General features: G+C 72.5%; 52 protein-coding genes and 3 pseudogenes (1 of these 55 running past the window's edge). 22 read left to right on the top strand and 33 right to left on the bottom strand.

The genetic code is table 11. The annotated features are described in order from the left end of the window. Together purB and mug are read left to right on the top strand one after the other, a co-directional pair. Positions 1-437, top strand: partial view of an adenylosuccinate lyase gene (gene purB, locus ACZ5C2_RS33480; protein WP_468799744.1) — the final stretch only. Its footprint begins 1006 nt before the window's first position; the window shows 437 of its 1443 coding nt (coding positions 1007-1443); the start codon falls outside the window, past its left edge; the stop codon is at positions 435-437. A 20-nt stretch (positions 438-457) separates the two neighbouring features. After that, positions 458-982, top strand: coding sequence for a G/U mismatch-specific DNA glycosylase (mug, locus tag ACZ5C2_RS33475; protein WP_468799742.1), 525 nt, complete (start codon positions 458-460; stop codon positions 980-982). A 10-nt stretch (positions 983-992) separates the two neighbouring features. On the opposite strand, the gene ACZ5C2_RS33470 is transcribed toward mug, so the two are convergent. The 3 genes from ACZ5C2_RS33470 to ACZ5C2_RS33460 are packed head-to-tail and all read right to left on the bottom strand — an operon-like array spanning position 993 to position 3134. Then, complete coding sequence (locus ACZ5C2_RS33470) at positions 993-1430, bottom strand: hypothetical protein (protein ID WP_468799740.1); 438 nt, start codon at positions 1428-1430, stop codon at positions 993-995. Positions 1431-1485: 55 nt separating this feature from the next. Then, positions 1486-2211: an ABC transporter permease gene (locus ACZ5C2_RS33465; RefSeq protein WP_468799738.1), complete on the bottom strand. Its 726-nt coding sequence runs from the start codon at positions 2209-2211 to the stop codon at positions 1486-1488. 2 nt (positions 2212-2213) lie between these two features. Next, positions 2214-3134, bottom strand: a complete 921-nt coding sequence (locus ACZ5C2_RS33460; protein WP_468799736.1) for an ATP-binding cassette domain-containing protein — start codon at positions 3132-3134, stop codon at positions 2214-2216. A gap of 108 nt (positions 3135-3242) precedes the next feature. Between ACZ5C2_RS33460 and ACZ5C2_RS33455 the strand changes: the two genes are divergently transcribed. From ACZ5C2_RS33455 to ACZ5C2_RS33445, 3 genes are all read left to right on the top strand, one after another. After that, positions 3243-4412, top strand: coding sequence for a sensor histidine kinase (locus ACZ5C2_RS33455; protein WP_468799734.1), 1170 nt, complete (start codon positions 3243-3245; stop codon positions 4410-4412). A 14-nt stretch (positions 4413-4426) separates the two neighbouring features. Then, positions 4427-5092, top strand: a complete 666-nt coding sequence (locus ACZ5C2_RS33450) for a response regulator transcription factor (protein ID WP_468799732.1) — start codon at positions 4427-4429, stop codon at positions 5090-5092. Positions 5093-5187: 95 nt separating this feature from the next. Continuing rightward, positions 5188-6345 (top strand): ROK family transcriptional regulator, encoded by a 1158-nt coding sequence (locus ACZ5C2_RS33445; RefSeq protein ID WP_468799730.1) that lies wholly within the window; start codon positions 5188-5190, stop codon positions 6343-6345. A 401-nt stretch (positions 6346-6746) separates the two neighbouring features. Here the strand turns inward: ACZ5C2_RS33445 and ACZ5C2_RS33440 are convergent, their stop codons facing one another. After that, entirely contained in the window at positions 6747-7508 is a 762-nt protein-coding gene (locus tag ACZ5C2_RS33440; protein ID WP_468799728.1) for a GntR family transcriptional regulator, read from the bottom strand. A 163-nt stretch (positions 7509-7671) separates the two neighbouring features. Further along, positions 7672-8559 carry an RNA polymerase sigma-70 factor gene (locus ACZ5C2_RS33435; protein ID WP_468799726.1) on the bottom strand — a complete coding sequence of 296 codons (888 nt, stop codon included), beginning with the start codon at positions 8557-8559 and terminating at the stop codon, positions 7672-7674. Between the two features lie 172 nt (positions 8560-8731). Between ACZ5C2_RS33435 and ACZ5C2_RS33430 the strand changes: the two genes are divergently transcribed. The 3 genes from ACZ5C2_RS33430 (at position 8732) to ACZ5C2_RS33420 (ending at position 12674) form a co-directional block, all read left to right on the top strand. Beyond that, complete coding sequence (locus tag ACZ5C2_RS33430; RefSeq protein WP_468799724.1) at positions 8732-9562, top strand: alpha/beta fold hydrolase; 831 nt, start codon at positions 8732-8734, stop codon at positions 9560-9562. 164 nt (positions 9563-9726) lie between these two features. Then, positions 9727-11313: an alkaline phosphatase D family protein gene (locus ACZ5C2_RS33425; protein WP_468799722.1), complete on the top strand. Its 1587-nt coding sequence runs from the start codon at positions 9727-9729 to the stop codon at positions 11311-11313. Between the two features lie 98 nt (positions 11314-11411). After that, positions 11412-12674 (top strand): GNAT family N-acetyltransferase, encoded by a 1263-nt coding sequence (locus ACZ5C2_RS33420; RefSeq protein WP_468799720.1) that lies wholly within the window; start codon positions 11412-11414, stop codon positions 12672-12674. A gap of 199 nt (positions 12675-12873) precedes the next feature. On the opposite strand, the gene ACZ5C2_RS33415 is transcribed toward ACZ5C2_RS33420, so the two are convergent. Further along, a complete protein-coding gene (locus ACZ5C2_RS33415) occupies positions 12874-14049 on the bottom strand; it encodes a trans-sulfuration enzyme family protein (RefSeq protein WP_468799718.1) in 1176 nt (391 codons plus the stop codon). Between the two features lie 71 nt (positions 14050-14120). Here ACZ5C2_RS33415 and ACZ5C2_RS33410 point away from each other — a divergent pair, with 71 nt between their 5' ends. Together ACZ5C2_RS33410 and ACZ5C2_RS33405 are read left to right on the top strand one after the other, a co-directional pair. Further along, on the top strand, positions 14121-14612 hold the full coding sequence (locus ACZ5C2_RS33410) for an Lrp/AsnC family transcriptional regulator (protein ID WP_468799716.1): 492 nt from the start codon (positions 14121-14123) through the stop codon (positions 14610-14612). Between the two features lie 32 nt (positions 14613-14644). Beyond that, positions 14645-16333 (top strand): DUF885 domain-containing protein, encoded by a 1689-nt coding sequence (locus tag ACZ5C2_RS33405; RefSeq protein WP_468799714.1) that lies wholly within the window; start codon positions 14645-14647, stop codon positions 16331-16333. Positions 16334-16348: 15 nt separating this feature from the next. Here the strand turns inward: ACZ5C2_RS33405 and ACZ5C2_RS33400 are convergent, their stop codons facing one another. The 3 genes from ACZ5C2_RS33400 to ACZ5C2_RS33390 all read right to left on the bottom strand — a co-directional run bounded on the left by ACZ5C2_RS33400 (position 16349) and on the right by ACZ5C2_RS33390 (position 18489). After that, positions 16349-17194 (bottom strand): SDR family oxidoreductase, encoded by an 846-nt coding sequence (locus ACZ5C2_RS33400; RefSeq protein ID WP_468799712.1) that lies wholly within the window; start codon positions 17192-17194, stop codon positions 16349-16351. 268 nt (positions 17195-17462) lie between these two features. Continuing rightward, positions 17463-17975 (bottom strand): immunity 21 family protein, encoded by a 513-nt coding sequence (locus tag ACZ5C2_RS33395; protein WP_468799710.1) that lies wholly within the window; start codon positions 17973-17975, stop codon positions 17463-17465. Positions 17976-18018: 43 nt separating this feature from the next. Further along, complete coding sequence (locus ACZ5C2_RS33390) at positions 18019-18489, bottom strand: rhodanese-like domain-containing protein (RefSeq protein ID WP_468799708.1); 471 nt, start codon at positions 18487-18489, stop codon at positions 18019-18021. A gap of 94 nt (positions 18490-18583) precedes the next feature. Here ACZ5C2_RS33390 and ACZ5C2_RS33385 point away from each other — a divergent pair, with 94 nt between their 5' ends. Continuing rightward, entirely contained in the window at positions 18584-19030 is a 447-nt protein-coding gene (locus ACZ5C2_RS33385; protein WP_468799706.1) for an Lrp/AsnC family transcriptional regulator, read from the top strand. A 6-nt stretch (positions 19031-19036) separates the two neighbouring features. Here ACZ5C2_RS33385 and ACZ5C2_RS33380 read toward each other — a convergent pair whose 3' ends face one another. From ACZ5C2_RS33380 to ACZ5C2_RS33360, 5 genes are all read right to left on the bottom strand, one after another. Beyond that, complete coding sequence (locus ACZ5C2_RS33380; RefSeq protein WP_468799704.1) at positions 19037-22030, bottom strand: AAA family ATPase; 2994 nt, start codon at positions 22028-22030, stop codon at positions 19037-19039. After that, the gene (locus ACZ5C2_RS33375) at positions 22027-23190 is read right to left on the bottom strand and encodes an exonuclease SbcCD subunit D (protein ID WP_468799702.1); all 1164 of its coding nucleotides are present in this window, start codon (positions 23188-23190) and stop codon (positions 22027-22029) included. Before ACZ5C2_RS33375 ends, ACZ5C2_RS33380 begins: the two co-directional genes overlap by 4 nt. A 127-nt stretch (positions 23191-23317) precedes the next feature. Next, positions 23318-23944: a YigZ family protein gene (locus ACZ5C2_RS33370; RefSeq protein ID WP_468799700.1), complete on the bottom strand. Its 627-nt coding sequence runs from the start codon at positions 23942-23944 to the stop codon at positions 23318-23320. 41 nt (positions 23945-23985) lie between these two features. Beyond that, a complete protein-coding gene (locus ACZ5C2_RS33365) occupies positions 23986-24528 on the bottom strand; it encodes a SixA phosphatase family protein (protein ID WP_468799698.1) in 543 nt (180 codons plus the stop codon). Further along, positions 24525-25250 (bottom strand): hypothetical protein, encoded by a 726-nt coding sequence (locus ACZ5C2_RS33360; RefSeq protein ID WP_468799696.1) that lies wholly within the window; start codon positions 25248-25250, stop codon positions 24525-24527. Before ACZ5C2_RS33360 ends, ACZ5C2_RS33365 begins: the two co-directional genes overlap by 4 nt. Before the next feature lie 203 nt (positions 25251-25453). Here ACZ5C2_RS33360 and ACZ5C2_RS33355 point away from each other — a divergent pair, with 203 nt between their 5' ends. Then, positions 25454-25861: a CoA-binding protein gene (locus ACZ5C2_RS33355; protein ID WP_468799790.1), complete on the top strand. Its 408-nt coding sequence runs from the start codon at positions 25454-25456 to the stop codon at positions 25859-25861. Between the two features lie 38 nt (positions 25862-25899). Beyond that, a complete protein-coding gene (locus tag ACZ5C2_RS33350) occupies positions 25900-27123 on the top strand; it encodes a 4-hydroxybenzoate 3-monooxygenase (RefSeq protein WP_468799694.1) in 1224 nt (407 codons plus the stop codon). A 49-nt stretch (positions 27124-27172) separates the two neighbouring features. Here the strand turns inward: ACZ5C2_RS33350 and ACZ5C2_RS33345 are convergent, their stop codons facing one another. Beyond that, entirely contained in the window at positions 27173-27532 is a 360-nt protein-coding gene (locus tag ACZ5C2_RS33345; protein WP_468799692.1) for an ArsR/SmtB family transcription factor, read from the bottom strand. 64 nt (positions 27533-27596) lie between these two features. On the opposite strand from ACZ5C2_RS33345, the gene ACZ5C2_RS33340 reads away from it, so the two are divergent. Then, positions 27597-28622, top strand: coding sequence for a cation diffusion facilitator family transporter (locus ACZ5C2_RS33340; RefSeq protein WP_468799690.1), 1026 nt, complete (start codon positions 27597-27599; stop codon positions 28620-28622). A 6-nt stretch (positions 28623-28628) separates the two neighbouring features. Here the strand turns inward: ACZ5C2_RS33340 and ACZ5C2_RS33335 are convergent, their stop codons facing one another. The 3 genes from ACZ5C2_RS33335 to ACZ5C2_RS33325 all read right to left on the bottom strand — a co-directional run bounded on the left by ACZ5C2_RS33335 (position 28629) and on the right by ACZ5C2_RS33325 (position 30942). Beyond that, on the bottom strand, positions 28629-29186 hold the full coding sequence (locus ACZ5C2_RS33335) for a YbaK/EbsC family protein (RefSeq protein ID WP_468799688.1): 558 nt from the start codon (positions 29184-29186) through the stop codon (positions 28629-28631). A gap of 43 nt (positions 29187-29229) precedes the next feature. After that, positions 29230-29802, bottom strand: coding sequence for a helix-turn-helix domain-containing protein (locus tag ACZ5C2_RS33330; protein WP_468799686.1), 573 nt, complete (start codon positions 29800-29802; stop codon positions 29230-29232). 342 nt (positions 29803-30144) lie between these two features. Continuing rightward, the gene (locus ACZ5C2_RS33325) at positions 30145-30942 is read right to left on the bottom strand and encodes an acyltransferase (RefSeq protein WP_468799684.1); all 798 of its coding nucleotides are present in this window, start codon (positions 30940-30942) and stop codon (positions 30145-30147) included. 106 nt (positions 30943-31048) lie between these two features. On the opposite strand from ACZ5C2_RS33325, the gene ACZ5C2_RS33320 reads away from it, so the two are divergent. Continuing rightward, positions 31049-31579 (top strand): gamma carbonic anhydrase family protein, encoded by a 531-nt coding sequence (locus ACZ5C2_RS33320; protein ID WP_468799682.1) that lies wholly within the window; start codon positions 31049-31051, stop codon positions 31577-31579. A gap of 554 nt (positions 31580-32133) precedes the next feature. On the opposite strand, the gene ACZ5C2_RS33315 is transcribed toward ACZ5C2_RS33320, so the two are convergent. Continuing rightward, positions 32134-34512 (bottom strand): phosphoketolase family protein, encoded by a 2379-nt coding sequence (locus tag ACZ5C2_RS33315; RefSeq protein ID WP_468799680.1) that lies wholly within the window; start codon positions 34510-34512, stop codon positions 32134-32136. Positions 34513-35156: 644 nt separating this feature from the next. Then, a complete protein-coding gene (locus ACZ5C2_RS33310; protein ID WP_468799678.1) occupies positions 35157-36038 on the bottom strand; it encodes a universal stress protein in 882 nt (293 codons plus the stop codon). Between the two features lie 281 nt (positions 36039-36319). Between ACZ5C2_RS33310 and ACZ5C2_RS33305 the strand changes: the two genes are divergently transcribed. Next, positions 36320-36784 (top strand): cyclic nucleotide-binding domain-containing protein, encoded by a 465-nt coding sequence (locus ACZ5C2_RS33305; protein WP_468799676.1) that lies wholly within the window; start codon positions 36320-36322, stop codon positions 36782-36784. A 29-nt stretch (positions 36785-36813) separates the two neighbouring features. Here ACZ5C2_RS33305 and ACZ5C2_RS33300 read toward each other — a convergent pair whose 3' ends face one another. Then, complete coding sequence (locus tag ACZ5C2_RS33300) at positions 36814-37266, bottom strand: DUF4442 domain-containing protein (RefSeq protein WP_468799674.1); 453 nt, start codon at positions 37264-37266, stop codon at positions 36814-36816. A 119-nt stretch (positions 37267-37385) separates the two neighbouring features. Between ACZ5C2_RS33300 and ACZ5C2_RS33295 the strand changes: the two genes are divergently transcribed. Both ACZ5C2_RS33295 and ACZ5C2_RS33290 read left to right on the top strand, forming a co-directional pair. Continuing rightward, positions 37386-38393: a DUF8017 domain-containing protein gene (locus tag ACZ5C2_RS33295; protein ID WP_468799672.1), complete on the top strand. Its 1008-nt coding sequence runs from the start codon at positions 37386-37388 to the stop codon at positions 38391-38393. 59 nt (positions 38394-38452) lie between these two features. After that, complete coding sequence (locus ACZ5C2_RS33290) at positions 38453-39754, top strand: MFS transporter (protein ID WP_468799671.1); 1302 nt, start codon at positions 38453-38455, stop codon at positions 39752-39754. Positions 39755-39807: 53 nt separating this feature from the next. Here the strand turns inward: ACZ5C2_RS33290 and ACZ5C2_RS33285 are convergent, their stop codons facing one another. From ACZ5C2_RS33285 to ACZ5C2_RS33275, 3 genes are all read right to left on the bottom strand, one after another. Further along, complete coding sequence (locus tag ACZ5C2_RS33285; protein ID WP_468799670.1) at positions 39808-40653, bottom strand: spermidine synthase; 846 nt, start codon at positions 40651-40653, stop codon at positions 39808-39810. A 72-nt stretch (positions 40654-40725) separates the two neighbouring features. Continuing rightward, a complete protein-coding gene (gene tuf, locus ACZ5C2_RS33280; protein WP_468799668.1) occupies positions 40726-41907 on the bottom strand; it encodes an elongation factor Tu in 1182 nt (393 codons plus the stop codon). Between the two features lie 326 nt (positions 41908-42233). Next, a complete protein-coding gene (locus tag ACZ5C2_RS33275) occupies positions 42234-42968 on the bottom strand; it encodes a DNA alkylation repair protein (protein ID WP_468799666.1) in 735 nt (244 codons plus the stop codon). A gap of 49 nt (positions 42969-43017) precedes the next feature. On the opposite strand from ACZ5C2_RS33275, the gene ACZ5C2_RS33270 reads away from it, so the two are divergent. Then, positions 43018-43806 (top strand): TVP38/TMEM64 family protein, encoded by a 789-nt coding sequence (locus ACZ5C2_RS33270; protein WP_468799664.1) that lies wholly within the window; start codon positions 43018-43020, stop codon positions 43804-43806. Between the two features lie 16 nt (positions 43807-43822). Here ACZ5C2_RS33270 and ACZ5C2_RS33265 read toward each other — a convergent pair whose 3' ends face one another. Continuing rightward, positions 43823-44992 carry a thiolase family protein gene (locus tag ACZ5C2_RS33265; protein WP_468799662.1) on the bottom strand — a complete coding sequence of 390 codons (1170 nt, stop codon included), beginning with the start codon at positions 44990-44992 and terminating at the stop codon, positions 43823-43825. Between the two features lie 135 nt (positions 44993-45127). Between ACZ5C2_RS33265 and ACZ5C2_RS33260 the strand changes: the two genes are divergently transcribed. Continuing rightward, entirely contained in the window at positions 45128-45601 is a 474-nt protein-coding gene (locus ACZ5C2_RS33260) for a winged helix-turn-helix transcriptional regulator (protein WP_468799660.1), read from the top strand. A 157-nt stretch (positions 45602-45758) separates the two neighbouring features. Then, positions 45759-46634, top strand: coding sequence for an undecaprenyl-diphosphate phosphatase (locus tag ACZ5C2_RS33255; protein ID WP_468799658.1), 876 nt, complete (start codon positions 45759-45761; stop codon positions 46632-46634). Positions 46635-46852: 218 nt separating this feature from the next. On the opposite strand, the gene ACZ5C2_RS33250 is transcribed toward ACZ5C2_RS33255, so the two are convergent. Next, a complete protein-coding gene (locus ACZ5C2_RS33250) occupies positions 46853-47056 on the bottom strand; it encodes a hypothetical protein (RefSeq protein WP_468799656.1) in 204 nt (67 codons plus the stop codon). A 103-nt stretch (positions 47057-47159) separates the two neighbouring features. Further along, entirely contained in the window at positions 47160-49559 is a 2400-nt protein-coding gene (locus ACZ5C2_RS33245; protein WP_468799654.1) for a 2OG-Fe(II) oxygenase, read from the bottom strand. A 490-nt stretch (positions 49560-50049) separates the two neighbouring features. Between ACZ5C2_RS33245 and ACZ5C2_RS33240 the strand changes: the two genes are divergently transcribed. Next, positions 50050-51471 carry an ATP-binding protein gene (locus tag ACZ5C2_RS33240; RefSeq protein ID WP_468799652.1) on the top strand — a complete coding sequence of 474 codons (1422 nt, stop codon included), beginning with the start codon at positions 50050-50052 and terminating at the stop codon, positions 51469-51471. Positions 51472-51682: 211 nt separating this feature from the next. On the opposite strand, the gene ACZ5C2_RS33235 is transcribed toward ACZ5C2_RS33240, so the two are convergent. The 6 genes and pseudogenes from ACZ5C2_RS33235 to ACZ5C2_RS33210 all read right to left on the bottom strand — a co-directional run bounded on the left by ACZ5C2_RS33235 (position 51683) and on the right by ACZ5C2_RS33210 (position 55304). Beyond that, positions 51683-52027 carry an IS110 family transposase gene (locus ACZ5C2_RS33235; RefSeq protein ID WP_468799788.1) on the bottom strand — a complete coding sequence of 115 codons (345 nt, stop codon included), beginning with the start codon at positions 52025-52027 and terminating at the stop codon, positions 51683-51685. 12 nt (positions 52028-52039) lie between these two features. Then, a pseudogene (locus ACZ5C2_RS33230) lies at positions 52040-52309 on the bottom strand (IS3 family transposase); the annotation flags it as partial. Positions 52310-52316: 7 nt separating this feature from the next. Further along, positions 52317-52580, bottom strand: a pseudogene (locus ACZ5C2_RS33225) (ISAzo13 family transposase); the annotation flags it as partial. Between the two features lie 58 nt (positions 52581-52638). Further along, positions 52639-52707 (bottom strand): annotated as a pseudogene (locus ACZ5C2_RS33220) (hypothetical protein); the annotation flags it as partial. A gap of 113 nt (positions 52708-52820) precedes the next feature. Beyond that, entirely contained in the window at positions 52821-52946 is a 126-nt protein-coding gene (locus ACZ5C2_RS33215; RefSeq protein ID WP_468799650.1) for a hypothetical protein, read from the bottom strand. Positions 52947-53639: 693 nt separating this feature from the next. Next, positions 53640-55304, bottom strand: coding sequence for an ADP-ribosyltransferase domain-containing protein (locus tag ACZ5C2_RS33210; protein ID WP_468799648.1), 1665 nt, complete (start codon positions 55302-55304; stop codon positions 53640-53642). Between the last annotated feature and the right edge of the window lie 177 nt (positions 55305-55481).

Here is a 55481-nt window from a genome sequence, read left to right as displayed (position 1 = left end):
TGCCGGACGCGTTCTTCGCCCTCGACGGCCTGCTGGAGACGTTCCTGACGGTACTCGACGAGTTCGGCGCCTTCCCCGCGGTTGTCGCACGGGAGCTGGACCGCTACCTGCCGTTCCTCGCCACCACCAAGGTGCTGATGGGCGCGGTGCGCGCGGGTGTCGGCCGTGAGGTCGCGCACGAGGCGATCAAGGAGAACGCCGTCGCCACCGCCCTCGCCATGCGTGAGCGGGGCGCGGAGCGCAACGATCTCCTGGACAAGCTCGCCGCCGACGAGCGGCTGCCGCTGGACCGGGCCGGGCTGGAGGCCCTGATGGCGGACAAGCTGTCCTTCACCGGTGCCGCGAGCGACCAGGTCTCCACGCTCGTCGGCCGTATCGACGAGATCGTGAAGCAGCGTCCCGAGGCCGCCGGCTACGCGCCGGGAGCCATCCTCTGACCCGCTTCACCCGTGAGGAGATGGAGGCCGCCCGCGACCGTCTCGTGCCGGACGTCGTCGCGGACGGCCTGCATGTGCTGTTCTGCGGCATCAACCCCGGTCTGATGACGGCCGCGACCGGCCACCACTTCGCCCGCCCGGGCAACCGCTTCTGGCCGGCGCTCCACCGCTCCGGTTTCACGCCCCGGCTGCTGCTGCCGTCGCAGCAGCGGGAGCTGCTGTCGTACCGGCTCGGCATCACCAATGTGGTGGCGCGGGCGACCGCGCGGGCCGACGAGCTGAGTGCCGCGGAGTTGCGGGAGGGCGGGCGGCTGCTCGACCTGAACGTGGCCCGGCTGCGTCCGCGATGGCTGGCCGTGCTGGGGGTCACCGCGTACCGGGCCGCGTTCGACGACCGGAAGGCGCAGGTGGGACCGCAGGCGCGGATCATCGGTGGGACACGTGTGTGGGTGCTGCCCAATCCGAGCGGTCTGAACGCTCATGAAACGCCGGCGACGCTGGCGGAAAAGTTCGGCCGGCTGCGGGAGGCCGCGGCGGAGCGGTGACGGCCGGTGGTCAGGGTGGCGCCGTCTGCGTGACCACCGCCAGCAGCCGGACCGCATCGGCCGGGTCCCGGTCGGCCACCGCCACGGCCACCCAGCGGCCGGTGCCCCGCACCTCCCACAGCCAGGCCAGGCCGGCGTGGGCGGCGAGCCAGGCCCACGGCTCGGGTATCTCCTCCCGTTCGGTGCGCAACAGGACCGTCCCCAGGTTCCAGGGGGCCACGTCGCCCCAGCGGGACGCCAGCACCTCGTACACGGCGTCGCGGTCCTTCTCGAACTGGTCCACCGTCGCCGCCCACCGCGCGGGATCGTCGCCCGGCCCGTCACCGGTCTCCAGCACGGCGACATGGTGGCCCGGTCCCCCGCAGCCGACGTCGGACGGGCCGTGCTCCGCCGGAAAGGGGCGGAAGCACAGCTCGTCGATGAGGGCGATGTGCCGGGCGATGTTCATGGATCCAGTAAACCCGCCGCCACTGACAGTTGGCGGGGCGTCAGCCGACCGCCGGTCAGGCGTCCCGGCGGCGCAGGCTCCACGCTCCGGCCAGGAGGGCGGCGGCGGTCCACCCGGCGGTCACGGCAAGTCCCTGCCAGGGACCCAGTGTTCCGTCGTGGGTCTCCTGGAGGACCACCTGGCCGGCTCGGTCGGGCAGGAAGTCGACGATGGTACCGGCCGCGTCGCCGATCACGAAGGACACCACGAGGATGAACGGGATCAGCACGGACAGGGTCGCCACTCCGCTGCGCAGCAGGGTAGCGAGGCCCGCGGCGAACAGGGCCATCAGCGTGAGGTAGACGCCGCAACCCACGACACCGCGGATCTGCTCGGCCGGGGTCAGCCCGCTCGCCGCCGGACCGAGCCCCGCCCGCGCGACGAGCAGCGCGGCCGCCGAGGTCAGCAGGCTGACGGCCAGCGTGGGCAGGGCGATCGCCGTGACCTTCGCGGCGAACCAGCGTCCGCGCCGCGGCACCGCGGCCAGCGAGAGCCGAAGGGCTCCGTTGTGGTACTCGGCCGCTACGGCCATGGCGCCGAACGAGATGGCCGCGATCTGCCCGGGGCCGACGCCGGACAGGGCCATGAACAGGGGGTCGAACTCCGGGTCCGACGTGCTGGAGACTCCGGCGAGCGCGGAGAACGCCGTGGTCACCGCGAACAGCGCGAGCAGGGCTCCCGGGAGCGAGCGGACCGTACGGATCTTCAACCACTCGGCGTGGAGCGCGGGTGCGAACGGCATGCTCAGGCCTCCTGGAACGGTGCGGCGAACTCGGTCTCGGCGGCGGTCAGGCCCAGATATGCCTGTTCCAGGGTGCCCTCGTCCGCCGCGAGTTCGAGGATCGGCACCCCCGCGGCGGAGGTGAGGCGTCCGATGTCGTCCACGCGCGCGTGCGGCACGGTCCAGTGCCCGTCCGGATGTTCCACGGCATCGTGCCCGTGCCGGGCGAGGACCCGCTTGAGGGCGGTGGGATCGGAGGTGCGTACGCGCACGGAAGGGCGCACCCGCGCGTCGATGAACTCCCGCATGGGCGTATCGGCCAGCAGACGGCCCCGGCCGAGGACGACGAGGTGGTCGGCGAAGGAGGCGGTCTCGTTCATGAGGTGGCTGGAGACCAGGACCGTGCGCCCCTCGTCCGCGAGCCGGCGAAGCAGGGTGCGGATCCACACGATGCCTTCGGGGTCGAGGCCGTTGGAGGGCTCGTCGAGCATGATCACCTCCGGGTCACCGAGCAGGGCGGCGGCGATGCCCAGCCGCTGGCGCATGCCCAGGGAGTACGTCCGCACCCGGCCGCGTGCGACCGGGCCCAGGCCGGTCTCCTCCAGCACCGCGTCGACTCGGCGGTCCGGAATCCGGTGACTCGCCGCCAGGACGCGCAGATGGTCACGGCCGGAGCGGGAGCCGTGGGCGGCGTGTGCGTCGAGCAGGGCGCCGACCCGGCACAGGGGTTCCCGAAGGGTGGCGTAGGAACGGCCGCCGATGGTGGCGGAGCCGGATGTGGGGTGGTCGAGGCCGAGCACCAGGCGCATGGTGGTGGACTTGCCGGCGCCGTTGGGGCCGAGGAAACCGGTGACACGGCCGGGGAGGACACGGAAGGTGAGGTGGTCGACGGCTCGCCGGGTGCCGTACTCCTTGGTGAGGTCCTGGACGTCGATGCTGGTCATGCCAGCAGCGTGACGGCTCGTACGGGGGCAGGGCCTCCCCCACCGGTGGAGATCCGCTCCCCCGCGCGGGGGAGGTCCGTTACCGGTGGCGGCTGGCACGATGACGGCATGGTCCGCTTGCTGCATCCGTTCGGCCGGACGGTGACGTACACACGGTTGCTGCATCTGTTCATCGCGATCGTGTGGCCGTCGCTGTGGCTGTTCCTCGAGGAGGCGTGGTGGACCTGGGCGGCGGCGGCCCTGGTGCTCGTGCCCGTCGGGCTGGTGCCCGCGATGCGCACCGTGGAGGGGTTGCAGGCCAGGCTGTTGCTGACCGGTCAGCGGCACGACAGCGAAAGCGCCGGCATCGTCGTGGCGCCGTCCGCCTCCTGGAGCGACCGGGGCAGGCTCGTCATGTGGCTCCAGGCACGGCTGCTGATCGGCTGCGCGAGCTCCATGTTCACCGTGCACCTGCTCCTCGCCACGGTGGACTCGGCGGCGGCTGCCTTCGGCGGGGACACGGCCTCCGGCGAGTTGCTCCTCCTCGAAGGCCACGCCTGGTGGCATGTCCTCCTGCTGCCCGTGGCGTTGGTGACCCTGGCTGCGACCGTGCTCGCCTCGGGCCGGCTGATCACGGTGCTGGCCCACCGCCTGCTCGGTCCCTCCCCCGCCGAGCGGCTGGCGGCAATGGAGGAACGCACCGAGCGGCTCCTGGAGCGCACGCGTATCGCCCGGGAGCTCCACGACTCCATCGGTCATGCCCTGACCGTGGCCGTCGTGCAGGCGGGCGCCGCCCGCGCGGCCGGCGATCCCTCCTTCACCGACCGGGCCCTGGAGGCCATCGAGGAGACCGGCCGGGCCGCGCTGGAGGACCTGGAGCGGGTCCTCGGCGTTCTGCGCGAGTCCGGCCGGCCGGCCGGCAGCCGGCCGGCCCTCACGGACGCGGACCGGTTGCTGGAGTCCGCGCGGACCTCCGGCGCCCAGGTCGACGTCGACATGACCGGGCCCCTGGATACCGTGCCCGGGCCCGTCTCCCGCGAGGGGTATCGCATCCTCCAGGAGGCCCTCACCAATGTGCTGCGGCACGCGGGGGCCGTCCCCGTGCGGATCCGTATCACGGTCGACGACCGCACGTTGGGCCTGGAGGTCCGCAATCCGTTCACCGGGGCGACAGCCGGGCCCGGCCGGGGCAGCGGTCTGCGCGGCATACGCGAGCGCGCGGCGTTGTTGGGTGGGCGGGCGCACACCGGTCCCGACCTGGGTGACTGGCAGGTGCGGGTGGAACTGCCGTTGCGCTGATCTACGCTGGCCGGATGCCGGTGACCGTACTGCTCGTCGACGACGAACCTCTCGTACGCGCGGGGCTGCGGGCCGTGTTGGAGGCGCAGCCGGACCTCGAGGTCGTCGGGGAGGCGGCCGACGGAGCGGCGGTGATCCCGCTGGTGCGGCGACTGCGGCCGGACGTGGTCGCCATGGACGTACGCATGCCGTTGATGGACGGTATCGAGGCCACGCGCGCGCTGCTGCGTTCGGTCGAGGCGCCGCCGAAAATCCTCGTGGTGACGACGTTCGAGAACGACGAGTACGTGTACGGGGCGCTGCGCGCGGGCGCCGACGGGTTCCTGCTGAAGCGGGCGCGGCCCGCGGAGATCGTGCACGCGGTGCGTCTGGTCGCCGAGGGCGAGTCGCTGCTGTTCCCCGCCTCGGTGCGCCGGCTCGCGGCCGAGTACGGGGACGACGGCGGCGGCAACCGCGCCGCGCGGGCGGTGCTGGAGCGGGCGCGGCTGACCGAGCGCGAGGAGGAGGTGCTGCGGCTGATGGCGCGGGGCCTGACCAACGCGGAGATCGCCGCGAAGCTGGTGGTGGGGACGGAGACCGTGAAGTCCCATGTGAGCTCCGTCCTGGCGAAACTCGGGGCGCGGGACCGGACCCAGGCCGTGATCGCGGCCTACGAGTCGGGCTTCGTGGCGCCGGGCTGAGCCGCGTCCCCGGAGCAGCCGTGCCCGGAGGTCGCCGGGGTCCGCCGTGCCGAGTACGATCCGCGCAACACCCGCACGAGCTGGGAGGACGGACGGTGGGTCGGCTGACCGGCGGGGACCCCTCGCTGCTGCGAAGGATCAACTCCGCGGTGGTGCTGCACGCGTTGCGGGCCACGGACTGCGCGACGCTGACCGAGGTCACCCGGGTCACGGGGTTGTCCCGGCCGACCGTCGAGGGTGTCGTGGAAGGGCTCATCGAGGCGGGGCTCGTCGTGGAGACGGCGGCCGAGGAGGGCACCGCGCGGCGGCAGGGACGGCCGGCACGGCGGTTCCGGTTCCGGGCGGAGGCCGGACATCTGCTGGGCCTGGAGATCGGCGTGCACCGGGTGGCCGTGCTGCTGGCCGATCTGGACGGCCGGGTGATCGGCGCACAGGCACGGGAGGTCGACGAGACGGTCGACGCGGACGAGCGGCTCGAACGGCTGCGCACCGCTGTCGCGGAGCTGCTGCGCCGGGCGGGTGTCCCACGCGGATCCCTGCGGGCCGTGGGTGTCGGCACCCCCGGAATCGTCGAGGCGGACGGCACGGTGCGGCTGGGCACGGCGCTGCCCGGATGGACGGGGCTGAGCCTCGGCGAGCGGCTGAGCCGGTCCTTCAAGTGCCCGGTGCTGGTGGAGAACGATGCCAACGCGGCTGTCGTCGCCGAGCACTGGAAGGGCGCCGCCAAGGGCACCGACGACGTGGTGTTCGTGCTGGCCGGACTGAGCCCGGGCGCCGGGTCGCTGATCGGTGGACGGCTGCACCGGGGGTACGGCGGGGCGGCCGGGGAGATCGGCGCACTGCATCTGCTGGGCCGGGAGGCGACCCCGGAAGCGCTCCTGTCCACCACGGACGAGCCACTGCACCCGCTCGACGAGCAGGCGGTCGCGAATGTCTTCGCCCAGGCCCGCCAGGGCGACAAGCGTGCGCTCGCGGCCATGGACCGCTTCATCCACCGGCTGGTCCACGATGTGGCGGCGCTGGTGCTGGCCCTCGACCCGGAACTGGTTGTCATCGGCGGCTGGGCGGCCGGCCTGGACGGCGTGCTGGAGCCGCTGCGCGCCGAACTGGCCCGCTACTGTCTGCGCCCGCCGAAGGTCTCCCTGTCCGTCCTGGGTGAGGCGGCGGTCGCCACGGGCGCGGTCCGCCTCGCCCTCGACCACGTGGAGGAGCAACTGTTCGCCGTGGAGGGCACCGTGACAGCCCGCCGCTGAGGCCGGTCCGGCGGATCGGGTCGGCACAAGGCGAGGCGGCGGCCTCGCCGAGCGGGTGAGCGGGAGCGGCCGGCCGAGCGGCGGAGAGGGTGCCGACGCGCCCCGCGCGAGCGGAGCGCCCAACCGCGCACGGCGCGCTCGCGGTCCGCGCCGCACCGTTCGGCGGGACCGTTCGGCGGGACAGGGAGGCCCGGCGGGCGTGCGGGGACGCACATGGCTCCCCAACCCGGGGCCCGTGCCCCGCACATCACCTGTCGCGTTCGCCGGGCGCTGCCGCCGCGGGTCGCCCTCCCGGCGCGTCACCGCCGGGACACGAAACCCGCGACCGGTCGCCCCGCGACCCGGGGCGACCAGGGTGACCGCGCTCCCCGCGCCGCGCGACAGGGCCGGGGCCGTGGTGGTCAGGAGGCCTGGCGCTCCGGGCCGTGATGGATCTCCACCCCGCCGAAGTCGCCGAACGTCAGCCGGCAGGTGTCCGCGCGGTACGTGGCCACGGAGAGTGCCGCGGTCCGTCCGCGCGCGATGAAGCGTGTGGTGACCACGAGAACGGGCGCGCCCGGCAGGCGGTCCAGCTCCCTCGCGTCGTCCGCCCGCGCGGATCCCAGCTCCACGGCGTTCTCCTGCCGCTCCAGCTCCAGACGCTGCAGCTCCCGCAGCACCGCACGCGCGCGGGTCGCGCCGGACGGCGCGTCGATGCCGGACAGCTCGGGCACCGAGTCCGCCGGGACGTACAGCAGTTCGGCGGCGACGGGCTGACCGTGGGAGACCCGGGAGCGCCGCACGATGTGCACGGGCTCGTCGCGGCCGGTCACCAGCGTCCCGGCGACGGCGGCGGGCGGCGCCTTCAGGGCGCAGTCGAGGGTCTGCCAGGCGTCGAGCGGTCCGCCCGGCCAGGCGTGCTGTGCCGTGCCGACGGAGACGCCCATGCGCGGCGGGGCGACCGTGGTGCCCACTCCGCGGCGGCGCTGCAGTCTGCCTTCCAGTTCGAGCTGCTCCAGGGCCTGCCGGAGCGTTGCGCGGGCGACCCCGAAGCGGGCGGCGAGGTCACGCTCGTTGGGCAGGATCTCGCCCACGGAGAACTCCGAGTCCAGCGCCTCGCTGAGCACGGTCTTGAGATGCCAGTACTTCGGTTCCGGCACCGTTTCCAGCTGCGTGGTCCCCACCCTGTCCTCCACGATCGCCGTGTCCGGCGGCGTTTTAGCGCCCTTGTTTATTAAAGGTTGTTTCACTTGTCAGCGACCATAAGGCGGCCCTCACCCTTGGTCAATACCAATCGGCACGACGACGAGGCCCTCGTCGCGACGGGGACCTCGTGGGCGAGGGCCGTTACGGGGCCGCGTGGAGCGGGCGGAGCTTGTCGGGATTGCGGATGATGTACACCGTCTGGACGCGCCCGCCGACGACGTCGAGCTGGAAGAGGGAGTCGGGTTTGCCTCCGGACAGGACGAGCACCGCGGGCCCCGCGTTGATCTCCAGGAAGCGGATGGTCACGTCCCGCATTCCCTTGCCGGCCACTCCGAGGAGGAAGCGCCCCACGTGGTCGGCGCTCTCCAGGACCCGCAGCGGGGCACGCGACTTGCCATCGCTGTCGCCGACGAGCCGCACGTCCGGCGCGAGCAGTTCCATCAGCCCCGTCAGATCGCCACCGGCCGCCGCGGCCAGGAAGCGCTCGGTGAGGTCGCGGCGCCGGGCATGGTCGACCTCGTAGCGCGGGCGCCGCTCCTCGATGTGCCTGCGGGCGCGTCCGGCGAGTTGGCGTACGGCCGGTTCGCCGCGGTCGAGCATGGCCGCGATCTCGGCGTACGGGTAGCCGAACGCCTCCCGCAAGACGAAGACCGCGCGTTCCAGCGGTGACAGGGACTCCATGACGATGAGGACGGCCAACGAGACCGAGTCGGCGAGCACGGCCCGCTCGGCGGTGTCCGGCACGGTGCCGCCGAAGTCGGTGACGTACGGTTCGGGCAGCCACGGGCCGACGTAGGTCTCACCGCGTGCCTTGATCCGGCGCAGCCGGTCGATCGCGAGGCGGGTGGTGACGCGCACCAGGTACCCGCGTGGCTCGCGCACCGCGGACCGGTCGCCGCCCGACCAGCGCAGCCACGCGTCCTGGACCACGTCCTCCGCGTCGGCCACCCGGCCCAGCATGCGGTAGGCGACTCCCAGGAGAACGGGACGGTGCTGTTCGAAGACGTCGGTCACGCTGTCGGCGGTCACCGCACCATCCCAGCCGACGCGCGGGGCCGTGTCCAGGCGGCACCGGTGTGCCGGTGTGCCGTGCGGGCGCCACTCCGGCACCGGGGACTACCCGTCGGTAGCAATTGCTGACAAGCTGTCTACGGCGTCAGGCGGCGTCCGTTTCCGCGAGTCCCAGACGAGGAGCACCCTCATGTCCGCGACCGTCTCCTTCGAGGTCACCTCTCCCCTCGGCCCGGGGACCGTGACCCTGTCCTACGCGCGCGTGGGCCGCGGTGAACCGCTGCTCCTGCTGCACGGCATCGGTCACCACCGCCAGGCCTGGGACCCGGTGGTGGACATCCTCGCGACCGAACGCGAGGTCATCGCCGTGGATCTGCCCGGATTCGGCGCCTCTCCGTCGCTGCCCGACGGCCTCGTCCACGACCTGCCCACCCTGACCGCCGCCCTCGCCGCCCTGTGCGAGGCGCTGGAACTGGACCGGCCGCATGTCGCCGGCAACTCGCTCGGCGGTCTGCTGGCCCTGGGACTCGGCCGCGAGCGGCTCGTACGGTCCGTCACCGCCCTGTCCCCGGCGGGCTTCTGGACGCAGGCGGAGCGGCGGTACGCCTTCGCCGTGCTGCTCGGCATGCGCCGGGTCGCGGAGCGTATGCCGCTGCCCCTGGTCGAGCGCCTCGCCCGCTCGGCACCCGGCCGGGCGGTCCTGACCAGCACCATCTACGCCCGTCCCGGGCGCCGTTCTCCCCAGGCCGTGGTCGACGAGACGCTCGCGCTCGCCGGGGCGACCGGCTTCGCCGAGACCCTCCGCGCGGGCACCACCGTACGGTTCACCGACGACGTGCCCGGGATCCCCGTGACCGTCGCCTGGGGTGCCCGGGACCGGCTGCTCCTCCCCCGGCAGGGTGTCCGCGCGAAGCGGATCATCCCCCGGGCGCGGCTGGTCCGGCTGCCGGGCTGCGGCCACGTCCCCATGAACGACGATCCGGCGCTGGTCTCCCGCGTCATCCTCGACGGCAGCCGCTGAACGGTACGCGCGGCGGGCGGGGCGGTCGAGCCGCCACTGCCCGCAGGATGCCCCCTCCCGCATCCTCGCGGTCAACTGTTCACTGGGGGTTGGTGTGCGAGCCGCACCGCCCGCGTAGGTGTGGCAGCGCACACTGGCCGGATCCAGTCCCGGGAGGCGTATCCATGTCACACCGTCCGTTCCCAGGCCGTCGCGCCGTACTGCGCGGCTCGCTCGCGGCCTCGGCGGCCCTGACGCTGCCCGCCGCGCTCGGCACGGCGCCCGCCTTCGCCCGCTCCGGACGCCCGGGGGCCGGCTGGGGGGTGCAGGCGGGCGATGTGACCCGTGACTCCGGGCTGGTGTGGGTGCGGTCCGACCGTCCGGCCCGCATGATCGTCGAGACCTCGGCGACCGAGTCGTTCCGGCACCCGCGCAGATGGCGTGGCCCGCTGCTCGGCCCGGACACCGACTTCACCGGAACCACGCGGCTGCGCGGGCTGCCCGCGGGCGAGCAGATCCACTACCGGGTGCTGCTCACCGACCCCGACGACCCGCGCCGCGGCGGTGAACCGGTGACCGGCACCTTCCGCACGGTGCCGGACCGGCGGCGCGACGGAGTGCGGTTCCTGTGGTCGGGCGATCTGGCCGGACAGGGCTGGGGCATCAACCCCGACGTCGGCGGCTACCGCATCTTCGACGCGATGGCCCGGCTCGACCCCGACTTCTTCCTGTTCAGCGGGGACACCGTCTACGCCGACGGGCCCCTTGCGGCGACCGCCGCCCTCCCGGACGGCGGCGTCTGGCGGAACGTGACCACCGAGGAGAAGTCCAAGGTGGCCGAGACCCTCGCGGAGTTCCGGGGGAACTTCCGCTACAACCTGCTCGACGAGAACCTTCGCCGGTTCAACGCCCGGGTGCCGTCGATCGTGCAGTGGGACGACCACGAGGTGCGCAACAACTGGTATCCGGGCCAGCGGATCGCGGACACGGACACCCGCTACACGGAGAAGAGCGTCGATGTGCTGGCGGCCCGGGCGCGGCGCGCGTTCAGTGAGTACTTCCCGATGTCGACGCTGCGGCCTGGCGCCCGGGAGGGCCGCGTGTACCGGGTACTGCGGCAGGGGCCGCTGCTGGATGTGTTCGTGCTGGACATGCGGACGTACCGGGGCGCCAACTCCGCCGGTGACCAGACCGTGGACCCGCGGGGCATCCTCGGGCGGGAGCAACTGGAGTGGCTCAAGCGGGAGCTGGCACGGTCGCGGGCGGTGTGGAAGGTGATCGCGGCCGACATGCCGATCGGTCTGGTGGTACCGGACACGACCGAGGGGCGGCGGAACGTCGAGGCGGTGGCGCAGGGCGACCCGGGGGTACCGCTGGGCCGGGAGCTGCAGATCGCGGAACTGCTGCGGTTCGTCAAGCACCGGCGGATCACCGGCACGGTGTGGCTGACGGCGGATGTGCACCACACCTCGGCACAGCACTACCGGCCCGCGCGGGCCGCCTTCGGTGACTTCGAGCCGTTCTGGGAGTTCGTCTCCGGCCCGCTGAACGCCGGCGCCTTCCCGGCCACCGCACTTGACGACACGTTCGGCCCGGAACGGGTGTGGGTGAAGGCGCCGAGCGCCTCCAACGTCTCACCCGCCGACGGTTACCAGTTCTTCGGCGAGGTCGACATCGACGGCGGCAGCGGCGAGTTGACGGTGCGGATGCGGGAGCAGGACGGCACCGTGCTGTTCACGAAGACGCTGCAGCCGGGCCTGGTCGGGCAGTAACGCCGAAAAACAGACAGAAGCGCGCCTTTACCCATCAGTCACAGCACGTTCGTGATCACGAAACACGAATCCTTCACAGTGGCTGCATGAGTCGAGACATGTCTGACGTGACGAACACTCCGCACGGCGGCCCCGCGCACGGCCGCCGCAACCCTGCCGGACCCGCCGCGCGGTGCACGGCGGCGTTCCACGCATGGTGGGTACGCCGCCACGGCCACGCACCGCCGGCGCACGATACCGGCGATGCCCCACCGCCCTCCGCCGCGGCCGGGGAGAGCGTGCTGTGGCGGATGCGGACGACGGTGAAGGACGAACCCGGCGCGCTGGCCGCGCTGTGCACGGCGCTGGCCGAGCGCCGGGTCGACATCCTGAGCCTGCAGGCGCACCCGCTGGGCGAGAACACCGTCGACGAGTTCCTGCTGCGGGCGCCGGAAGGCACGGACCTGACCGCCGCCGTGTCACTCGCCGGGGGAAGGGACACCTGGACCGAGCGGGCCGACGCCCACGACCTGGTGGACGCCCCGACCAGGGTCCTCGGTCTCGCCGCCCGCACCGTCACGGATGCCGCCGAACTGCCGCTGGCGCTACGTCAGTTGCTGGGACGGTGCACAATCCGCTCCCGGCCCGCCGCACCGGCCTCCGGCCGGTCGGCGGCGACGGCCGTACCGGCGGAGGGCTCCCTGGCGGACACCGTGATCCGGCTGCGCGACCCGGAGGGCGGGGTGCTCACCGTGGAGCGGCCCCATCTGCCGTTCACTCCCACCGAGTTCGCCCGTGCCCGGGCGCTGGTGGAGCTGGACGCCCGGCTCGGCCCGCGGATCCCGCGCGGCCGAGACGTGCTCACGCTGCCGGAGGGCAGTGACATCTCCGTGCGCCGGGCGGACACCGGCGACCTGGCCGCCGCACGGGCGATGCACGAGCGGTGCTCCCCCGAGACCCTGCGCAGGCGCTACCACGGGCCGGTCGGTGACGCGGACCGGTATCTGAACCATCTGCTCAGCCCGCGCTTCGGACGGACGCTCGCCGCGCAGACCGCCTCGGGCCGGATCGTCGCCCTCGGTCATCTGCTGTGGGACGGCGACGAGACCGAGGTCGCGCTGGTCGTGGAGGACGCGTGGCAGCGCCGGGGCATCGGCGCCGAACTGCTCACGCGGCTGGTGTCGATGGCGGCCGAGGCGGGCTGCGCCCAGGTGTACGCCGTCACGCAGGCGTCCAACACCGGCATGGTCGCCGCGATGCGCGGCCTGGCCCTGCCGCTCGACTACCAGATCGAGGAAGGCACCCTCGTGATCACGGCCCGCCTGGACACCGTACCGGCGCACGATGCCCGGACGTCCGGCGAGCGGATCGGTCGGTCCTAGGGGCCGTCGATCCTGCCGGGGTCGCGGGCCACCGCTCCGGGCTCCGGGCTCCGGGCTCCAGGCTCCAGGCTCCAGGCTCCAGGCTCCAGGCTCCAGGCTCCAGGCTCCAGGCTCCAGGCTCCAGGCTCCAGTGTGCGGGAACGGGGAACGGGGAACGGCCCGGCGGAATGCGCCGGGCCGTTCCCCGTGGGCATGTGCCTCAGCCCTGAGCCAACGCCTCCGGACGGGCGGACGTCCCGGTCCGCTCGCCCAGGGCCGCGTCCAGGTCGGCCCAGAGGTCCTCGACGTCCTCCAGGCCGACCGAGAGCCGCAGCAGCCGGTCGCTGACCCCGGCGCCCTTGCGGTCGTCGGCGTCGACGATGCGGTGGCTGATGGAGGCCGGGTGCTGGATGAGGGAGTCCACACTGCCGAGGCTCACCGCCGGGGTGATCAGCCGGACTCCGGCGATCACCGCGTGCGGGTCGCCGTTCACCTCGAAGGAGACCATCGCCCCGCCGATACCCGGGTAGTGCACCCGGGCGACGCGCGGGTCGGCGGCCAGCCGGACGGCCAGTTCCGCGGCGTTCGCGGACGCGGCCCGCACCCGTACCGGCAGGGTCGACAGGCCCCGCAGCAGCAGATATCCGGCCAGCGGATGCAGCACGCCGCCGGTGGCGAACCGCACCTGGCGCAGCTGCCCGGCGAACTCCTCGTCACAGGCCACCACGCCCGCCAGTACGTCCCCGTGGCCACCGAGGTACTTGGTCGCGCTGTGCAGCACCAGCCGGGCCCCGTGCTCGGCCGGGCGCTGGAGAACCGGCGTGGCGAAGGTGTTGTCGACGAGCAGCGGCACGGAGCCGCAGGCGTGGGCGACAGCCCTCAGATCGATCTCGGCGAGTGTGGGGTTGGCCGGGGACTCCACCAGCACCAGACCGGTGTCCGGGCGCAGCGCGTCGGCGACGCCGGCCGGGTCGGTCCAGGTCACCTCGGAGCCGAGCAGTCCGGCGGTCAGCAGATGGTCGCTGCACCCGTACAGGGGTCGTACGGCGACGACGTGCCGCAGCCCCATCGAGCCGCGGACCAGCAGGGCGGCACTGAGCGCGGCCATGCCACTGGCGAACGCGACCGCCGACTCGGTGCCCTCCAGCCGGGCCAGCGCGGTCTCGAAGCGGGCCACGGTCGGGTTGCCGAGCCGCCCGTAGACGGGCGGGCCGTCGGGTTCGGCGCCGGTGGTGGCGAACGCGTCGATCCGGGCGGCCTCGGCGCGGCTGTCGTACGAGGGGTAGGTGGTGGACAGGTCGATCGGCGGGGCGTGCAGTCCGAGTCCGGCGAGGTCGTCCCGGCCGGCGTGCACGGCCTCGGTGGCGAGTGCTCGGGTGGTGCGTCGCGTGTCCATGCCCAGGTCCATACAGGCAGGGTGAACACCGGCCGGGATTTTGCCACCGTTCGCCGTGCTACGTTCGGCCAATGGCTGAATCCGTCGTACTGGATCCGGTGGACCTTCACCTGCTGCGGCTGTTGCAGAACGACGCCCGGGCGACGTACCGGGACCTCGCCGCGCAGGTCGGGGTCGCGCCGTCGACCTGCCTGGACCGGGTGACCCGTCTGCGCCGCTCCGGCGTGATCCTGGGGCACCGGCTGAAGCTGGACCCGGCCAAGCTGGGCCGAGGGTTGCAGGCGCTGCTGTCGGTGCAGGTCAGACCCCACCGGCGGGAACTGGTGGGACCGTTCGTGGAGCGGATCCGGGCGCTGCCGGAGTCGCTGACCGTGTTCCATCTGACCGGTCCCGACGACTACCTGGTGCATGTGGCGGTCGCGGACATGGCGGATCTGCAGCGGCTGGTGCTCGACGGGTTCACGTCCCGCCGCGAGGTGGCGCGGGTGGAGACGCGGCTGATCTTCCAGCAGTGGGATTGCGGGCCGCTGCTGCCGTCTTCGCCCTCGGCTCAATCCGGATGACGTACGAAGGGCCGCGTACCAGGATGGTCCGCATGTCACAGACCAACAGCGCCCTTCCCCGTCAGGTCGCCGACGCCTATGTCGACGAGCTCATCGCCCTCGACCCGATCACCGGAACGTACCTGGGGGTGAGGGAGAGTTCCTCCCGGCTGCCGGATCTCTCACCCGCCGGCCAGGAGGCGGTCGCCGAGCTCCTGCGGGCCACGCTCAAGCGTCTCGGCGAGGCCGAGCGGCGGCCCGGCGCGGACAGCGGCATCGAACGCCGCTGCGCCCGTCTGCTGCGCGAGCGGCTGACGGCCGAACTGGCGGTGCACGAGGCCGATGAGGGTCTGCGGGCGGTCGGCAACCTGGGCACGGTCGCGCACTCGGTGCGCGAGGTGTTCACCGTGACGCCGGCGGAGACGGAGGAGGACTGGGCGGCGCTCGCCGAGCGGCTGCGCGCGGTCCCGGCCGCGCTGGAGGGCTACCGGGAGTCCCTGGCGCTCGGCCTGGAGCGGAAGCTCTACGCGGCTCCGCGCCCGACGGAGACGTTCGTCGGGCAGCTCACCGAGTGGGCGGACACGGGCGGGGGCCGCGGCTGGTTCGAGGACTTCGCGGCCGCGGGACCGCAGGCGCTGCGCGCGGAGCTGGACGAGGGCGCCCGCGCGGCGACCGCGGCCGTCGTGGAGCTGCGGGACTGGATGCGCGACGTGTACGCGCCGGCCATCGAGGGCGCACCGAACACCGTGGGCCGGGAACGCTACGCCCGCTGGGCCCGCTACTACAACGGCACCGACCTGGATCTGGACGAGGCGTACGCCTACGGCTGGTCGGAGTACCACCGGCTGCTCGGCGAGATGAGGAAGGAGGCCGAGAAGATCCTTCCCGGCGCCGCGACGCCCTGGGTGGCACTGGCGCACCTGGACGAACACGGCCGGCACATCGAGGGCGTCGACGAGGTCCGCGCGTGGCTGCAGGGCGTGATGGACCGGGCGATCGAAGCGCTGGACGGGACGCACTTCGACCTCGCCGAGCGGGTACGGAAGGTGGAGTCACGGATCGCCCCGGCGGGCAGCGCGGCGGCGCCGTACTACACGCCCCCGTCGGAGGACTTCTCCCGGCCGGGCTGCACCTGGCTGCCCACGATGGGCCTGACCCGCTTTCCCGTCTACGACCTTGTCTCGACCTGGTACCACGAGGGCGTTCCCGGCCATCACCTCCAGCTCGCGCAGTGGGTGCACGTGTCGGAGAACCTCTCCCGCTACCAGGCCTCGGTGGGCGGGGTCAGCGCCAACGCCGAGGGCTGGGCCCTGTACGCGGAGCGGCTGATGGACGAACTGGGCCTTCTCGCGGACGCGGAGGAGCGGCTGGGCTACCTGGACGCGCAGATGATGCGGGCCGCCCGGGTCATCGTCGACATCGGCATGCACCTGGAACTGGAGATCCCGGCGGATTCGCCGTTCCGCCCGGGTGAGCGGTGGACACCGGAGCTGGCCGAGGAGTTCTTCGGAGCGCACAGCAGCCGCCCGGCGGACTTCGTGGAGAGCGAGCTGACCCGCTATCTGACGATCCCGGGCCAGGCGATCGGCTACAAGCTCGGCGAGCGGGCGTGGCTGCTGGGCCGGGAGAACGCCCGCGAGCGGCACGGCGACGCCTTCGACCTCAAGGCCTGGCACATGACGGCCCTCTCCCAGGGGTCGCTGGGCCTGGACGATCTGGTGGACGAACTGTCGGCGCTGTGAGCCGGACCGGCGCCGTCAGCGCCGGAAGCCGCCCTCCGAGTCGATGACCTGACCGGTGATCCAGTCCGCCTCGTCCGTGGCCAGCCACGCGATGAGGCGGGCAGGGTCGTCGGGCATGCCCCAGCGTCCGGCCGGGAAGAGCGTGGCGATGGCGTCGTAGACGTCGCCGCTGAGGTAATCCGTGTCCACCGGGCCGGGATTCACGGTGTTCACGGTGACCGCGTGCCCGGCCAGAGCAGTCGCCAGAGAGCGCGTGACGGAGGCGAGCGCCCCCTTCTGCAGGGCGTAGGCGATCTCTCCCGGCATACCGCCGGCCATGTCCTGACCGGACGTCATCATGATCACGCGGCCGCCGGGCGAGCGTGGCGGCAGAGCGGCACGGTGCCGGGCGTGGGCCTGGACGAGCAGCAGCACCGAGCGGGCGTCGACGGCCCAGTGTGCGTCGAGCATGGCGGCGTCGATCGTGTCGAGGTCTCCGTCGGAGCCGCTGAGCGCGTGGTTGGCGACGAGGATGTCGAGCCGTCCGCCGAGTGCCCCGGCCGCGCGGGCGTGCAGTTCGGCCGGCACGTCGGGGTCACTGAGGTCACCGGGTCCGGCGAGTACCCGCGCGCCCGGGTCGCCGAGGACCGCGTGCACGGAGGCGGTGACATCCTCCGTGCGGTCGGCGCCCCAGGGCATGGCGTCGTCGTGCGGCACGTGATGGTGGAGGTAGACACTGGCTCCGTAGGCGGCGAGCCGCCGCGCGACGGCGTGTCCGATGCCACCGCGTCTGCTGGCCCCGGTGACCAGCGCGGTCCGGCCGCGCAGGGGCAGGGGGTCGCGACGGAGTGCTTCGGGGGCGGGGTGCGGAAGCCTGGGCATGATCGCCCATGATGCGGTGCGCGCGGGTCCCGCGCACCCGGATTTCCCGGTCCGCCCTGCCCGCGGGCCGCGCGTCAGGACGCGGGCCGCCCCCGCCCGTCCGGGCCGCGCCGTGGCTCGGCCGCCCCCGCCCGCGGGACGGAGGGAGTGCGCCGGACGTGCACCGTGGGAGACCCAGGACCAGGCCGGGCGCCCCGCGGGAGACCCAGGGCCACACCGGACACCACGCGGGTGACGGCCCGGCACGGCTGCCGCGGCCCCGCACGGGTCAGGACAGCAGCCGGAGTTGCACGAGGACCAGCCATGTCTCGGGGCCCGGCTGTACCTGCGCGGCGCGGACCGCGTAGTGGCCGGGAGCGAGCGTGAGGCGTACGTGGTCGGTGCCGGCGGAGTGCGGGCCGGGCCATGCCGCGTCGAACAGCAGGACCGTGCCCGGCACCTTCCACTGCACCTCGCTCTGCCATGGGGCAGTGTGCAGCGCGGCCGGGACACTCGCCAGCAGCTCCGGCTCCGAGTCCCCGGCGATCCAGCGGACGAGGGTGCCGTGCTCGGGAAGGTAGGCGGTCGCGGCGGGCTCGTCACCGAGGACCAGGGCCGCGGCGTCGCCGACCGGGAGGAGTCCCAGAAGTCCTTCCACCTCGCAGGCCCGGTCGTAGTCCGAAGCCGTCTCCTCGCCGTCGGCGCCGGTCCAGAAAGGCAGCACCGCCTCCGGCACCGCGATGAGCGGCCCGCCGCCCGACTCCACCCACTCGACCGTTCCCGGCTCCGCGTATCGCACCATGCGCAGAACCTACCGGGTGGGCCCTCGTGCCGGACCGAGGGGTTCAGCATCCGCAGTCGTCGGCGCCCACGGGTGCGGTCAGCGGGTCGGGGGCACGGCGCTCGCGGCCGTGCCGGGTCTCGTACTCGAGGCCCTCACGCGCCCAGTACTCGAATCCGCCGAGCATCTCCTTGACGCTGTAGCCGAGTTCGGCGAGGGCGAGCGCCGCGCGGGTCGCACCGTTGCAACCGGGGCCCCAGCAGTACGCCACGACCGGCAACGACGGATCCAGGAGCTCGGCGGCGCGCTCGGGGACGAGAGCGGTGGGCAGGTGCAGCGCGCCGGGGACACGGCCCTGGTCCCAGGCCTCGGCGGAGCGTACGTCGACGAGGACGATCCCGGGGTCGCCGGCGGCGAGAGCGGCGGCCAGGTCGGAGACGTCGGTGTAGAGGGCGAGGCTCGCGCGGAAGTGGGCCACGGCCTCGGCCGGGGAGGCGGGGGCAACGCGCAGAACAGGGTTCACGGTGGTGGTCATGAGAGAGAAACTACGGCCGCGTGGTCCGGTCCTGAAGTGAGGATCCTCGGCCTGTGTCTTGATCGGCCGGGGATTTCCCTGCTACTTCTCCTACATGACCGAGCATTCCCCGGACGCCACGGACTGGCGCATTCTCGAGGTCCTCCAACGGGACGGACGGGCCAGTTTCGCCGAACTCGCGCGTGCCGTCTCGATGTCCGCGAGCGCGGTCACCGAGCGGGTGCACCGGCTGGAGGAGGCCGGGATCATCCAGGGCTACGCGGCGGTGGTGGACCCGGAGCGGCTCGGCCTGCCGATCCTGGCGTTCGTGCGGCTGCGCTACCCGACCGGCAACTACAAGCCGTTCCACGACCTCGTCGGCGCGACGCCCGAGATCCTCGAGGCACACCATGTGACGGGCGACGACTGTTTCGTCATCAAGGTCGCCGCCCGCTCGATGCGGCATCTGGAGGAGGTGTCGGGCCGGATCGGCGTGCTCGGCTCGGTGACCACCAGCGTCGTCTACTCCTCGCCGCTGCCGCGCCGCCCGCTGGGGCGGTAACCGGCCTCAGCGCGTCCCGCGCTCCCGCAGCTCCGAACCCGACCGTCCCTTGACGATCTCCAGCTGGGCGTGTATCCGGCGCCGCAGATCGGCGACATGACTGACGATGCCGACGCTGCGGTCGCGTTCACGCAGGGAGTCCAGGACGTCCAGGACCTCGTCGAGGGTCTGGTCGTCGAGACTTCCGAAGCCCTCGTCGATGAAGAGGGTGTCCAGCCGGACCCCGCCCGCCTCGTCGGTGACGACGTCCGCCAGACCGAGCGCGAGGGCGAGCGAGGCGAAGAAGGTCTCGCCGCCCGAGAGGGTCGCGGTGTCCCGTTCCCGTCCTGTCCAGGCGTCCACGACATGCAGTCCGAGGCCGCTGCGGCCACGTCCGGTGCGGTCGTCGGAGTGGACGAGGGTGTAGCGGCCGGACGACATGCGGTGCAGCCGTACGGTCGCGGCGGCGGCGACCTGTTCCAGCCGGGCGGCGAGGACGTACGACTCCAGGCGCATCCGGCGTTCGTTGTCCGCGGAGGTGCCGGCGGCGAGACCGGCCATGCGGGCCACTCGGTCGTACTCCTCGCGCAGCGGCCCCAGTCGGAGTACCGATGCGGTGGCCCGCGCGGAGAGCCGGTCGAGTTCGGCGCAGCGCCGGGCGGCGGCATCACGCGCGGAGGCCGCCTCCCGCACCCTGCGCCCGGCGGCGTCGGCGGCCTGTTGCGCGGTGGCCAGGGCGGCGGGCGGCTGCTGTGCTGCGGCAGCGGTCTCCGGTTCGGCAAGGACGGCCCGTACGGCGGCCTCCTCGTGCTGCCAGTCGTCCAGGCGGCGCTGGAGGTCGCGGTGGGCCGCGTCGTCCAGCAGGGCCTCGGCGGCGGCCTGCGGGGTGTCGAAGCCCGCGCGGAAGGCGGCGTCGGCGAGTCGGGCGTCGGCCTTCTTCAGCCGCTGCGCCGCGTCCTCGGCGGCGCGAGCGGCGTCGGAGGCGTCCGTGAGTCGCGTGACGCTCCGCTCCAGCTGCTCGGCGCGCGCGGCGACGCTGGTGGCATCTCCCCGCGCCTGGGTCAACTCCACTTCCAGGGTGGCGCGTTCCCCGTCCAGTCGCTCACGGTGACCCACCCGGGACGCGGCCCGAACCGCCGCCTCGCGCTGGGCGGCGACCCGCAGTTCGTGCTCGTGCTCCGCACGGCGCAACTGCTCCTGTGCGGAGTGCAGCACGGAGGCGTCGTCCCGCGCCTGCGCGTACTGCTGTTCCAGTTCCTCGACCGCGCGGGAGAGTTGTTCGGTGCTGGTGTCCCCGGCTTCCGCGCTCGCGGCGGCCAGTGCCTCCCGTACGACGCCGAGCCGCTGCTCGGCCTCCGTGCGGTGGTCCTCCGCACGCTGGTGGTCAGCGAGGGCACGCTCCTCCGTCTCGCGGCCGACGTGTCCCTCGACCATGCGGGCCGGAGCGGGGTGCTCGGTGGCGCCGCAGACGGCACAGGGTTCGCCGTAGGTGAGGCCGGCGGCCAGCTCGGCGGCGATCCCGTTCAGCCGCTGTTCCTTGAGGTCGAGCCAGTGCTGCCTGGCCGCGAGTGCCCGCTCCCGGGCGGCGCGGGCCTGCTCGGCGGCCGTTTCCGTGTCCTCGACGAGCTGGTCCCGCATCCGCGCGGCGTTCAGCCGCTGCCGTGCGGGATCGCGCCGCAGGGCGAGTTCACCGGCCCGGGTCGCGGCCTGCTGAGCGGACTCGACGCGGCTCTGCAGACCGGCGCGGGTCCCCTCCCAGTCGGCGAGCCATGCCTCCGCGTCCTGAAGGACCTCCTCGTCCGCACGTTCCTGACGGTCCAGGCCGGCGCGCTCGCCGAGGAGTTCGGTCAGCCGTCGCTCGGCGCGGCGGGCGGATTCCAGCCCGCCCAGCTCCTCCGCTGCCCGACGGGCGGCGGCCGCGAGCCCGGCCGCTCCCGCGTCCGCGAGGGACACCGGAAGCATGGCTCGCGTCTGCAGCTCGGTGGCGGCCGCGCGCCGGTGCTCGGCCTCGGCTGAGTCACGCAGTTCCAGGGTGGGGGCCACGGTCTCCGCCTTGCGGGCGCGCTCCATGCGGATCTGTGCCTCCCGGTGGGCGCCCGACCGCTCCTCGAGCCGCGCCGCTCGCTCCCGCGCCTCTGCGAACCGGCGTTGCAGCCGGTCCCGTTCGCGTGTGCCCTCCAGGGCTCGCTCGGCACCGGCCAGGTCGGACTCGGCGGCGGTCAGGCGGCAGTGGGCGACGGCGAGCTCTTCGCGTGCGGTGCTGCGGGCGACGGCCGCCGCGCACAGCACGGCCTCGGCCAGGCCCGGCTCGCCGGGCGTCAGCTCGGGCAGCTCCATGGTGCCGGCCGCGGCCTGCTGCATCCGGTGGGCGTCGGCCAGCAGGTCGGCGTCGCCGTCACGCACCCGGGACTCGGCGTCGCGCCGGCGCTCCGCGAGGCGCTTCTCCACGTCGGCGAAGCGGCGCGTGTCGAAGAGGCGGCCCAGCAGCTTGCCACGGGCTTCGGCATCGGCGCGCAGGAAGCGTGCGAAGTCGCCCTGAGGCAGCAGTACGACCTGGCAGAACTGCTCCCGGTTCATGCCGAGGAGCTGGGTGATCTCCTCGCCGATCTCCTGGTGCGACCGGCTGAGGTCCTTCCAGGTCCCCGAGACGGCGTCGCGTTCGCGCAGCCAGGTCTGGGCCTTGTCCAGGGTGGTACCGGTGCCGCGCTTCTTGGGGCGTTCCCAGGGCGGTTGCCGGGTGATCTCCAGCCGGCGTCCGGCGACGGTGAGTTCGAGGGTGACCTCCGCGCGGGTGCCCGGGGCGGCGTGGTCGCTGCGCAGCATCATGCCCTGGCCGCTCTGCCGGGCCCCGGGGACTGAGCCGTACAGCGCGTAGCAGACGGCGTCCAGGACCGAGGTCTTGCCGGCGCCGGTGGGGCCGTGCAGCAGGAACAGTCCCGCGGCGGACAGCTCGCCGAAGTCGACGCTCTGGGTGCTGCCGAACGGCCCGAAGGCGGTGATGTCCAGCCGGTGCAGCCTCATCGCGCCACCTCCCGTACCGCGTCGTCCGCGCGGACCGCGTCGAAGGCGTCCCGCAGGACGGTCCGTTCGTGTGCGTCGGGGCCGGTGCCGCGCACGTGGGTGACGAAGTCCTCGGCGATCTGCTGGTCGTCGCGGCCGGCGAGGCGGCGGGCGTAGGAGATCTCGGGGTCGGCGGCCGTGCGGGCCGGGTCGAAGACGAGGCTCAGGGTGTGCGGGAAGCGGTCGGTGAGTCGGGCCATCGGGTCGGCGGGGCGGACCGGGTCGGTGAGCGTGGCCTCGACCCACGCCTCCTCGTGCCGTGTCAGCGCGGGGTCGGCGAGCAGGTTCTCCAGGGTGCCGCGGATCCGGGCCAGCGCGCGGGGCACGGGGCAGTCGACGCGCTCGGCGGTGACCGCCCCGTCGGCGGCCAGGTCGATGAGCCACATCGTCTTGCGGTGGGTGGCCTCGGAGAAGGAGTACGGCAGCGGGGAGCCGGAGTAGCGCACGCGCCCGGATATGGTCTGACACCCGTGCAGATGGCCGAGCGCCACATAGTCGACGCCGTCGAAGACCCCGGCGGGCACGGCGGCCACCCCGCCCACGGTGATGTCCCGCTCACTGTCGCTGGGTTCGCCCCCGGTGACGAAGGCGTGGGCGAGGACGACGGAGCGGGTGCCGGGCGCGCGGCCGGCGAGGTCCGCGCGGACGCGGTCCATGGCGGCGGCGAGCACCGTCTCGTGGCCGGCCCGCTCCACCGCGAACTCGTCCCTCACGAGGGCGGGTTCCAGGTAGGGAAGCCCGTAGAAGGCGACGTCCCCGTGGCCGTCGGACAGCACCACGGGCGTGCCGCACGCGGACGGTTCGGTCCGCAGGTGGATGCCGGCCCGTCCCATGAGGCCGGCGCCGACGCCGAGGCGGCGGGCCGAGTCGTGGTTCCCGGAGATCATCACCGTCGGCACACCGAGGCCGGCGAGACGGTGCAGGGCGTCGTCGAACAGCTCGACCGCGGCGAGCGGCGGCACCGCGCGGTCGTACACGTCTCCCGACACGACCACCGCGTCCACCCCGTGCTCACGCACGGTGGTGACGAGGTGGCCGATGAACTCGGCCTGGGCACCGAGCATGCCGATCCGGTGGAAGGACCGGCCGAGGTGCCAGTCGGAAGTGTGCAGCAGTCTCATGATTCCCGCAGGGTAACCGCCGGGTCCGACAGCACGGGCGGTTCCTCCCGTATCGCTCCGTCATGCCCCGGTCGGGATTCACCGGTTATCGCCGGATGCGCCCCTTTGGCGACCTGGTGCGGACCGGTCACGCGTCCCCGTACGCCTCCCCGCCCAGTTCGAACCCGGCCGTCCCCGCGGTCGCGTCGGCGAGCCAGGCGCGGAAGGCCGGCACGTCGGCGTCCGGGAGGCCGATCCCGATCCTGACCTCCTCGCCGTAGTGCACGTCGCGCACCTCGCGTCCGGTGGCGCGCAGGTCGTTCTGGACCTTCCCGGCCCGCTGGTGGTCGACGGTCACCGTCGCGAGCCGGAAGCGCCGCCGGGTGACGGTGCCGAGGGTGTCCAGGGCCTCTCCGACGGCACCGCCGTAGGCGCGGATGAGGCCGCCCGCACCGAGCTTGACGCCGCCGTAGTAGCGGGTGACGACGGCGACGACGTACCGCATGTCGCGGCGGAGCAGCATCTGGAGCATGGGGACGCCGGCGGTGCCGCCGGGCTCGCCGTCGTCGTTGGCCTTCTGGGTGGAGGCGTCGGTGCCGATGACGTAGGCGAAGCAGTTGTGCGTGGCGTCGGCGTGCTTCTTGCGGACGGCGGCGACGAAATCCTGCGCCTCCTGCTCGGTGGCCGCCGGGGCGAGGGCGCACAGGAAGCGGGAGCGGTTGATCTCGGTCTCGTGCACGCCCGCGCGGGCGACAGTGCGGTACTCGTCCTGCATCCGGCCAGCCTATGCGGCGCCGCGCGGGCGGACCGTCCCGGCTACCGCTTCCCGCCCCGGGGCACGGTCAGCGACGTCAGCAGGGCGGTGTGCGGGGCGAGGGCCCGCCATGCGGTGCCGCGCCAGGAGAGTACGGCGATCGCGGAGGTCGGGAACTTGGTGCGGACCCGCTCCAGGCTGTCGTCCAGGCCTTCGCCGGCCAGTGTCAGGACGAGATCCTCCAGCCCCGGGTTGTGGCCGACCAGCAGCAGCGTCTCGACCTCGGCCGGCACCTCGTGGATCACGGCCAGCAGCTCGGGGACGTCGCCGTGGTAGAGGCGCGGGTCGAGACGGACCTGCGGGCGTGTGCCCCATTGCGCGGCGGCCAGCTCCCAGGTCCGGCGGGCGCGTACGGCGGTGGAGCACAGCGCGAGGCCGGGCAGGCAGTCGGCCTCGACGAGCGCGCGTCCGGCGGCGGGTGCGTCCCGGTGGCCGCGCGCGGCGAGAGGGCGTGCGTGATCGGCGACGCCCTCCGGCCGGGCGGACTTGGCGTGGCGCAGGAGGACCAGTCGCCGCAGTGGTCCCGCGCCGGCGCGTTCGCTCATGCCGGGGATCCCAGATCGCGGGTGAGGTCGAGGCCGAGCAGGCGGTCGGCGTAGGCGTAGGTCTCGAAGCGGGCGCCGTCCGCCAGGTCCGGGTCCTTCTCCACCGCACGGAGCACGCTCAGCATCCCTGCCGCGTCCAGGTCGTCCTCCCACGCGGTGCGCAGGTCCGCGCGCACCGTGTCGGGGACGGGCCGCGAGGGCCGGTGCGCCCAGGCCGCGACCACGCGGCGCCAGCGGTCCAGGGTGTCTCCGGCGTCGCCCAAGGCGGCCGGGCCGACCGTCGCTGGTTCGTTTCTGGGGTGTGCGAGGAGGGCCAGGCGCAGGACGGCGGGGTCGGTGTCCTCCGGTGCGCCGGGTGCCTCCCAGCACACGGGTGCCACGGCGACGCGCACCCCGTCGGGGGTGTGGCCGCTCTCGCTCACCACATGCAGCACCTGCGCCTCGCCCAGACCGGCACCGGAGTCCCTGTCGACCTCGAAGGGACGGACCCCGAGGGCCGCACCGGCCGCGCGGAGCCCCGCCTGCTGCCGCTCGCCGGTGAGCAGCGCCCACACGGGCGTGCCTCCGAGCTCCAGGGCGCGGACGAGCAGATCGGCGACGAGCAGCAGGCGCAGGTTCGTCGCGTCGAGTCCCTGGGTGTGTGCCTCGACACGGGTCAGGCCCCGCCGGGTGGGGGCGGCGTCGACGGGCTGGCCGGTTCGGGCGTCGGTGATGCGCAGCACGAGGCGAGCGTAGGCGCGCGAGCGGGCCTGCGCAGGTATCTCGGCCGCTTTTCGGGGCGCCGTACGCGGATCCCGGTGCCGGGTGGTCCGGCTGCCGGTACAGTCCACCGCCCTCGGGAGGCCGGGCGGCACCGGGAATCACCGTGCGTCCCGCTTCGTTGTGCGCAGTGAGAGTGCTCTTTCACGACCCCCCGGAGGGCGACGTGTACGGCGACGAGGCAACGGTCCGCAAGATCCTCACCGGACTCGGTGACACCTGGGCCGTGGTGGGCCTGTCGTCGAACCGGCAGCGCGCCGCGTACGGCGTCGCGCAGGTGCTCCAGCGGTTCGGCAAGCGCGTGGTGCCGGTGCACCCGAAGGCGGAGACGGTGCACGGCGAGCAGGGTTACGCCTCGCTCGCGGACATCCCCTTCGAGGTGGATGTCGTGGATGTGTTCGTCAACAGCGACCTGGCGGGTGCCGTCGCGGACGAGGCGGTGGCCAAGGGCGCCCGGGCGGTGTGGTTCCAGCTCGACGTCATCGACGAGGCGGCCTACGACCGGACCCGCGCGGCGGGCCTGGAGATGGTGATGGACCGCTGCCCCGCGATCGAGATACCGCGGCTCGGTTAGGGCCTGCTCCGAGGGCGCCACGCCGCCATAATGGCGCGATGACCCAGAGCTTTCCGCAAGCCAACTCCCCTGCCCCGCAACGCTTTCCTGTCGTCGTCGTGGGCGCCGGGCCCGCCGGTCTCACCGTCGGTGGCATCCTGCGGGCGGCCGGTCTGGACTGCCTGGTCCTGGAGACCGAGACCCGGGAGTTCATCGAACGCCGGCCCCGGGCCGGGGTGATCGAGGAATGGGCGGTACGCGGCCTGGAGCGGCGTGGCCTCGTGGAGAACCTGCTGGAGCGGGCCGAGCTGCACACCGCGTGCGAGTTCCGTTTCGACGGGCAGCGGTACCGGTTCCCGTACCAGGAGCTGACGGGCAGCCATCACTGGGTCTATCCGCAGCCGTTACTGGTGACGGACCTGGTGCGCGCGTACGCGGACGTGCGCGGCGGGCAGATCCGCTTCGGCGTGCGGGACGTACGGCTGCATGATCTGGACGGCGACCGTCCGTCGGTGTCGTACCTCTGCCCGGAGACCGGGCGGCGGGAGGTCGTGTCCTGTGAGTTCGTCGCGGGCTGCGACGGAGCCCGCGGCGTGACGAGGGCGTCCGTCCCGCCGGGGCGGGCCCGCGTCGCGCGGCACGACTACGGCATCGGCTGGCTGGCCCTGCTCGCCGAGGCACCGCCGTCCGCCGACCGTGTCCTGTTCGGCTGCCACCCCGACGGCTTCGCCGGTCAGATGCCCCGCAGCCCCGAGGTGACCCGCTACTACCTCCAGTGCGCGCCCGGCGACGACCCGGACACCTGGTCGCACGAGCGTGTCTGGGCGGCGCTGCGGCACCGGCTCGGCGCGGCGGGGGCGGCTCCGCCGGCCGAGGGGCGGCTGATCGAGAAGCGGGTGCTGGACATGCACGACTACGTCACCGAGCCGATGGTGTTCGGGCGGCTCTTCCTGGCCGGGGACGCGGCGCACCTGGTCGCACCGATCGCCGCCAAGGGCCTGAACCTCGCCCTGCACGACGCGTTCCTGCTCGGCGACTCCCTGGCCGCCCGGCTCACGGGGGGTGACGACAGCGGACTGGCCGGCTACTCCCAGGACTGTCTGCGGCGGGTGTGGGACTACCAGGAGTTCTCGCAGTGGCTCTCGGAGCTGTACCACGGCTCAGCGGCGGGGGACCCGTTCCGCGCGGGCACCGCCCTCGCCCGGCTGCGCCGCCTGTTCACCTCCCCCACCGCCGCTGCCGCCTTCGCCGAGCAGTATCTGGGCACGGCGGCGCGGTACTGAGACCGGGAACGCCAGCCGTGCCGCGTGGCAGGTGGCGTACGGGGGCCGGTCAGTCGTGCGGGGGCCGGCCGTCGATCCGATGGTCGGCCACGCTCAGCGCCTCGTCCACCAGGCGTCGCAGGTGGCCGTCGCGCAAGGAGTAGATCACCCGGCGGCCCTCCTTGCGGGTGTCCACCAGCCCCGCGAGACGCAGCCGCGCGAGATGCTGGCTGACCGCCGGCCTCGCCGCCCCGCAGGCCTCGGTGAGCGTGGTGACATCGGCCTCGCCGCCGCCCAGAGCGTGCAGCAGGCTCAGCCGGGTGCGGTCGCCGAGGAGCGCGAGGAGCTCCGCCGCGAGCGCGAACTGCTCCTCGCCGGGAGTGTGCGGGTGCGCATCGTCGGCAGGTGACAGGTGCATGCGTGCGCTCATACGCACATAATGGCTCCGTGGACACCACCGCGTCCACCCCGCGCGCACCGGAAGGGGAACGATCGTGAGCGACCGGCACCACCACGACCACCCGCACCACCGGACTTCTCCGCTTCACCGCCTCGCCCATCTCCTCGCCCCCCACTCCCACGAGACCGCCGACAAGCTCGACTCCGCCCTGGAGTCCTCGGCCCGGGGCATGCGCGCGCTGTGGGTCTCGCTGGCAGTGCTCGGTGCGACGGCCCTGGCGCAGGCGGCCGTGGTGGCCGTCTCGGGCTCGGTGGCACTGCTCGGAGACACGGTGCACAACGCCGCGGACGCCCTCACCGCCGTACCGCTGGGGATCGCCTTCGTACTGGGGCGGCGTGCGGCCAACCGCCGCTTCACCTACGGCTACGGGCGGGCCGAGGACCTGGCGGGCATGGTCATCGTGCTGATGATCGCCGCGTCCGCGGCCTTCGCCGGCTGGACGGCCCTCGGCCGGCTGCTGGATCCGCGCCCCGTCGAGTACGTCCCGGTGGTCGCCGTCGCGGCGCTCGTCGGATTCGCGGGCAACGAGTGGGTGGCCCGTTACCGCATCCGCGTCGGACGTGCCATCGGCTCGGCCGCGCTGGTCGCCGACGGGCTGCACGCCCGGACGGACGGGTTCACCTCCCTGGCCGTGCTGCTGAGCGCCGGCGGTGCGGCATGGGGGTGGCGGTACGCGGACCCGGTGGTGGGGCTGGCGATCACTGCGGCGATCGCCCTGGTACTGCGGGACGCCGCGCGGGAGGTGCTGCGGCGGGTGATGGACGCCGTGGATCCCGCGCTGGTGGACCGGGCCGAGCGGGCGCTGACGGGGGTCCCGGGTGTGCGCGGGGTCGGCGAGCTGCGGCTGCGCTGGATCGGCCACCGGCTGCGCGCCGAGGTGGCGGTCGTGGTGGACGGCGAGGCCTCGGTGCGTGAGGCGCATCGCATCGCGGTCGACGCCGAGCACGCGCTGCTGCACGCCGTTCCCCGGCTGACCGCGGCCCTGGTCCACGCCGACCCGGAACCGGTGCCGGGCGCGGTGGACCCGCATCTGCCGCTGGCCCACCACGCGGTGAGGTGATCCCCCTCAGGCCACCCCGAGCCCTTCCAGTACGACCGCTCCCGGCAGCTCGGCGAACGCCTTGCCCGGCACCAGCAGCTTGCCGCGCCGCCGTCCGCTGCCGACGAGTACGTACGGCAGGTCCACGACGGCCGCGTCCACCAGCACCGGCCAGTCCCCCGGGAGTCCCACCGGGGTGATGCCGCCGTACTCCATGCCGGTCACCCCCGTCGCCGTGTCCATCGGGGCGAAGGAGGCCTTGCGGGCGCCGAGGTGACGGCGTACGACGCCGTTGACGTCGAGCCGGGTGGTGGACAGCACGACGCACGCGGCGAGCGTGCTCCCGCCGCCTCGCCTGCCCGCCACCACCACGCAGTTCGCCGACCGCTCCAGCAGGTGCCGGCCGTAGAGCTCGACGAAGACGGCGGTGTCGGCCCAGCGCGGGTCGGTGTCGACGTAGAGGATCCGGTCCGCGGATACGCTTCCGCTCCAGCCACGGACGGCGGCGGCGACCGGGCCGGTGAGCTCGTCGAGGCACTCGGGTGCGGGGGTGGCGTGCTCGAAGTCTCCGATGGGTGCGCGCATGGCCGCACCGTAACAGCCGTCCGACGGCCGCCGGAGGGGTGCCTCAGCGCACCGGGGGCACCGACACGGCCATGATCATCTCCATCGGGACGTCGCCCCGATTGCCGTATGTGTGAGGTGTGTTGGCCTCGAAAGAGGCGCTGGCACCGGCCGGTACCCGGTACTCGGCCCCGTCGACGGTGAGCGTCAGCTCTCCTGACGTGACGTGGAGGAGTTCGACCGTGCCGGCGGGGTGCGGGTCGGAGTCGCTGCTCTCACCCGGCATGAGCCGCCAGTCCCACATCTCCAGCGGCCCCGGTGCCTCCGTGCCGGCGAGCAGCCGGTTGAAACTGCCGCCCTCGGTGTGCCACAGCCGCACGGCCTGGTCGACGGGGACGATCCGGACCTGCGGGCCCTGCTCGTAGTCGAGCAGCGTGGTGATGCTGACGCCGAGCGCGTCGCCGATCTTGACGACGGTGCCGATGCTCGGGTTGGTGCGGGCCTGCTCGATCTGGATGAGCATGCCGCGGCTGACACCCGCCCGGGCGGCGAGCGTGTCGAGCGTGAAGCCGCGCTCGGTGCGCCAGCGTCTGACGTTGCGCGCCAGCGACCGGGTCAGCAGGTCGAGGTCCGACACATTCCATCCATTCGGTTGAACATGGTGAATGACAGGGTTCAGTGTGCTCGACCACGGTGGGACGCACCCGCTCGTTCACCGCACTGTACTGCGCGGTCCGGTGCCGCCGCACCGGTCGGGGTGGGCAGCGCAGGCGGCCGCGGTTCGGGGGGACCACTGTCGCAGTGGCCGGTGTCGTCCTGGCCGGCGGTCCACGGTCCGGGGACACCCGGGTGCGGCGTCAGACGGTCCTCCCGACGGGGTCCGCCCTGGGAGGGTCGCTACCACCGGCGACGGCCTGTGGGGCCGGGCCACCGGGACCGGGCCACGCTCTCCTCGTCCAGCGGGGCCGGCGTCCGCCCCTCAGCTCCCGGGTTCCAGCTGGGCCAGCTGTGCCGGGCCGTCCGCGTCCAGTTCCGCGAGCCGGGCCACGCCCTCCTCGTCCAGCAGCGACAGCGCCCGCAACTGCTCCGGGGTCACATCCTCCGGGATCGGCACGGGCGCCGGGGTGCGCAGCGGCGGCTGCCAGCCGTCGGCGGGGGTCCAGCGGCGCACGACGCGGGCCGGAGCGCCCGCGACCACGGCATGGTCGGGCACCGTGCCCCGGACCACCGCGCCCGCCGCCACCACCACGTTCCGTCCGACCCGCGCGCCCGGCAGGATCACCGCGCCGGTACCGATCCAGCAGCCGGGGCCGATCTCGACCGGTTCCATCCGCGGCCACTGCTTGCCGATGGGTTCGTGCGGATCGTCGTAGGAGTGGTTGGTGGAGGTGACGTAGACATACGGCCCGAAGTAGCAGTCGCTGCCGATGGTGACGGTCGTGTCGGCGATGACATGGCTGCCGCGCCCCAGGACGACGCCGTCCCCGATGCGCAGGATCGGCTCGGGACCGAGGTCGAGACCGGGCATCAGACCGGCGGTGAGAGTGACCTGCTCGCCGACGATGCAGTGCGCGCCGATCCGGATCCAGGGTTCGCCGAACACCGTACCGAGCGGGAAGGCGAGCCTGGTACCTGTTCCCATCGCGGCGAAGCGGAAGCGGCCGGGGTGTTCAGCGGTGACCGAGCCCGTGCGCTGTACCCAGGCCCAGCCCGCGTGGACCGCGCGCTGCGCGAGGCGGCGCGGCCAGGGCGAGAACGTGTTCTTGCGCTTCGGCACCCGCTCACCGTAGTCGGCGGGGACCGCTCCGACGGGCCGACGCCCCTGTGATCTTCACCCCACCGGTTGGCGTACGGTTCCCTCATCACCCGACGAGGAGGCGACGATGACCCACCAGGCGCTGATCAGCGGCATCGGCGGCAAGGAGCCGCAGGTGGACCCGGACGCGTTCGTGGCGCCCACGGCCTCGGTGATCGGGGATGTGACTCTGCACGCGGGCGCGAGCGTCTGGTACGGGGCGGTGCTGCGCGGGGACGTGGAGCGGATCTCCGTCGGCGCGAGCAGCAACGTGCAGGACAACTGCACGCTGCACGCCGACCCGGGGTTCGCGGTCAGCGTGGGCGAGCGGGTCTCCATCGGGCACAACGCCGTGGTGCACGGGGCGACCGTCGAGGACGACTGTCTGATCGGCATGGGGGCGACGGTGCTCAACGGCGCCGTGATCGGCGCGGGGTCGCTGGTCGCCGCTCAGGCACTGGTGCCGCAGGGGATGCGGGTGCCGCCGGGGTCACTGGTCGCGGGGGTGCCGGCGAAGGTCCGGCGGGAGCTGACCTCCGAGGAACGGGAGGGGCTCACGCTCAACGGCACCATGTATGCCGAGCTGGCCGCGCTTCACCGGGCAGAGCACGGGGCGTGAGGTCGCGGGGGCTCCCTGGGCCTGGGTCGTGAGGGCCGGTGGTGATGTCTCCCGCGTCCTCTCCGAGCGCTTCTGGTCGGCGGCGACTGGTTCCAGGGCCGCTCTCCTCCGCCGAAGGACACGGACCACGTGCGCCGCTTCCGGAAGGACGCTCGGCGGTGGCGATGTGCTCCTCCGCCGACATGCCGGGGGAACGCCGCGCCCGGCCGGGCCGGCGGTGGCCGTCCGCCCTTGCGGCCGACGGCGCAACCGATCGAGTCGGCGATCACCACCCCGGCGGTGCGCGTGCGCCGAGGTCCACCGGGTCACTGTCACCGTGCTGTGGGGCTAGCGCGGAGGAGACCGGAATGATCTCCCCGGCAGCGGGAGGCCCGGGCTTTCCAGCCCGGTGAAAGCCCTCGCAGCGCGCAGACGGTGACCGCGGGAACGGCTCCGAGCCACTCCTGGACGTGGGCCGCCGCTCCCCCGGTCCACCGGTGCTGTGTTCGTCCCCGGTGCGCCGGACGACGGCACACCGGGCGAAGGCCACCGGTTCGGGCGGGTCTGCCCGACGCTCAGGCGTGCCAGCTCCATTCCGCCACCTCGGGCAGGTCCGTGCCGTACTCGCGGATCCACGCGTGGTGCCGGCTGCGCACGTCGGCCATCCGCTGCCGTACCGCGGCGGCGCGCACGGCCAGTCCGGGGACGCGGTCGATGACGTCCATGACCAGCCGGTAGCGGTCGAGATCATTGCGGACGACCATGTCGAACGGGGTGGTCGTGGTGCCGGACTCCTTGTATCCGCGCACGTGCAGGTGCGGGTGACCGGTGCGGCGGTAGGCGAGACGGTGGATCAGCCACGGATAGCCGTGGTAGGCGAAGATCACCGGCTTGTCGGCGGTGAAGAGACCGTCGTACTCGAACTCGGTCATGCCGTGCGGATGCTCCTCGCGGGGCAGCAGCCGGGCGATGTCGACGACGTTCACGACACGGACCGCGAGCTCCGGCAGATGGCGGCGCAGCAGCTGCGCGGCGGCCAGCACCTCCTGGGTGGGCACGTCACCGGCGCAGGCCAGTACGACATCGGGCTCGCCGCCGTTCTCGGTGCCCGCCCACTCCCAGATCCCGGCGCCCCGTGCGCAGTGGACGCGTGCCTCGTCCATCGACAGCCAGTCGTAGCAGGGCTGTTTGCCGGCCACGATCACGTTGACGTAGTCGCGGCTGCGCAGGGCGTGGTCCGCGACGGACAGCAGGGTGTTGGCGTCCGGCGGCAGATAGACCCGTACGACGTTGGGGCTCTTGTTGAGCACGTGGTCGACGAAGCCGGGGTCCTGGTGGGAGAAGCCGTTGTGGTCCTGGCGCCACACGTGCGAGGTGAGCAGGTAGTTGAGCGAGGCGATGGGTGCGCGCCAGGGCAGCTCGCGCGAGGTCTTCAGCCATTTGATGTGCTGGTTGACCATCGAGTCGACGATGTGCACGAACGCCTCGTAGCAGGAGAACAGTCCGTGCCGCCCGGTGAGGAGGTAGCCCTCGAGCCAGCCCTGGCAGAGGTGTTCGGAGAGGATCTCCATCACCCGGCCGTGCCGGTCGAGATGCTCGTCGACGTCGAGGGTGGCGGCCTGCCAGGCCTTGCCGCTGGCGTCGTAGACGGCCTGCAGCCGGTTGGAGGCGGTCTCGTCGGGGCCCACGAGCCGGAAGTCCCGCCGGCCGGCGGTGTCCCGCATGACCCGTTCCAGGAGGTCGCCGAGGACCCGGGTGGGCTCGTGCAGGGTGGCACCGGGCTTGTCGACGGGCACGGCGAAGTCGTCCAGGGACGGCATGGGCAGTTCCCGCACCAGCAGTCCGCCGTTGGCGTGCGGGGTGGAGCCGAGGCGCCGGGTGCCCTCGGGGAGAGGGGCGAGGACGTCCGCGACGGGCCGGCCCTCGTCGTCGAACAGTTCCTCGGGCCGGTACGACTTCAGCCACGCCTCCAGCTGCCGCAGGTGCTCGGGGTTCTCGCGCACGCCGGGGAGCGGCACCTGGTGGGCGCGCCACGTGCCCTCGACGGGCTGTCCGTCGACCTCCCGGGGGCCGGTCCAGCCCTTCGGGGTGCGCAGCACGATCATCGGCCAGCGGGGGCGCTCGGTGGCGCCGTCCTCGCGGGCGGCGCGCTGCGCCCGGGCGATGCGGTCCAGGGCGGTGTCCAGGGCGTGCGCCATCGCGCGGTGGACGTCGGCCGGGTCGTCGCCGCTCACATGGACCGGGTCGTGACCGTAGCCGCGCAGCAGGTCGTCGAGTTCGGGCTCGGGCAGGCGTGCCAGGACGGTCGGATTGGCGATCTTGTAGCCGTTGAGGTGCAGGATCGGCAGGACGGCGCCGTCGTGGACCGGGTCGAGGAACTTGTTGGAGTGCCAGGACGCCGCCAGCGGCCCGGTCTCCGCCTCGCCGTCACCGATCACACAGGCAACCAGCAGGCCGGGGTTGTCGAGGGCCGCGCCGTAGGCGTGGGCAAGGCTGTAACCGAGCTCGCCGCCCTCGTGGATGGAGCCGGGGACCTCGGGGGCGACGTGGCTGGGCACTCCGCCGGGGAAGGAGAACTGCCGGAACAGCCGGGCCATGCCCGCCGCGTCCCGGCCCACGTCCGGGTAGGTCTCGCTGTAGCTTCCCTCCAGCCACGAGTTGGCCAGCACGGAGGGGCCGCCGTGCCCCGGCCCCCAGATGCACACCGCGTCCAGTCCGCGTGCCGCGATCACCCGGTTCAGGTGGGTGTACACCAGGTTCAGGCCGGGTGAGGTGCCCCAGTGCCCGAGCAGCCGGGGCTTGATGTGCTCGGGCCGCAGGGGCTCGGTGAGCAGCGGGTTGGCCAGCAGGTAGATCTGGCCTGCCGCAAGATAGTTGGCGGCCCGCCAGTGTGCGTCCAGGGTGCGCAGTTCGTCGTCGCTCAGTACGGTCGGGTTGTCCTGGTCCTCAGGCATGCGTGACTCCGTGAATGGTCGGCCTGGACGGTCGGGCGGTGTCGGCGGGGAGGGCGGCAGGTCATGTCCCGGGGCGGGCGTCAGGAGCGGGGTACCAGTTTCCCGGGCTTCGATGCCCCTCGCACAACGGAACGGTGCCAAGTGGCGCACTCCACGCACCGGATACAGCGGACCGGCACGGGAGTCTCCGCCCGGGACATCCCACTCCGGTTCCGCTTCGGTACGGGCCGGGAGCGGAACGCCGCCGGTCTCCCGGACCGCGGCACGTTCGAACTACGTGACGGCCGAGTCCGGCCCGCCCGCCGCCCACGACCGGCCGACCCCACCGTTGCGGACGCAGCCGGCACCCGCGGGTACGGCGACGCCCGACGCCCCGGCCCGGTCACCGGGGAGCAGCCATGGCACGCCGCCGGCCGACCCGCCTCCGCCCGGTACCGGACGGGCCGCTTCTCCCCCTCGGCCATGACCGTCCGCACCCGCCGGTCGCGGGCGAGGACACCCGGACGCGGAGGCCTGGCCGGGGTGCTGAGCTCTCCGGCCTCCTCCGGCCGGAACCCGTCATCGCGGGCCCCCGCGTGCCGCGCCCGTCGCCGAGAGGTGTCCTGGAGAGCCGAGAGCATCGAGGGCCGCGGCGTTCGGCTCCTTCAGCCGTGGGTGACGACGGCGACCGGGGCGGCGCTGTGGTGCATCACCGCGTGGGTGATGGCCCCGATGTGCGCGCCGAGCGGGTTGCGACGGTTCCGGCGCCCGACGACCACCAGCGAGGACTCCGCGGAGGCCTCCACCAGGCGGACGGACGGGCTGCCCCCGAAGGACTCCTCGACGACCTCCACCTCCGGGTACTTCTCCCGCCAGGGGGCGAGCACCTTCGTCAGGTTCCCGGCCTGCTCCTGGGCGATGTCGTGGTACACGTCCGGAGCCGCCGCGAGGCCGTAGACGTAGTACGGCGGCAGGGCCCAGCCGTGCACGACGCGCAGAGCGGTGTCGCGCCGCCGGGCCTCGGCGAAGGCGAACTCGATCACCGAGTCGTGGGGCCGGTCCGCGTCCAGACCGAGGAGCACGGGCCGGTAGCGCGTAGCGGCGGACGGGATGCCGGCGGGGTCCGGTTCGTGCTCGTCGGCAGCCTGCTCGCCGGCGCGGACCAGGACGACGGGCTGCTCGGCACGGGCCACCACGACGAGTCCGACCGAGCCGACCAGGAACCCGCCGAAGCCGCCGAGCCCTCGCGAGCCGAGCACCAGCAGCTCGGCGTCCTCCGCGGCCTTGATCAGCACCTCGTACGGCATGCCGTCGATCTGCTCGTGGGTGACCTCGATGCCGGGGTGGCGCAGCCGCAGCCCGTCGGCGGTCTCGCGCGGCATCGTCACCCAGCGTTCAGGCGGAGGTGTCCCCGGCGAGGGGGCGGGCCGCCGGACGTGAAGCAGCCGCAGTGGCAGACCGCGCAGCGCCGCCTCGCGGGCCGCCCACTCGGCGGCGGCCCGGCTCTCACGCGAGCCGTCGAGGCCTACTGTGATGGTGCGGGTCATGGTGGGGTACCTCCTGGCATCGGGATGATCACCACGAGTCTCACCCGGAACCGCTCCCGGCGACAAGGGGCCCCAGGTCCCGGGCCGGCACCGAAGGACCCTGATGTGGCGGCCGAGAAGCCCCGGGCGGGGGCACGGGGCTGCGGCCCGGGGGCACGAGGCTGCGGCCAGGAAATCGCCTGCCCGGAATTATGGGCCGTCCGGCCCATGGCCCGGGAGCGACGGGCGGGGCGACCCTGGAGGGACAACGGCAGTACCGACGCCCGTCCGGGAGGCCCGTCATGTTCGCTCCCCCGTCCCCCAGTATGCCGCGCGCCCTGCCCGTCGAGCACCGGGCACGGCTTGTGCGGACCGCCCACGAGGTGTCCTTTCCCCAAGGGACCCGGTTGTTCGAGGAGGGCGGCCACGCGGACCGGTTCTGGGTGATCCGCACCGGCACCGTCGAACTCGACATGCATGTGCCCGGACGCCGGGCTGCCGTGATCGAACGTCTCGGACACAACGAACTCGTCGGCTGGTCCTGGCTGTTCTCCCCTCACGTGTGGCATCTGGGCGCCGAGGCGGCCACCCCGGTACGGGCGTACGAGTTCGACGCCGGGGCCGTCCTCGCGCTGTGCCAGGACGATCCCGCGCTGGGCCGGGACCTGACCCGGTGGGTGGGCGACGTGGTGGCCCACCGGCTGCACGCCTCCCGGGTCCGGCTGCTGGACCTCTACGGCCCCTACGGCGCCGGCACCGCCCGCTGAGAGACCCCTTGCCTTCTGCGGGACCGGGGTCAGCTGTTGGGGCGCAGGGTCCAGACGACGGTCATCTCGCCGGTGACCGCGCCGTCCTCGCGGCGGATGGCGATCGACACGGGGAACTCGGGACGACGGCCCTCGTCGAGTTCGGCGACGACCTCGGCGGCCGGGCGGCCGAGGGTCGCGGTGGCCGTGACCGGCCCCATCGCCAGCTTCTTGTAGGCGATCCCGGCGCGGACGGCCAGCGGTACGGCGCGCGAGAGCTGGTCCCCGAACGCGGCGAGGACGATCGCGCCGCTCGCGGACTCGCCCAGGGTGAACATGGCGCCGGCGTGCGGTCCGCCCACGTGGTTGTGGTAGTCGGCCTGGTCCGGCAGGGCCACCACGGCCCGCTCCGGCGTGGTCTCCAGGAACCGGAGGTCGAGGGTACGGGCCATCGGCACCGTGGCGGCGAGCATCTCGCCGATGGACATCTGCTCTGCGCTCATACCGAGATGTTACCCACCAGTAGATCCGGCCGGCCGGACCCCACGGCCTCCCGGTTGCTACGCCACCGTCAACGGGCAGTGACCCAATCGTGTCCGGGGCGCGGCTAGTGTTACTGCCCATGTGGCCAGGACAGCAGCCGCCCGGGGGCGAGCAGAACCCGCAGTCGAACAATCCGTACCAGCAGCCGGGGTACCAACAGCCGAATCCGTATCAGCAGCCGGGGTACCAACAGTCGAGCCCGTACCAGCAGCCGCAGTGGGGCGATCCGTCCACGGTCGGCATGCCCCAGCCGCCGCAGGGCGGGGGTGGCGGGAACCGGACGAAGCTGGTGGCGATCGTCGCGGCGACGGCCGTGGTCGTGGCCGCGGGGGTCACCGGGTTCCTGGTGCTCGGCGGTGACAAGGACGAAGAGGCGGACGGCAAGAAGGACGCCAAGCCGAGCGCGACCGCGTCCAAGGAGCCCTCCACCGAGCCGAGCGCCTCCGCCTCGGGGGGCAACCCGCGCGGTGGCGACGAGGAGAAGGCGACCGTCGCGGGCTGGCAGGTCGTCGTCAACACGCGCTTCGGCACCAAGTTCGACGTCCCCGCCGACTGGGAGATCGAGACTCCCGGTACCAGCGTGGGCTTCGAGTGGGAGGAGAAGGACGGTGAGATGGGCCGCACCACCGTCACCGCCCCGGCGTATCTGAAGTCGAAGTGGTGCACCAGCGACGACAACAAGGACGGCCGCGAGGAGGACACCGCCCTCGCCACCGCCGGCACCCGTGGGGAGAACGGTGCCAAGACCACGCAGGAGGCGGCGGAGACCCGGGTGCCGTGGTGGGTCTACGGCGGGTTCACGCAGCCGGACAAGAAGAGCATCAAGCAGGTGAAGCCGAAGGCCTACACCACCACGTCGGGCATCAAGGGCCACGTCGCCACGTCCTACTCGGTGAACACGCCGCAGAAGGGCAAGTGCGACAGCGACGGCAAGGCGATCGCGTTCGCCTTCAAGAACGGCGCCGGTGACTTCGTCACCTGGAACCTGTACGGGGCCAAGGGCGTCGACGAGGAGATCCCGGAGAAGACCGTGCAGAAGATCCTCAGCACGGTGCGCCTCACCGAGGAAGCTCCGACCGAGTCGTAGCAGGCCAGGGGCCGGCCATCCATTTGGCAAGTCGGCCCCGGCCCGGCGATAGTCACGGGGTGCCCACCACCGCCGACCGCCGCCGCCCCGCCTGGGCGGGCCGCAACTACTCCCTGCTGACCGCCGCCGCCGTGGTGACCAACCTGGGCAGCCACGGCGCGCTGATCGCCGCCGCGTTCGCCGTGCTCGGTGCGGGCGGCGACGGTGGCGACGTGGGTCTGGTGGCCGCCGCGCGCACGCTGCCGCTGGTGCTGTTCCTGCTGATCGGCGGCGCCGTCGCGGACCGGCTGCCGCGGCACCGGGTGATGGTCGCGGCCAATGTCCTGAACTGTCTCTCGCAGGCCGCGTTCGCGGCGCTGGTCCTGGCGGGCGAGGCCCAGCTGTGGCAGATGATGATGCTCAGCGCGCTCGGCGGCACGGGTCAGGCGTTCTTCAATCCGGCGGCCGAGGGCATGCTGCTGTCCTCGGTGCAGGGCGAGCAGGCCGGCCGGGCGTTCGCGGTGTTCCGGATGGCGATGCACGGAGCGACCCTCGGCGGCGCCGCGCTCGGCGGTGCCATGGTGGCCGCGATCGGACCCGGCTGGGTGCTGGCGGCGGACGCCGCGGCCTTCGCCGTCGCCGCGGCGCTGCGGGCGTTCCTCGATGTGAAGCACATACCGCCGCGCCGCCCGGGCGGGGGCATGCTCGCCGATCTGAAGGAGGGCTGGCGGGAGGTCATCGGCCGACCGTGGCTGTGGGGCATCGTCGTCCAGTTCTCCCTCGCCAACGCGGTGGTCGGCGCGGCCGACGCGGTCTACGGGCCTCTCGTCGCCCGGGACCACCTGGGCGGCGCCGCGCCGTGGGGCGTGGCCCTGGCCTTCTTCGGCGGGGGAACGGTGATGGGCGCGCTGCTGATGACCCACTGGCAGCCGCGCCGTCTGCTGCTCGTCGGCACCCTGTGCGTGTTCCCGCTGGCCCTGCCGTCCGCCGCACTCGCCGTGCCGGCACCAGTGGGGGTGCTGTGCGCGGTGATGTTCGTGACCGGTGTGTCCGTGGAGGTGTTCGGCGTCTCCTGGATGACCGCCCTGCACCAGGAGATCCCGGAGGAGAAGCTGTCCCGGGTCTCGGCGTACGACTGGTTCGGCTCGGTCGCGCTGGTGCCGGCGGCGATGGCACTGGCGGGTCCGGCGGAGACGGCGTTCGGCCGCCCGGAGGCGCTGTGGGGCTGCGCCGCACTGGTGGTGGTCGCCACGGCGGCGGTCCTGTGCGTCCCCGACGTCCGCAGTCTGCGCCGCCGGACCCGCCACGTCTCGGGCACGCCTCACCCGCCGAAGGATGCGGAACGCCCCGCCCGGGAACTCGGGCAGGCGCCCCAGGACTGAGTCACGGTCCGGCGTGTCCACCGCCGCACCGGACCTCACCGGCCCCGTGCGCGTCAGCCGATGCCGAACGCTCCGGCGGGGGGCTCGGGTGACGGTACGGCGTCCTCGTCCCGCACCGGGAGCGCGCCGCGCATGAAGTCCCGCAGCGCGGCGCCGTGTACCACCCGGGCCGGGAAGACGTCGGCGGCGGTGGCCCGGGACAGGCCGGCGATGTCCAGAGGGCGGTGGGACCCGGCGAGGACCGCGTTGCCGAAGCGGCGGCCGCGCAGCACCCCCGGCTCGGCGATCAGCGCCAGTTCTTCGAACCGGGTCCCGAGAGTCGCCAACTGGGAGCGCAGGAAGGTGAACGGGGCCGCGTCCGCGAGGTTGGCGAGGTAGACCCCGCCAGGACGCAGGATCCGCGCGGCCTCACGGACGTAAGTGACGGAGGTCAGATGCGCCGGCACCCGCGAGCCGCCGAAGACGTCGGCGATCAGGACGTCCGCGCTGTCGTCGGGGGCCGTCTCCAGCCAGGCCAGGGCATCCGCCGCGTGCAGCGTGATCCCGGCGCCGGCGGGGAGGGGCAGTTCCTCGGCGACCAGTTCCAGCAGTTCCCCGTCGACCTCCACCACGTGCTGCCGGGAGCCGGGCCGGGTGGCGGCCAGGTAGCGGGGCAGGGTGAGCGCACCACCGCCCAGGTGCAGGGCGTCCAGGGCCGGTCCCGGCGCGGCGAGGACGTCCAGGACGTGCCCGAGCCGCCGGACGTACTCGAACTCCAGATGCGTCGGCTCGTCCAGGTCGACGTACGACTGCGGCGCCCCGTCGACGGTCAGCAGCCAGGCGCGTTCCCGGTCCACGTCGGGCATCAGCTTGGCGGTACCGTGACCGACGGCGCGGGTCACGGGGATGGGTTCGCTCACCGCTCCATTGTCCCCGCCGTCCGTACGAGCGGCTGTCCGCCCCCGCCACGGGAGCGGACAGCCGTCCGCGGCTCAGCCGACCGACGTCACGGTGCCGGCCCCGACCGTGCGTCCGCCCTCACGGACGGCGAAGCCGAGTCCGGACTCCAGGGGCACGTCCCGTCCCAGCTCGACGGTCACCGTGACCGTGTCCCCGGGCCGGGCCACGGCCACCTCACCGAGGTCGACGTCACCCACGACATCAGCCGTGCGGATGTAGAACTGCGGGCGGTAGCCGGTCGCCACCGGTGTCGTACGGCCGCCTTCGCGTGCCGACAGCACGTACACCTGCGCCGTGAAGCGCCGGCTCGGCACCACGCTGCCCGGCGCGGCCACCACATGTCCGCGCCGCACCGCGTCCCGCGGCACCCCGCGCAGCAGCAGCGCCACGTTGTCCCCGGCCTGCGCCTCCTCCATGGGCTTGCCGAAGGTCTCCAGGCCGGTCACCACGGTCTCCACCTCCGCGCCGAGCACCTCGACCCGGTCGCCGACCCGGATGGTGCCGCGCTCCACCGCGCCGGTCACGACGGTGCCCCGGCCGGTGATGGTGAGCACGTTCTCCACCGGCAGCAGGAACGGCGCGTCCAGATACCGCTCGGGCATCGGGACATAGGTGTCCACCGCGTCGAGCAGCGCCTCGACCGACGCCGTCCAGCGCGGGTCGCCCTCCAGTGCCTTCAGCCCGGAGACCCGTACGACGGGCGCGGACTCGCCGCCGTAGCCGTGCGCGGAGAGCAGGTCGCGGACCTCCAGCTCGACCAGGTCGGTCAGCACGGCATCCTCGCCGTCGTCCACGGCGTCCGCCTTGTTGAGCGCGACCACGATGTGGTCGACGCCCACCTGACGGGCGAGCAGGACGTGCTCGGCGGTCTGCGGCATGATCCCGTCCAGTGCGGAGACGACGAGGATCGCCCCGTCGAGCTGCGCGGCGCCGGTGACCATGTTCTTGACGTAGTCGGCGTGGCCGGGCATGTCCACGTGTGCGTAGTGCCGGGTGCCGGTCTCGTACTCGACGTGCGCGATGTTGATGGTGATGCCGCGGGCGGCCTCCTCCGGCGCCCGGTCGATGCGGTCGAACGGGACGAAGCTGCCGGACCCGCGCTCGGCGAGGACCTTGGTGATGGCGGCGGTCAGGGTGGTCTTGCCGTGGTCGACATGGCCCATCGTGCCGATGTTCAGATGCGGTTTGGTGCGGACGTACGCCGTCTTGGACATGGCGGTACCTCGAAGCCTCTCGATGGTGACGCGTGGTGACGCGTGATGGCCCCGGGCGCGGCGGTTCGGCGCGCGGCCGGGACGGGGACCCCGGGAACCTGTCCGACCCTCCCCCTGGGGGGTCCGCCGGACGATCCGGGGAGGGTCAGCTTCGGGCGCCGTCGACTGCTGCGAGGACAGCGGGAACGGCAGCCTTCGGGGCATCCGCGACCGCGGATGCTGCGAGGTGGAAGGCGTACCGGAACATGGCATCGATCCTTGCCGACAAGTCACCCCGCGTCGAACGGTTTTACGCGCCCGCCCCCACGCCCGCGCCCGCCCCGCCCCTACGGGCCGATGTTCTTCAGCGCTTCCCGCACCGACAGCGGCGCGAACCGCCCTTCCTCGCGCGCGAGGAACGCCCGTACGGCGTGCGGATCGGTCTTGGCATACTCGCGCAGGCACCAGCCGATGGCCTTGCGGACGAAGAAGTCCTGGTGGCCCGACTGGCGCAGGCAGTAGCCGAAGAGGCGTCCGGTGTCGGTGCGCTCCTTGAAGCGCAACTGGTGGAGGAGGGCGGTGCGGACGAGCCACATGTCGTCGTCGCCGATCCACTCGTCCATGGCGTCGGTGAGCCCCGGGTCGGCGGCGACCAGCGCCCCGACGACGTGCGCGGCGAGCAGGTCGACGGTGTCCCACCACGGGACCGTGGTCGCGAGATGCCGGGTGACGGGCAGAAAGCCGGAGGAGCAGTGCCGCACGTGGCGGCGCAGGTAGTCCACGGCGAAGTAGTGGTACTCACGCTCGGGCAGCTCCCAGCAGCGCAGGGCGACGGCCGTACAGTCGGTCTCGTCGGGCCGGGGAAGTCCCGCCGTGACGGTGCGGGACAGGGCGCGGCGGACCGGGGTGGTCAGGCCCAGGAAGGGGGCGACGCCCTTCATGTACGCCCGCATGACCGGGGCCCGCTCCGGATCGGCCGCCCGCCCGTAGATGGTCGTGAGCCGCTCCAGCACCGTGTCGGCGAGCGGGCTGCCCGGTGGACGCGGTGTGGCCGGCGCCGTCCCGTCTCCTGTGACGCGCATGAGACGAACACTACGGCGATCACACACATATGTCGGTTAGTGTCACCGGATGCTCGATGCCACCACTCGCTCCGGGGGCACCGCCGCGGCCTCTCCCCGGGCCGCCGCGAACGACCTCGCGGTCGCCGTCCCCACGGCCGCGTCCGCCCTCGTGCCCGCCACGGGTTTCGCCGCGCGGTGCGCCAGAGTGCTGTTGTCGCCCTGGTCACGGCTGTCCCTGCTCCTCGTGCTGCTCGCCTCCGCGGCGTCGACGATGCTGGTCCTCGAACCGCAACGGCTGCTGACCGACGGCTGGCCGGACCGGCTCGGCGGGGCCGCGGCGGTGGTGGCGTACGCGGTGGCCTACGGGGTGTGCACGGTGGCGTTCGTGCCGCGGCCGCTGCTGAACCTGGCCGCCGGTGCGCTGTTCGCCTCCCAGCTGGGTCTGGCCGCCGCGCTGGGCGGCACGGTGCTGGGCGCCGGGCTGGCCTTCTGTCTGGGCCGGGCGCTCGGCCAGGAGGCGCTGCGTCCGCTGCTGCGCGGACGCTGGCTGAAGGCCGCGGACAACCAGCTGAGCCGGCACGGCTTCCGCTCGATGCTGGCGGCCCGGCTGTTCCCGGGCATCCCCTTCGCCGCCACGAACTACTGCGCCGCGGTATCCCGCATGGGCCTGCTGCCGTTCCTGCTGGCGACGGCGCTCGGCTCGGTCCCGAACACCGCCGCCTATGTCGTGGCCGGCGCCCGCGCCTCGACGCCGACGTCGCCGGCCTTTCTGATCGCGCTGGCCTGCATCGCCGTACCGGGCCTCGCGGGCGCGGTGGTGGCGTGGCGCAAGCGGCACCAGCTGCGCGGGCAGTGAGAGGACCGTCAGTGCGTCAGACCCGTTCGAGCACCATCGCGTTGGCCAGCCCACCCGCCTCGCACATGGTCTGCAGGGCGTAACGGGCGCCGCGTTCGCGCATCGCGTGGACCAGGGTCGTCGTCAGCCGGGTGCCGCTGGCCCCGAGGGGATGGCCGAGGGCGACGGCTCCGCCGTGGACGTTGACCTTGGCGAGGTCGGCGCCGGTCTCCTGCTGCCAGGCCAGGACCACGCTGGAGAACGCCTCGTTGACCTCGAAGAGGTCGATGTCGTCGAGCGAGAGACCGGCCCGGCGCAGCACCTTCTCGGTGGCCGGGACGACGCCGGTGAGCATCAGCAGCGGGTCGGAGCCGGTGACGGCGAAGCTGTGCAACCGCGCGAGCGGGCGCAGGCCGAGCCGGGCGGCGGTTTCGCTCGAGGTGATGAGGACGGCCGAGGCGCCGTCGTTGACGGGGCTGGCGTTGCCCGCGGTGACGTTCCACTCGATCTGCGGGAAGCGCTCGGCGAAGGCGGGGTCGTGGTAGGCGGGCCGCAGACCGGATAGGACCTCGGCGGTGCTGTCCGGCCGTACGCACTCGTCGCGGGTGACGCCGTCCAGGGGTGCGACCTCGGCGTCGAACAGTCCGGCAGCCCAGGCGGCGGCGGCCCGCTGGTGCGAGGAGACGGCGAAGCCGTCCATCCGCTCGCGGGTGATCGACCACTTGGCGGCGATGAGCTCGGCGCTGATGCCCTGCGGGACCAGCCCTTCCGGGTAGCGCTCGGCGACGCCGGGGCCGAAGGGATCCTTGCCCTCGGGCACGTTGGACCACATCGGCACCCGGCTCATGGACTCCACCCCGCAGGCGACGACGAGGTCGTACGCGCCCGCGATGACACCCTGGGCCGCGAAGTGCACGGCCTGCTGGGAGGAGCCGCACTGGCGGTCCACCGTGGTGGCCGGGACGGACTCCGGCAGGCCGGCGGACAGGGCGGCGTAGCGCGTGGTGTTCATGGCCTGCTCGCCCACCTGGTCGACGGTGCCGCCGATGACGTCGTCGATCAGCGCGGGGTCCACGCCGGAGCGCTCGACGAGGGTGCGCAGGGTGTGGGCGAGGAGTTCGACGGGGTGGACGTGGGCCAGGGCGCCGTGCGGCTTGCCCTTGCCGATGGGGGTGCGTACGGCTTCGACGACGACTGCGTCACGCATGGTGCGGGCCTCCTTGGCCGCCCGGCCGGTTACCCGGGGGCGATACGGGAACGAACGACGTACCGATGAGTAGGAAATCCGAACTCACCATAGCGCCATGAGTTGGAAAATCAAACCCTCACCTACACTGGGCGTATGGCCGCCTCCAAGAATCCGCGCCCCTGCTCGATCGCCGACGCGCTCGCACTCGTCGGCGAGAAGTACTCCCTGCTCGTCCTGCGCGAGGTGTGTCTCGGCAACGGCCGTTTCGACCAGCTGGTACGCAACATCGGCGCCCCCCGCGACATCCTGGCCACGCGGCTGCGGCGGCTGGTCGACGCCGGGATCCTGACCAGGAGCCCCTACAGCGAGCGCCCGCAGCGCTTCGAGTACCGGCCCACCCGGGCCGGGCTGGAGCTGGAGCCCGTGCTGCTGACCCTCAAGGAGTGGGGCGACCGCCATCTGCGGCAGGACGGCGACCTGCCGATGGTGCTCGAGCACAGCTGCGGCCACGAGTTCGTCCCGGTCGTCACCTGCCGGGCGTGCGGCGACGAGGCGCGGCACGAGGAGCTGACCCCGCATCCGCGGTCCCCGGGCTGGACGGTGGGCGGCCCGACGGCGGCGGCCTGAGCCGACACCCGCGCCACGGGCCGCGAAGCCCCTGGGCCGGGGGTTCATCTTGGGGCGCTACGCTTCGCCCTCGGCGCACCTGATCATCGATCACCGCACACAGCGGTGTGGTGTGCCTTTCGCCCGTCCACGATCGGCACTTGGACTCCGTTACCTCATGTCTTGGTTTGAATCCCTCATCCTCGGACTCGTCCAGGGGCTGACCGAGTTCCTGCCCGTCTCCTCCAGCGCGCATCTGCGGCTGACCGCGGCCTTCTCCGGCTGGGAGGATCCGGGCGCGGCCTTCACCGCGATCACCCAGATCGGCACGGAGACCGCGGTGCTGATCTACTTCCGCAAGGACATCGGGCGGATCCTGTCGGCCTGGACCCGCTCCCTGACGGACAAGGAGATGCGCCGGGACCAGGACGCTCGCATGGGCTGGCTGGTCATCGTCGGATCGATCCCGATCGGTGTGCTCGGGGTGACGCTCAAGGACCAGATCGAGGGCCCGTTCCGCGATCTCCGGCTCACCGCTGCGATGCTCATCGGCATGGGCATCGTGCTCGGCGTCGCCGACCGCCTCGCGGCGCGGGACGAGAGCGGCGGCCGGCACCGGGTGGCCAAACAGCGCAAGGAACTGGGGGACCTGACGGTCAGGGACGGTCTGATCTACGGCATCTGCCAGGCCATGGCGCTCATCCCGGGCGTCTCCCGCTCCGGCGCCACCATCAGCGGCGGCCTGTTCATGGGCTACCGGCGCGAGGACGCGGCACGCTACTCCTTCCTGCTCGCCATCCCGGCGGTGCTGGCGTCCGGCCTGTTCGAACTGAAGGACGCGACGGAGGGCGGGCACGTCTCCTGGGGCCCGACGCTCTTCGCGACGGTCATCGCCTTCGCGGTCGGGTACGCGGTGATCGCCTGGTTCATGAAATTCATCAGCACCAAGTCGTTCATGCCGTTCGTGTACTACCGCATCGCCCTCGGTGTGGTGGTGATTGTGCTGGTCAGCATGGGTGCGCTGAGCCCGCACGCGGGCGAATCCGGCGGCTGAACCAGGGCCGCGCAGGTAGCGCTATCTAGCATTTCCTAGCGCCTGATTGCAGCGCCACGCCATGATCATCTCCCACTTGTCTCCCACTCATCTCCCACCGGGGAGGCGGGATACGCCCTCTTAGGGCGTGTGCGTCCGCAACGTAGGGGATGACGCGGAAGGGCCCGCACGTCCGTGTGGGCCCTTCCGTACGGAGGGTGGAGCGGGTCAGCTGGGGTTCATGTCCGGCCTAGCTGGGCCGCGACCCTCACCACGAGGAAACGCAGCCGCTCATCCACCGTGTCCCAGGCATCGCCGGTGAGGTCGTCCAGTGCGGCGGCGGCAGTGAGGATGAGCCGGCCGAGGCGCGCCTCCACGTCCTCCCACGTGTGCGTGATCTCAGCCACCTCACCGCGCGGGCCGGTGCCCAGCGCGCCGTACACGGCGGTGGCGATGGCGCCCGTGTCGCCGCTGATCGCGGCATCCGCGTCCCGGGTGCGGACTGCCGTTCCAGGCGCGCGAGCCGCGGGGCTTGTCTGTCCCCTTTCAGCCGCGGGGCCGGGGCCATTTCTCCCGCAGCCACGCCAGGTCGGTCTCGGCGCGGATGCGGGCCGCTTGCTCACGGGTGAACACCGCGTTCGTCTTGGTCAGGACCAGGGTGTAGGGGCGTCCCTGACGCCGGGTGGTGTGGGACACGGGCAGGCCGGCCAGATCGATACGGCTGTGGATGTGGCGGCGCCGGTCCTTCGCGAGCGGCCAATCCATGACCCGACGGGTGCGGGAGGTGAGGAAGGCGTCGAGGTCGGGGCAGAGGCCGCAGCCGGACCGGCAGGTACCGGCCGGGGTGAGTGACCAGTCGTCCGCCGCACGTACGGGGCGATTGACGGCCGCGGTGAGCCGGGCCTCGCAGTGGTCGGCGAGCGTCTGGAAGGCGTGGGCCGCGGGTGCCCCGTCTCGTACGGTCGTCGGTCGGTGGGCCGCGGTGCGCAGGGCCGGGAGCAGGCATTCCAGGGCGGTGTCCGGCAGGCCGCGCAGCGCGGTGACGATCGTGTCGGCGGTTTTCGGGTCGCACGCCTGCAGGATGCGGGCCAAGGGAGCTCCCAGCCGTTCCATGCCCGCGCGGCGCTCCGCCTCGCGGCCCACGTCGAGCCAGCCGGTGAGCTGCTGCTCGGCCGCTTGCCACACGCCCTCCACCAGCGGTGCCGCCACCGCGTCTCCGTCACCGTCAGCGGCCCGCAGCGCGGCACAGAGGCCGGGCAGAGACTCGAGCCACGCTGCGCGATCCGCCCCGGTGTACGCGGCGACCGGGCCGAACCAGCTGCCGACGGCCCCGCGCGACCACGTCCGCCCGTACCGTGCGGCCGCTTCCGCGAGATCGGGGACGTGTCGCTCGCCCAAGGTCTCCACCCCGAAGGGCGCAAGGAGCATCGCGGCGGTGTCCGCTTCCTCCAGTCCCACCGCGACGTGCAGGGCGGCAGTGAAGAGTGGAGCGGCCGCTTCGCCCGAACCGCGATGCTTCCAGATCGGGGCGAGCGACCGGGCCAGCGTACGCGCCAGCTCCAACTCCCCGGTGTCCAGGTGGCCCTGGAGTTCTCGCAGGGCTCCCTCGGAGCCGGCCTCGGCGCGTGCCGCGAACGAGCGTTGCCGGGGCCAGAGCACCACTGCGGCCCGCCGGTACCAGCGGTCCAGGGTGTTGCCGTAGTTGCCCATGTAGCCCTCGTACTCGGACTGGTAGGGCGTGAGGTCCTTGTTCTCGGTGGTGGCGCACACCTCGGCGTAAGAGACGGGCAGGGAGATCTGCTCACCGTCGGCGCCGTCGGGGCGGGTCCACCAGTCGAGGGTGATCTCGTCGTCGATCAGGTCGCCCAGCTCGTAGTCGGAGAAGTCGCCACTGCGGCGGCGCTCGGCCCCGGGCTCCCCGTCGGGGTCGAGGAGGCACTCACCCTCGCACTCCTCGTCCTCGCAGCCGTCGAAGTGCTCGACATCGCCGTAGTAGTCGTAGCGGTCGTAGGGCGGTACGGCGTCCCAAGTCTCCTTCACCTCGGCCAATGCGAGGACCGCCTCGCAGCCTGCCTGCCCGGCGGCCTGGCGGAGCCGGGTGGCACGCGTGGCGTCTGCACCCTTGAGGCGGTCCCAGTCCAGACCACGCTGGGTGTACTCGTGGTCGAGAAGGTACACGAGGCGGTTCGGGGGCGCCGTTTTCTGGCGGCCGTAGGCGTAACGCTCTTCGGCCGGCTCGGTGAAGTGTTCGGTCAGGCAGTGGGCCAGGTCGGCGGCCGGGCCACCGCCGTCCTCGCCGGCCGGGCGGGTGCGTTCGGCGAGGAGGTTCATGGTGAGGGTGACGCGGTAGCCGGACTTGACGGGCTTGACCTCGTGCAGGCAGTCCGCGTAGAAGGCAGCGAAGGTCAGCTTCTCCCGGGACGCCTGGTGGACGACGCTCCGGCCGGCGTGGGAGACGACGAGTTCGCCGCCGGTGTGGTGCGAGGGCAGCGAGACCACCAGGGTGCCCACCATGGAGTCGTCCTTCTCGGAGTCCTGGTGCGGCAGGAAGAACTGGCCCTTGCCGTAGACGAGCAGCGCGTGCGGTTCGGCCCGCAGGACGGTGGTGGGCGGCAGACCGAGCGCGGTACGGACGCCGTCGAGGACGCCGCTCAGGGTGCGGTCCCAGTCGGGGCCGCCCAGGGTGATCCGGTCCGGGGTGATCTCCCAGGTATCGCGCACGCTGGTGTCGGCCAGGGTCTGCTCACCGCGGCCGAAGCGGGCCTGCCGGGCCTGCGCGATCAGCTTCTTGGTGACCGGAGCGCGCAACGGCAGGGGCAGCACCCCGACGCCGTCGACCTCGATCCGCAGCGCGCGGGCGGACATCTCGATGCGGGTGCTGAAGTCCCCGCATCGCTCCGAGGCATCGAGCAGCTTCGCCAGTTGCTTTCGTGCTCCGTGTCCCAAGGTGTTTCGTTCCCCTGGTCGCCAGCGTGCCATTCCCTCTGTCCCGGAAACCCTAGCGCTGCTGGAAGTCCCTGTTCTCAGATGGCAGAACGGCCTTGACATTCGGGGCACCCGCGCAGGTTCAGGGGAGGCCCGGGACCGGTGGGGCGTTCTGCGGGGTGATCAAGGGGGCGGTTCTGTTCCCTGTGGAGATCGACCTCAGCCGGATCTTAGGCGGTACCCCATCCCGGTGCCTACGCGCGGGGATGTCGTGCGGCGAGCTCTCTGAGCGGCCGCGCCGACGCACAGCCCGGCTTGCGGCGGCGGGAATCCCGAATCGCCAAGGACGACTGACGGGCGCCGCCCGCCACCAGTCGTGCGAGCCGCACCTCTGGCCGGCTGCTCACGTCATCGTCCGTCGCGCCGTTCCGGTCCGTCGGGGCTCCATCAGGCACATTACTCTCATCGATGAGACTATCATTGAAGGTAGTCACATCGAGGAGAGTGCATCGTGAATGGTTTCATCGGGCGCCGGACCGAACTCGGCCTCTTGCGAGACCTGCTGCGCACGGTGCAGGCGGGCAGCAGAGGCGGACGACCGGGCCGCGCCATCCTGATCCGCGGGCGCCGAAGGGTAGGCAAGTCGCGGCTCGTAGAAGAGTTCCTGGAACGAGCAGACCTTCCGCACGTCTTCTTCACCGCCATCGGCGGCTCCCGAGACGAGGACCTGGCGGGCTTCACCGCCGAATTGGCCGCGTCCGCCCTGCCTGACGCCAGCCGCTTCTCGGACTTCGCCACACCACAGAGCTGGGATGCGGCCCTAAGCCTGCTCGCCACCGCTCTGCCCTCCGACGCACCCAGCATTGTCGTACTCGATGAGATGCCCTATCTCGTGCGTGAGGACGCCAGCTTCGAGGGAGCCTTGCAGAAGTCCTTCGACCGGACCCTGTCCAAGCTCCCGGTCCTGCTGATCCTCATCGGTTCGGACATCGCCATAATGGAACAGCTCAACACCTACGGACGCCCCTTCTATCAGCGTGGCACCGAGATGGTCGTCCCCGCTCTCACCCCCCACGACGTCGCCTCCATGCTCGACCTGGCCCCGGCCGACGCCTTCGACGCTCACCTCATCACGGGCGGCCTTCCCTTGATCCTGGAGGAATGGCCCCACGGCGCCGCCCTGTGGGACTACCTCGAACAGGCCCTCACCCGGCCCACCTCCGCACTCCTCGTCAGCGGCGAACGCACCCTGGCCGCCGAATTCCCCACCGAAGCGCAAGCCCGCACCGTCCTCAGCGCCATCGGCCACGGCGAACGCACCTTCACGCTCATCGGCCGAGCCGCCGGCGGCCTCCACCCAGGCTCCGTCAAACGCTCCCTGGAACTCCTCACCGGCCGCCGCATGGTCGCCGCCGAACTCCCCCTGTCCACCAAGCCGAGCCGCGAGACGCGCTACCGCATCGACGACCCCTACCTGCGGTTCTGGCTCTCCTTCATCGGCCCCGGCATCCCCGCCGTCGAACGCGGCCGCGGCGACCGCGTTCTCGACTCCATCCGAACGAGCTGGACATCCTGGCGCGGGCGCGCCATCGAACCCGTCATCCGCGAAGCCCTCTGGCGCCTGGCCGACGACTGGCTCCCCGAGGGCACCGGCGTCGTCGGAGGCTACTGGACCCGCACCAACGACCCGGAGATCGACCTCATCGGCGCCGACCGCTCCCCCATCGCAAAGAAGATCACCTTCGCCGGATCCATCAAATGGCTTGAGAACAAGCCCTTCGACCAGCGCGACCTGGCCCGCCTGATCACCCATCGCTCCCAGCTTCCCGGGGCCGACGACGACACCCCCCTGCTCGCGGTCGCCCGCAGCGGCTGCACCGCGGAAGGAATCACCACCCTCACCCCGGAAGACCTGCTCGCCGCTTGGAACTGAGCGGGGACTCAAGACCGTTCAGCTTGAGCACCGCGAGACGTCGTCGAGCCCGCCGTGAACGCCGGCCTCACCTTGCCTACCACAACGGCCGCACCGAAGGCGTCAACACCCGCACCAAAAGGATCACGAGACAGATGCACGGACGCGCCGGATTCGACTTCCTCCACCACCGCATCCTCCTGCCCTGACGGCTACTCGGCGTCACCACCGACTACGGACCAGAGCCGTTCGTTTGACAGACGCGGCGCAGGGTGTCCGGGGCGTGGACCAGTATTGCCTTCATCGTGACCATGGCCGTGGCGCGCTGTTCAACGGCCTGGTCGTGCGCGATTGTGAGCTGGCGGATCATCTCGGCTTCGCCGTCGGCGGTCTTCGGCGTGGCGGTCGCGAACCCGGCGAGCACGGCGCGGGCGGCGTTCTCGGCGTCCAGGGTGTCGGACTTTCCGTTCATGCGCCGCAGCCTGCGGTCCGGACGGCCGGCCTCGACCACCTTGTGACCGTTCCTGCGGAGAAACGATGTCAGCGTGGCGCCGTAGGAGCCGGTGCTCGCCGCGATGCCGGCAGCGTCCAGGTGCTCGGCGAGTTTGTGGTTGACCTCGATCCCGGCGGCCTTCAGCTCGGCCGTGATGCGCGGGATGCCGTAGGTGCCGTCGGACTCCTTGTGGATCTCCCGGATCCGCCTCGCGAGGCGGGCGTCCTCCCGAGCTCGCGCCAGGCGGGCCGGGGCGGCCTTCAGCCACCGGTAGAACCCGGACCGGGAGACCTCCAGGACCTGGCACAGCCGCTTGACGCCGAACGCGCCGCGATGATCATCAACGAACTGGAAGCGGTTCAGGAGCCGTCAACTAACTACTGCCGGACTTGATGTCGCTTTCGTAGTCAGCGATCACGTCTTGGAGGGCCTCGATCGTGCGGGGTGGGTGATTTCGTCGGCGCTGAGTGATGGCCGCGGTGATGTCGGGGGCCGCGGCGAAGGCCAGCAGGGGCATGGTCCGGTGAGCGTGATAACTCAGGGTGTTGCGGTCCCGGCCGAGCAGTCGGGCCGTCAGGGTGAGGGTGACGGTGTTGCGACGGCTCAGGACGGCGGCCAGGACGCTGCGGGCGCCGTCGGCGGACGTGGTTGCGGATCCACTGGGCGTACTGCTCGATGTTCGCCCCGTCGGGATCGATCCTGACCAGTTCGCAGGTGGTGTCGCGTACGCCGAAACCGATCAGGCCGCCGCGGGTGTTGGCCATCGCGGCGACGTCCTTGGCCAGTTCGTTCCACCGGCCGTCCCTCTTCGGACGGTGTAGCGGGAACAGGACCGGCCGCCTGCCCGGGCGGCCGACCCTGTGCGTGGGTGGCCGGGTCAGCCGTGGTTGGTGAGGCAGCCGTTGCCGCCGCGGGTAAACGCCTGCATCGCCGCCTGGAGCAGACCCGCCTCCCCTGCCGCTGCCCGCAGATCTGCGGCGATCCCCTCCACCGTCGTCGGCATGCCAGGATGCCCTCGGCGGACAGCCATGCCGCGCTTCCAGCACAAATCCACCCGACGCAGCGCCACACCCGGAAATTGAGACGACGCGGGCGGTGGCGAGTCCGCTCCGCAGGCGGCACACGGGTGTGACGGCGCAGCGAGGATCCGGGCGACGGCCTCGCGCAGTGCGGGCGGCCCCGGTGCGGGTTCGAGGCGCGCGCGAAGGCCCCGGCCGACGCGCCCCCGGGTGAGCGTGCCCCGTTCCCCGGCCGCGCCGCCCATCCCCGCCCGTCCTTTCCCCCTTCACGGCCGCAGGAAAGGGCGGGTAAGGTCAGCGCTCGTCCGGCCAGGTCCTCAGCACCGGGCCAGTGTCCTCGTCGACCAAAGTGACGGTGCCGTCCGGCATTGCGCCGTACGCGCCGACCCAGGCGACGAACTTGTCGCGGGCCACGGCCTCGCTCCCTTACCAACCGTGCATGGTGGGAGGGCGCGCGCCCCACGTGCCGGTGGCGGGCAGCGACACCTCGGTCCAGTACGAGGCGATGGTGCCGATGCCGTCCGGTCCGTCGACGGCAGCTGGACGCGCCGCGGGTCAATGGTGGCCATGTTCGGCTTCGGGCGCAGCATCGCGATCACCGTCTTGTTGACGGCCATCGGTTGGGAGGCCCCGCTGGAGCCCGAGCCGCGTTGCCATGCGTGCCCGGTCCAGGCACGTCATGACACCAGGCCGGCCCCCTCCAGCTCGGTCAGCCGCACGGTGCACAGCCCCCCACGTTCGGCCTTCACCTCCGTCACCTTCAACTGCGTCCCCGGCGCGAGGATGTACTCCTCCTCACCTGTGAACGCGGAGAACTGCCGGATCCCCACCGCCCGCGCGGGTGTCACCTCGAACAGCGTCCGCCGGCCACGCCCGCCGAGGAACGCGCGAGCCACACCCGGCTCGGACGTGCACGACGACACGCCCCACCACGTCACCGTCCGCCCCAGCGGGTACTGGGACCGCAGATCCAGCGCCACACCACGCCACAGCGGCCGTGTCTGTGCCGGCAACGCCTCCATCGCCGAAAACAGCAACCGCAGGTACGGCAGGTACGGCACCACGCGCTCGCGGTCCGACGAGCGCAGCACGGCGTTGATCTCGCGGTAGAAGCCCGACTCGCACGTGTACAGGTAGAGGGCCGAGATCGCGTCGGCCGACAAGGCGCCCACGGCCTCCCCGGACAGCGCGCCCGCGGACGCCGCCTCCGCGGCCTTCGTCTCCCCGAAACGGTTCGACAGATCGATATGCCGATCCAGGTGCGCGAGCACCCGCGAGACCGGGTCGACGGCCTTCCGGAAGTCCACCAGCGGCGTGTCGAACACCCCGGTGACGGGCGGCAGAACGAGACCCTCGTCCTTGACGCTGGTGAGCCGCTCCAGATACAGCTGGTGCAACTCCATCGTGGACGCGATGAACGCCCCCATCCGCTGTGCGACACCACCGTCCTTGGGCCCGCCGGCCCCGCCCGTCCCCTGGTCCCAGCCCTTCTGCGGCAGCCAGTCGACCGGCTCGGCCCCCACCACCGCCAGGGCGTCGTTCACCTGGGCGAAGTGGTCGCCCTCGCAGAACAGATCCCCCTGCGCGGCCGGATTGGCGTGGTCCAAGTGACGCACCTGCACCCCCGGGTACTTCTCCTCCAGCCGCTGGACGACCCTCTTCAGGCTGCGGGCGTGCGCGCCCCACCAGGCGAACACCACCCCCCGGTCGTCCTCCTCCACCGCATCCTGCTTCGCCCGGAGGATCTCCTCGACGATCTGCTCGACCACGGGGCGCCAGAACGACGTGTGCCGATCGGTGGCCATCGCCCCGTCCGCGCTCGCCGTGAGGGACGCGTTCAGCAGCAGCACACCCTGGGTGAGCATCGCCTGAAACCACTCGGGCGGCTGAACCGTGTCCTCCTTCTTCAGCAGGGCGCGGACGTCGGCGATCGGGGTCTTCTTGATGATGCCGTACTTCCACATCGCGGCCGCCTTGATGAGGCAGCGGATGCTGACGACCCGGCCGAACTGGCTGTCCTTCCAGTCGTTGAAGGTGTTGTCGAACATCGCGATGCCGGTCGCGCTCTCCGCCCGCGGATAGGGGTTCTGTCCGAAGACGACCACCTTCCACTTCTCCGGCGGATGCGGCTTCAACGCCTGGAACGTCAGCTCGCGCACCGGAACGACCTCCGGGCTGCGCTTCGGGCCGATGAAGTCGGCGGCTCCCGGATGTGCCTCGATCAACGGTTTGAGCAGTGGCAGCCACGGCTCGCCGCCACCGGTGAACAAGTCGGCCAGTCCCAGCGGATCTCCGGCCGGGGAACCGGCATCGCCCGCGGCCGTCACGTCGACATCACTCACGAGGGTGGAACTCCCGATACTCGAACCGGACGCCTCCACGGGCGCCCCGGCATTCTGAACAGATGCGGCAAGGTCGTCACCGGTGAAGCTTCCCCTTGATCATGGACACCTGGAGACTGGGATCTTGAGGTTCCAGAGGAAGTAGCACCAGGTGGGAAGTAAGTACACGAAGCGGTA

It is taken from the genome of Streptomyces sp. NPDC031365 (assembly GCF_055569765.1).
This window is presented reverse-complemented; position numbering and strand designations above follow the sequence as displayed.

Coding starts and splice junctions, on each gene's coding strand:
- mug (WP_468799742.1), top strand. CDS start 458: ATGGAGGCCGCCCGCGACCGTCTCGTGCCGGACGTCGTCGCGGACGGC.
- ACZ5C2_RS33470 (WP_468799740.1), bottom strand. CDS start 1,430: ATGAACATCGCCCGGCACATCGCCCTCATCGACGAGCTGTGCTTCCGC.
- ACZ5C2_RS33465 (WP_468799738.1), bottom strand. CDS start 2,211: ATGCCGTTCGCACCCGCGCTCCACGCCGAGTGGTTGAAGATCCGTACG.
- ACZ5C2_RS33460 (WP_468799736.1), bottom strand. CDS start 3,134: ATGACCAGCATCGACGTCCAGGACCTCACCAAGGAGTACGGCACCCGG.
- ACZ5C2_RS33455 (WP_468799734.1), top strand. CDS start 3,243: ATGGTCCGCTTGCTGCATCCGTTCGGCCGGACGGTGACGTACACACGG.
- ACZ5C2_RS33450 (WP_468799732.1), top strand. CDS start 4,427: ATGCCGGTGACCGTACTGCTCGTCGACGACGAACCTCTCGTACGCGCG.
- ACZ5C2_RS33430 (WP_468799724.1), top strand. CDS start 8,732: ATGTCCGCGACCGTCTCCTTCGAGGTCACCTCTCCCCTCGGCCCGGGG.
- ACZ5C2_RS33425 (WP_468799722.1), top strand. CDS start 9,727: ATGTCACACCGTCCGTTCCCAGGCCGTCGCGCCGTACTGCGCGGCTCG.
- ACZ5C2_RS33420 (WP_468799720.1), top strand. CDS start 11,412: ATGTCTGACGTGACGAACACTCCGCACGGCGGCCCCGCGCACGGCCGC.
- ACZ5C2_RS33415 (WP_468799718.1), bottom strand. CDS start 14,049: ATGGACACGCGACGCACCACCCGAGCACTCGCCACCGAGGCCGTGCAC.
- ACZ5C2_RS33410 (WP_468799716.1), top strand. CDS start 14,121: ATGGCTGAATCCGTCGTACTGGATCCGGTGGACCTTCACCTGCTGCGG.
- ACZ5C2_RS33405 (WP_468799714.1), top strand. CDS start 14,645: ATGTCACAGACCAACAGCGCCCTTCCCCGTCAGGTCGCCGACGCCTAT.
- ACZ5C2_RS33400 (WP_468799712.1), bottom strand. CDS start 17,194: ATGCCCAGGCTTCCGCACCCCGCCCCCGAAGCACTCCGTCGCGACCCC.
- ACZ5C2_RS33395 (WP_468799710.1), bottom strand. CDS start 17,975: ATGGTGCGATACGCGGAGCCGGGAACGGTCGAGTGGGTGGAGTCGGGC.
- ACZ5C2_RS33390 (WP_468799708.1), bottom strand. CDS start 18,489: ATGACCACCACCGTGAACCCTGTTCTGCGCGTTGCCCCCGCCTCCCCG.
- ACZ5C2_RS33385 (WP_468799706.1), top strand. CDS start 18,584: ATGACCGAGCATTCCCCGGACGCCACGGACTGGCGCATTCTCGAGGTC.
- ACZ5C2_RS33380 (WP_468799704.1), bottom strand. CDS start 22,030: ATGAGGCTGCACCGGCTGGACATCACCGCCTTCGGGCCGTTCGGCAGC.
- ACZ5C2_RS33375 (WP_468799702.1), bottom strand. CDS start 23,190: ATGAGACTGCTGCACACTTCCGACTGGCACCTCGGCCGGTCCTTCCAC.
- ACZ5C2_RS33370 (WP_468799700.1), bottom strand. CDS start 23,944: ATGCAGGACGAGTACCGCACTGTCGCCCGCGCGGGCGTGCACGAGACC.
- ACZ5C2_RS33365 (WP_468799698.1), bottom strand. CDS start 24,528: ATGAGCGAACGCGCCGGCGCGGGACCACTGCGGCGACTGGTCCTCCTG.
- ACZ5C2_RS33350 (WP_468799694.1), top strand. CDS start 25,900: ATGACCCAGAGCTTTCCGCAAGCCAACTCCCCTGCCCCGCAACGCTTT.
- ACZ5C2_RS33345 (WP_468799692.1), bottom strand. CDS start 27,532: ATGAGCGCACGCATGCACCTGTCACCTGCCGACGATGCGCACCCGCAC.
- ACZ5C2_RS33335 (WP_468799688.1), bottom strand. CDS start 29,186: ATGCGCGCACCCATCGGAGACTTCGAGCACGCCACCCCCGCACCCGAG.
- ACZ5C2_RS33320 (WP_468799682.1), top strand. CDS start 31,049: ATGACCCACCAGGCGCTGATCAGCGGCATCGGCGGCAAGGAGCCGCAG.
- ACZ5C2_RS33315 (WP_468799680.1), bottom strand. CDS start 34,512: ATGCCTGAGGACCAGGACAACCCGACCGTACTGAGCGACGACGAACTG.
- ACZ5C2_RS33310 (WP_468799678.1), bottom strand. CDS start 36,038: ATGACCCGCACCATCACAGTAGGCCTCGACGGCTCGCGTGAGAGCCGG.
- ACZ5C2_RS33305 (WP_468799676.1), top strand. CDS start 36,320: ATGTTCGCTCCCCCGTCCCCCAGTATGCCGCGCGCCCTGCCCGTCGAG.
- ACZ5C2_RS33300 (WP_468799674.1), bottom strand. CDS start 37,266: ATGAGCGCAGAGCAGATGTCCATCGGCGAGATGCTCGCCGCCACGGTG.
- ACZ5C2_RS33295 (WP_468799672.1), top strand. CDS start 37,386: ATGTGGCCAGGACAGCAGCCGCCCGGGGGCGAGCAGAACCCGCAGTCG.
- tuf (WP_468799668.1), bottom strand. CDS start 41,907: ATGTCCAAGACGGCGTACGTCCGCACCAAACCGCATCTGAACATCGGC.
- ACZ5C2_RS33275 (WP_468799666.1), bottom strand. CDS start 42,968: ATGCGCGTCACAGGAGACGGGACGGCGCCGGCCACACCGCGTCCACCG.
- ACZ5C2_RS33270 (WP_468799664.1), top strand. CDS start 43,018: ATGCTCGATGCCACCACTCGCTCCGGGGGCACCGCCGCGGCCTCTCCC.
- ACZ5C2_RS33265 (WP_468799662.1), bottom strand. CDS start 44,992: ATGCGTGACGCAGTCGTCGTCGAAGCCGTACGCACCCCCATCGGCAAG.
- ACZ5C2_RS33260 (WP_468799660.1), top strand. CDS start 45,128: ATGGCCGCCTCCAAGAATCCGCGCCCCTGCTCGATCGCCGACGCGCTC.
- ACZ5C2_RS33255 (WP_468799658.1), top strand. CDS start 45,759: ATGTCTTGGTTTGAATCCCTCATCCTCGGACTCGTCCAGGGGCTGACC.
- ACZ5C2_RS33215 (WP_468799650.1), bottom strand. CDS start 52,946: ATGCCGACGACGGTGGAGGGGATCGCCGCAGATCTGCGGGCAGCGGCA.